Origin of the sequence: Sphingomonas oligoaromativorans, assembly GCF_011762195.1 — a bacterium.
Lineage (GTDB): Bacteria > Pseudomonadota > Alphaproteobacteria > Sphingomonadales > Sphingomonadaceae > Solisphingomonas > Solisphingomonas oligoaromativorans.
This window is the reverse complement of record NZ_JAASQK010000008.1, coordinates 113092-167262: the sequence shown is the minus strand read 5'-3', so window position 1 is coordinate 167262 and position 54171 is coordinate 113092. Positions and strand designations below refer to the sequence as shown.

Sequence of the window (54171 nt, the reverse complement as noted above, 5' to 3'; positions counted from 1 at the left end):
ACATCGGGGATTTCGATCTCGACGATCAGGTGCGGTTGCTCGGCCTCGCACGGGACATTCTCGTCCGCGCCGGGGCGCCACGGCCCATCGCCTTCCGGGCGGGCAATTACGGTGCCGACGACAACAGCCTGCGGGCGCTCGCCGCGCTCGGGATCGCGTGGGACACCAGCGTCAATCCGGCCTATCTCGGCGGTGACTGCCGCGTTTCGGTGGCTCAGGGGCAGATCGGCGCGGTTGAGAAGGAGGGGGTTTTCCTGTTGCCCGTGTCGGGATTTTTCGATCGGCCCCGTCACTTCAGGCCGGCCCAGATCTGCGCCGCGTCGGGCATGGAGATGCGTGCCGCGCTTTCTCATGCCGCGGAGACGAAACAGCCGGCCTTCATGATCGTCACCCACAGCTTCGAGATGCTGTCGCGGGATCGGCAGCGGCCGAACCGTTCGGTCATGGCCCGGTTCGACAGCCTGTGCCGGGCCATCGCGGACCATCCCTCGCTCCGGGCGAGCGGCTTCGCGGATCTCGATCCGGGCGAGCTGCTGGACGGGGATCGCAAACAGGAGCGCCTGCCCGCCAATCTGCTGCGGACCGGCCTGCGGTTCGCGGACCAGTTGATCGGAACCTGGCGCTATGAGCGCCGGCTGCTGCCCGGATGAGCCATCATCCGCTGGCGATCGTGCTGGGCGTGGATTCTCCGATCGGGCTGGCCGTGATCCGGGATTTGGGTTCGCACGGCGTGCCGGTGCATGGCATCGGCAAGGCCTCGTCGATCGGCCGGGCCTCGCGCTATTGCACCGGCTTTTCCGAGCGGCCGCAGCGGCCCATCGGGCAATGGTTGCCGGAGATAATCGAGGCGACGGGCGCGGCGGCGGTGCTGGCGATCTCGGAGAGCGATCTCGCGGCGCTGGCCGACCTGCCGCAGCGGATCGGGGGATGCGCAATATTGACGCCACGGGCCGCGGCCCTGCGCCTCGTGCTCGACAAGCGCGAGACGTTGCGGCGCGCGGCGGCCCTGGGGATCGATACGCCGCAAAGCTGGCAGCCGGCCGATGGCGACGATTTCATGGCGCGCGCCGGTGGATTGGACTACCCGATCGTGGCGAAATGGGCCGATCCGACGGCCATCCTGCCCAGGCTCGCAGCGCATGGGCTCGAATTCGAGAAAGCGGAGTTCGTCCTCGATAAAGGCGGCCTGTTGGCGTTGCTCGATCGCTATCGCCCGCTTGGTTGCTGGCCTTTGATCCAGAGCTATTGCCCCGGCATCGGGCTGGGGCAGATGATCCATATGGCCGATGGCGAGCCGACGCTGCGGTTCCAGCATCGCCGGCTGCACGAATGGCCGCCGGAGGGCGGTGTCTCGACCTATTGCGCCGCGGAGCCGCTCGATCGCCATCGGGACCAGATGGAGAAGTCGATCGCGCTGCTGCGGGCGGCCGGCTGGCAGGGCACGGCGATGGTCGAATATCGCTTCGATGCCCGGACCGGCCGCTATTGGCTGATGGAAATCAATGGAAGGTTCTGGGGCAGCCTGCCGCTGGCGTGGCATTGCGGTGCGCATTTCGCCTGGGAGGCCTATCGCCGCGCGGTGCTGGAGGATCATCGCCCGGCCGCATCTCCCCGCGATGGCCTCCGCGCCCGTTACATGATCCCGGAAACCCGGCGCCTGCTGCGCGTCCTGTTGGGCCGGTCGGCCATCGCCGATCCGATGTTCGCGCCTCGCCCGCTCGCGGACATCCTGTCCTATGGGCTGGGGTTCATCGATCCCCGCACCCGCTATTATGTGATGAGCCTGCGCGATCCCGCGCCCTTCCTGCGCGACCTGCTCAACGTCCTTGCGAAAGCCGTGCGGCGGGGTAGCGCCTGACGAGTTCGGCCACCGCCGTTTCGATCGATCGGAAGCAGGTGTCCATATAAGCGGCGTCCAGGCCGAACGGATCGTGCAGATGCGGCCTTGCCGGGCTGGCCCAGCGCCCAAGCAGCGATCGGGGCAGGTGGCGGAGCCGCTCGTTCCCGGCGAGACGTGCAAGCTGGCGCACCTCCATCGCCAGCAGGAAATCGCCGGGCCGGGGAACATAATCCTCCACCCGCCGGGTCCGGTGCGCAGACAGGTCCACGCCGAGACGGGCGGCCGCCTGCGCCGCCGGCGGATGGGCCGGCCCGTCCGCCGATGTCGACAGGCCGAACGAGATGCTGTCGAAGCCCCGATCGCGCGTCATCTGATCGGCGAACGCGCTTCGGCAGATATTGCCCTGACACACGAACACGAAGCGCCGGACCGATCCCGGCTCGGGCATGACGATATGCGACAGGCGCCCCGCGACCTGAAGGTGGGACAGCAGGAGCCGCACCAGCCCCCGAGCCGTGCCGTAGCGCGTGCGGATCGGGGAGGAATGGTGAGCGGGTTCGATCATCGGTCGGCCAGTGTCCATGGCCGGACGCTTATCACGGCTTGAGCGGCGGTCGAGGATGACCGTGGCGAAACAGTCCCATTCCGGCGCTCTCCTGGCGGGCGGCTTTCGAGCTTTGCTGGCGTGCCCGGAACTGCGCCGGGGCCTCCCCCGCGAGTTTCGCGAAGGCCTTGGCGAAGGCGCTGAGCGATGTGTAGCCGACATCCGCCGCGACGTCGGTGACGCGCCCGCCCTCGCTCAACAATCCCATCGCCGTCAGGATGCGCGCCTGCGTGAGCCAGCTCTGCCAGCCCATGCCCGTCTCTCTTTCGAACAGACGGCGGAACGATCGTTCGGACATGGCCGCCGCCGCCACGGCATCGGCTTGCGTCGCTGTGGCGAGATGGGCGGTGGCATGGTCCATCGCGCGCAGGATCGACGGATGGCCGGCGCCGGGCAGGAACAGCGGCAGCTCGGTGTCCAGCCATTCGCCGCACAGGAGGGCCAGCGTCCGCAGGAAGCTGGCGGCGAGCGGATCGCTCTCGCTCGCGCCGAGCGGCCAGCGCGCGGCGTGGAGGATCATCTCCCGCATCAGCCGGCTCGCCACGAGGATGCGCACGCGCCCCGTCGCGTCCGCCACGACCTCCGGCGAGAAATAGAGCGATACCCCCTCGGCCCCGGAAATCAGCGTCCGGTGCTGTGTGTCCGCCGGAATCCAGGCCGCGCGCCCGATCGGCAGGATGTGACGGCCGCGCGCGGTTTCGATCTGCGTCGGGCCGTCGATGGCGTAGATGAGCTGGTGATAGGCGTGCGAATGCCAATCGTAGAAGGTGTCGCGTGCGCTATCCAGGAAAGCGAAGCCGATCCCCGTCGGCCTGTCGAGGCCATAGGATTGCAAGACGTCCCGCGTTTCTGCGTCGGTCAGTGACTTCATGGCCGATATCCATCGATCATTGGCCGATCGTCGTTAGCCGGTCATGGGGCAAACCGCTATCCCCGTCGCTCAGGAGGAGCACATCATGACCTTGAGCGCGCATGACGAGCGTATCGTCGCCCAGTTCACCCGCTGGGCGAAACCCTTTGCGGAGCTGCCGATCCATGCCGAAGCCGGCGCATTGGCCCGCACCCTCGCGGCCTGCGCGCTCAAGCCCGATCTCGATGTGCTCGATGTCGCGTGCGGCCCTGGCATTCTGGCCTGCGCGCTGGCCGGGCATGTCCGTTCCGTCACCGGCATCGACATCACGCCCGCGATGATCGATCAGGCCCGTCTGCGCCAGGCGGAGGCGAGGCTCGCCCATCTGGCCTGGCATGTCGGCGATGCCACCGCCTTGCCTTTCGGGGACGGTGCCTTCGATCGGGTGACCACGCGCTACAGTTTCCACCACATGCCCGATCCCGCCGCGACGCTCGCGGAGATGAAGCGCGTCTGCCGGGCCGATGGGCGCATCGTGGTGATCGACGCCACGCCGTCGGCCGAGACGCAGCAGGCCTATGACATCATGGAGCGGCTGCGCGATCCGTCCCACACCAGCGCGCTCACCCTCGACCAGCTCCGGCAGATCGGGCGCGAGGCCGGGCTGCGGGAGATGGTGATCGACGGCTATCGGCTGGAAGCCCGCCTCGACACGCTGGCGGACGTGGAGGACATGCCCCGGCTGGCCGCCATGTTCGACGCCGACATCGCGAGCGGCGCGGACAGGATCGGGGTAGGCGCCTGGCACGCGCCGGACGGCATCCGCTTCCATTTCCCCGTGTCGATCGTCGCCTGGGAAATATGATCGACGAAAGGCGCCGATTTAATTCTTGAACGATCGTTCCCGATCGCATAGAAGCGGGGCATGGCGAGACCTCGGGAATTCGATGCTGACGCTGCCCTCGATTCGGCGATCGGGGTGTTTCGGGAGCATGGCTTCGAGGGCACGTCCGCGCAGATGCTCGTCGATGCGATGGGGATCGGGCGGCAAAGCCTCTACAATTCGTTCGGCGACAAATGGCAGCTCTATCGGTCCGCCGTCCGCCGTTATGGCGAGGCGGAGCGTGCCGCCCATATCGAGGCGTTGCGCAGCGGACCGCGGGCGATCGACGGCATCGAGGCGATGCTGCGGCGGGTGGTCGCCACGGCGGGCCAGCCCTGTCTCGGCACCAGCTCGATCTGCGAGTTCGGCACCGCGCGGCCGGATCTCGTCGAGGAGCGCGCGCCGCTTGCCCACGCCATTCGCGCCGCCGTGGCCGATCGCGTCCGCGAAGCCCAGGCCGAGGGCGATATCCCGCCGGGGCTCGACCGGCAGGCGATCGCCGAATTCCTGATCGCGAGCTTCGTCGGAATCCGCGTGGCCGCGCGCGGCGGCGCAGGCCCGGCGGCGCTCGCCGGCCTCGCCGATCTGGCGCTTCGGGCCTTGCGATAGGTGCCTTTTTATTTGTTCAATTATGGAATGATCGTTCAATTCTGAGGTGAGAACATGAAAGCTGTCGTGATGAACGGAATCGGCGACGCCGGTATGCTGGCCTATGTCGATCGGCCGGAGCCGGTGCCCGGCGTCGGCGAAGTGCTGGTCGAGATCGCCGTCGCGGGGGTCAATTTCATGGACGTCGGCGTCCGGCAGGGGATGGCTTGGCGCGAGATGCCCGATCCGAAGATCCTCGGCGTGGAAGGAGTCGGGCGCGTGCTGGCGACAGGCGCCGGTGTCGAGGGCTTCCGGCCCGGCCAGCGCGTCGCCTGGGTCTATGCGCCCGGAAGCTATGCCGGGAAGGTCGTGATCCCGGCGAGCACGCTCGTCCCCGTGCCCGATGCCATCGACGACCGGACCGCCGCGGCGATCATGATGCAGGGCCTCACCGCCAGCCATTTCGCAACCGACTTCTATCCGGTGCAGCCCGGCGACATCGCCTTCGTCCATGCCGCGGCGGGCGGGGTCGGGCTGCTGCTCACCCAGATCATCAAGCTGCGCGGCGGCCATGTCATCGGTCGGGTCTCGTCGAGCGACAAGGCGGCCATCGCGAAAGAGGCGGGCGCGGACCATGTGATCGTGGATGCCGAAGGCCGGTTCGCGGACGAGGCCCTGCGCCTGTCCGGCGGCGAGGGCGTGCATGTCGTCTATGACGGCTCCGGCCCCGCGACCTTCCAGGGCTCGCTCGACATAGTGCGGCGATCGGGCACCTTCTGCTGGTACGGCCCCGTTCTGGGCGGCCCCGGCCCGCTCGACATCATGAGCCTGCCGAGGAGCATCAAGATCGGCTACGCGGTCTTTTTCGATCATATCTCCACGCCGGAATTGCTGCGCGCCCGCACCGCGCAGCTCTTCGACTGGATCATCGGCGGCAAGCTCAAGGTGCGGATCGGCGGGGAATATCCGCTCGCGGAGGCCGCGCAGGCGCATCGCGACATGGAAAGCCGCGCGACCACCGGCAAGCTGCTGCTGTTCCCCTGAGGGCGCGGGGCGCGGTCTCCCCTAATGCGCGAGCAGGATGGGGAGGTCGGCCGCCGCGAGCAGATGGCGGGTGGTGCCGCCGAGCAGCCACTCCACGATCTGCGAGTGGCGATAGGCGCCGGCGACCAGAAGGTCCGCGCCCACCGCCCTGGCTTCCGCCACGATCTGGGCGCCGAGGTCCGGTCCGCTGCGGGGGACGATGTGCAGGGCCGGCTCGATCCCGGTTTCGGAGAGGAGATGCGAGAGGCATGGCGCGGCATCGCCCTCCTCGCCGACGCGGATCGCGGTCAGCCGCGTCGCGGCCCTCAGCCACGGGCCGGCGCCTTCGATGGCGTGGCGTGTCGCCTCGCTGTTGCTGAGGGCGACGGCGACGTGCGCGAAGCAGGGGCGTTCGCCGCTGCGCCAGCCGGGCGGCACGATCAGCGCCGGCTTGCCGGAGCGGAAGATCGCGGCGTGGAGGGCATCCCCGCTATCGAGATTGACCTCCCGTGCGAGGACGAGAACGATCACGTCGGCGGCTTTCGCCTCGTTGCAGACGATCTCCTCCTCGGCGCCGGGAATGGACGTCCACCGCATATCCGGGCTGCCATTCTCCGAGCGCCATTGCGCGAAGGCGGCATGGGTCGCGTCGGCACGCTGCCTGGCGGAGCCTTCCTTCCCCGCGCGCAGGCGCTGGAGTTCGATTTCCTCGCTGGCCGCGATCATGGTCTCGGGATCGACCACGACATGCAGGGCCGCGATCTCCGCATGGGGCAGGGAATGCGCGGCGGTGCGCGCCGCGTCGAGGCAGGCGGGCGTGCTCTTCGCGCCGACGAGGATGGCGAGCAGCTTCATGTCAATTCCTCCCTCCCGGGAAGAGGAACGCCGGCGCGACATATCCGAGCCACACGGCGAGAAGGCAGACTATCACCGAAACCAGGATGTTGGCGACAGCCCGGCCGGGTTCGCCGGCCTGGATCAGCGCGAGCGTCTGGAGGCTGAACGAGGAGAAGGTCGTATAGCCGCCACAGACCCCGACCAGCACGAAGAGGCGGATATCGGGAGACAGCATCCACCGCCCGCCGGGCTCGGTGAGGGCGGCGAACAGGCCGATCAGGAAGGAGCCGCTGACGTTGATGGCGATCGTGCCCCACGGCATCGCCTCGCCCAGCCAAGCCGTGATGACGAGGTTGATCCCATAGCGCAGCAGGGTGCCGATCGCTCCGCCGGCGGCGATCCAGACGGAGGTCGGCATCGTGCGGCTCAGGCCGGATGTCGGGTGGCCGCCGGCTCCTTGGTGGGAGCACGGGCGTCGCGAAGGGTGCTGCCGGGGGGAAGGGCGCGCCCGCGGCGCTTCGGCACGGCGATCCGTTGCGACAGATAGATGCCGCTATGGCCCGAGCAGAGATAGGAGACGAAGCAGGCCACCGCCATCGGCACGGCATAGGCGCCGCCGAACAGCTCGACGCCCATGATCGTGCAGGCGAGTGGCGTGTTGGCCGCGCCCGCGAAGACCGCGACGAAGCCGAGCCCGGCGAACAGGTCCACCGGCGCATGGAGCAGGCCGGCCAGCGCATTGCCCAGCGCCGCCCCGATGAAGAAGAGCGGCGTCACCTCGCCGCCCTTGAAGCCCGCGCTCAGCGTCACGACCGTGAACAGCATCTTGAGCGCCCAGCTCCACGGATCGACGCTCGGGCCGAAGAAACCGAGGAGCGTCGGATCGCCCGGAATGGCGCTCCACACGCCGAGCCCCAGATAGGCCCGCGTGCCGAGCGCATAGACCAGCGCGATCACCGCCAGCCCGCCGATCACCGGCCGCGCCGGGCCATAGGGGACGACACGCTTCAGCCAGCCGCCGAGCGCATGGTTGGCCTCCGCGAAGGCGAGCCCGGCCAGCCCGAAGGCGATGCCCGCCGCCGCGCTCTTGGCCCACAGCAGCGGCCCGGCGAGCAACGTCGCGGCGGCGCTCTCCAGCGGGGTATGGATCGGGTAGATCGGGTGGCGGATGCCCCAGGCGTGACAGGTCCAGTCCCCCACCAGCGCGGCGACGAGGCAGGGCAGCAGCGCCGCATATTCCATGCGCCCGACCGTCAGCACCTCCAGCGCGAACACCGCGCCCGCCAGCGGCGTGCCGAACACCGCGCCGAAACCGGCCGCGATGCCCGCCATCAGCAGGATGCGGACGCTCGGCGCATCGAGCCGGAACAGCCGCGCGGTGGCGCTGGCGAGGCTGCCGCCGAGCTGCACCGCAGTGCCCTCGCGTCCGGCCGATCCGCCGAACAGATGGGTGACGACGGTGCCGAGGAAGATCAGCGGCGCCATGCGCAGCGGCACGCCGCCGCCGGGCTCGTGGATCTGCTCGACGATCAGGTTGTTGCCGCCCTCCACCGACTTGCCGAGGCGATGATAGAGCCAGCCCACCGCGCCGCCGCCGATCGGCAGCAGGAAGAGCAGCCAGGGATGATCGAAGCGCGCATGGGTGGCGGCGTCGAGGCTCCACAGGAAGGCCGCGCACAATGTTCCGACCGCGACCGACATCGGCGCGAGGACCATCGTCCAGCGCAGGACGGACGAGGCATGATGATGCTGGGTGCGGACAAAGGCCGCGAGATTCAGGGCATCGAACAGATTGCGAAACGTAGCGCGCACGACTCCTCCTTGCAGAACGCCTGCAAAAAGTAGGAGTCATCAGCCCTGATGGCGGTTCGGCCCGAAGACCTGGCAGAATCCATTGCCGAGGGCGGAATTAGGGAAGATGCGCCGTCGCGTCAATCGAGGGCGACAGCGGGCGTGCCATAACAGCGCAGGAACTGCGCCACGATCCGCGACGCTTCACGCCGGATCGCGCTCGTTCAGGGCGGAACCCGGCGCGGCGCATCGATGCGTTCCGAAGGCCATTCACGGCCGGCGCCGTCGCTGGATATGTTTCGTGCCGAAATAAATCGGAAAAATGCAGAAAAATCCCGGAAATCCGGGCGATAAACAATGTGGATTATTAGGGGCCTCGTCGGGTGGCCGGGCGACGCCCCGGTTCCTGAAAACGTCCCGGAAGCGAAGCCGGCGGCTATGGACGAAAGCGCGCATCCGAGGCGCGGCCGGCGTGCCGTGAGACGGCCGGAGCATCGCGGCCGAATTTGTTTCGGAACCGTGTCGCGGCACTTGCGTTAAACCCGGTTACGGGTTCGGCGGAGAGCAAAATTCCTGTCTCTATATAGGACAAATTTTCATATTAATCCGCTATTCCAGAATGTTGACTTGTGCCGAAAACGCGTGCTTATGAAACATGGAGCGGCCAAAAATGGCGGCTTCGCTGATGGCTGAGGCGCGTTATCCAATATGGAAAAGTCTCCTTCCCGGAATTTTCGTGAAGCGCCGGATTCGAAACAACGGGACGAGAGCAGTATCGATCGCTACCGGTCGATCGTGTTCCCCAATGCCGTGCGGGATCTGCGGCGGCAGCGGGGTTTCCCCCGGCTGCTCGCGCTCTCCGCGTTGATCCCCGACATCCCCTATGTCCGCCTCTCCAAGATCGAGCGGGGAGAGGTGATCGCGCGCGCCGACGAACTGCGCCGGATCGCCGCCGCGCTCGAGGTCGCGCCGGAACAGTTGCTGGTGGACGTCGAGGCATCGGATTTCGACATCGCGGAATGGGCGGCGGACCTTCAGGACTGGTCGGCCCGCGATCTGGAGGAGGATTGGTTCGCCGTCACGCTGGCCGCCGCGCTCCGTCATCGGCGGGAAGGGGACGGAGCGCTGTCGATCGCGGCGATCGAGCGCAATTACGGGATCGCGCCGGTCATCCTGTCCCGGCTGGAGAATGCCTACAAGACGTTCGACCGCTGGAACGCGCAGACGGTCCGCGCGGTCTGCGCCCTGCTCGGCGTGCCCAGCGTGCAGGCGCTGCGCGCCCATGTCGAGCAGGTGCGGGCGAGCGGGGTTCTCGATGCCCACATCGCGCTGATCGCCAGCCCGTCCGTCCGCATCGGCAAGACGCGCGGCAAGGTCGCGGCGCTGCGTGAGGAACTGGCGGGTGGCGCGTCCGCTCCGGCCGGCGCGAGGCTGGCCGCCCAGCCCAGGCGCATGGTGCCGGTGGCCGCGCCCGATGCGCCGTCTGCCATGGCCTCCGTGGTCGACGCGATCCAGGCGTCCGATGTCGCGATGGTGCGGCTGGTGCCTGTATTCGGCGCGCCGCTGCTGGACGGGCTGATCGATCGCGTGCCCACCGGGCAGGTGGTGGAGGCGCCGCGCAGCGCGGGGCCGCGCGCATACGGGCTGCGCGTCTGCCGGCCGACGCTGGGGCCGGGGCTTCCCGCGCATGGCATCGTGGTGGTCGATCCCGATCGCTTTCCATCTCCCGGCGGGATCGCGGCGGTGCGCGAGGCCGACGAGCTGCGCCTGCTGATCGTGACGGCGGATCGTCAGGGCCGGATGATCGGATACAGCACGCATCCCGATCGCGAGGTGGAACTGGACATGATCGATCCGGCCGATGTCGGCACGGTGATCGGCGTCCTGCTGGATTGAGGCGCCCGCCGCTTTTCAGGGGCGTAACGAGTTGCCTGACCAATATCGTCTATAATGTTCCCATACCCTTGGGCAGCCGGGAACATGATATGCGGCGTGATGCGGTCTTGCGGCCAATCGGATCGGCGCGGAACGCGGGCGGCGCGCCCGATCTTTCCGCAGGGTTCGCGGTACGCGCCGCGGACGGCGCCGTGGACCTGCGCTCCGGCATCGACGGCCGGGAGTTCCAGCCCTTCTACCAGCCCGTCGTCGATTTCCCGACCGGCGAGCTTCTGGGCTTCGAATGTCTGGCGCGCTGGGCGCATCCGCGCCGGGGCCTGCTCGGGCCGGACAGCTTCATTCCGCTTGCCGAGGACAAGGGCTATATCGGCGATCTCAGCGATGCGCTGCTGGCTTCAGCCGTCGACGATGCGCGCGCCTGGCCGCAGCACCTGCGTTTCTCGATCAATGTCTCCCCGGTGCAGCTTCAGGATGCGGATCTTCCGCTCCGCCTGCTGCGGCGCCTGCATGAAGGCGGGATCGAGCCGCATCGGCTGACCGTCGAGCTGACCGAGAGCCGGCCGGTGGCGGACATGGCGATGGCGCGCCGCGTGGTGACGACGCTGCGCGAGGCGGGGATCAAGGTGGTGCTGGACGATTTCGGTTCCGGCAGCGCGAGCCTGCTGTCCCTGCACCACCTGCCGTTCGATGGCCTGAAGGTCGATCGCTCCTTCCTCGTCGCCCTGGACAGCGAGAATGGGCGGACGATCATCCGAACGGTCGTGGATCTGGCCCGCAGCCTCGGCATGAGCACGGTCATCGAGGGGATCGAGACCGAGGAGCAGTTCGCCGGGTTGCAGGGCATGGGCTTCGATCGTGCGCAGGGTTTCCTGTTCGGCCGGCCGATGCCGGCGTCCGCCGCCGCGCGATTGATCGCCACGCGCGGCCTCAAGCGCCTCGGCGCCCGCTGACGGTCCGCCGGGGTGGGCCGCCGGCCTTCCTCAATATTCGGAATTGACCGCGATCGGGACGGGCGCGTCGAACGACGAGATGTCGCCGCGCGCGCCGTAGGTGGTGGTGGAACGCCCGGCGATGCGCTTCGCCTCGGTCGAGATCGCGCCGATCATCTCCACCGACAGATCGATCTGGCGCTCCAGCACGGCGGCATTGGCGGCCGACGCCTCACCGAGCGCGAGGAGCGCTTCCAGCAGCCGCGCATGGACGGCTTCCTCGATCGCGTCGGCCCAATGCTCCTGCTCGCGCTCCAGGCGGGCGAGCGCGGTCTCGAGCATTCCCACGAGGCGCACCTTCACGGTGGCGAGTTCGGCGAGATCGCGCCCGCCCGTCCGGTTGGCAAGGCGCTCGGTTTCCTCCTGCATGATCAGCGTGAGCGAGGAGATCACGTCGATGAGGTTGCCGATCACTTCTTTCCTCCCTGCATCCTGATAATCTGGCCCATCACCGCCGGGGCGAGACCGAAGCCGCCATGCTGGGCGATCGCATCGCCCATCCGCTCGGCCAGCATCCCCCGGAAGATCTCCTCGCCATGGCCGCCGGAGAAGGCGCCGTCGGTGGGGACCGTTTCCATCATGATCTTGGCCATCTGGCCGGCGAACACGCTCTCGAAGGCGCGGGCGGTGGCGCCCGGATCGTGGCCGGTGGCGGGCGGCATCTGCGGCGCGGGGCGCACCGGCAGCGGAGTGGCGGAGGCGATGTCGTCCATCACTGCACCTCGATGTCGGCCTGGAGCGCGCCCGCGGTGCGGAGCGCCTGAAGCACGGTGATGAGATCGCGGGGGGAAACCCCGAAGGCGTTGAGCCCGGACACCAGCGAGACGAGCGAGGTACTCCCCTGCAACACCCCGAGCGAGCGGCCCGATCCGTCGTCGACGTCGATGCGCGTGCGCGGCAGCACCTGCGTCGTGCCGTTGGAGAGCGGCCCCGGCTGCGAGGCGACGGGCGTCTCGGTGACGCTGATGGTGAGCCCGCCCTGCGCGATGGCGACCGGGCTGACGCGCACGTCCGCGCCCATCACCACCGTGCCGGTCGCCTCGTTGATGACGACGCGGGCGGGCTGGTCGATGTCGATCGAGAGATCCTCGACGCGGGCGACGAGATCGACCACCGATCCGAAGCCCGGCGGCGGCGTCAGCTCCACGGTTGCGGGATCGAGCACGTCGGCGGCGCCCGCGATGCGTTGGTTGATCGCGCTGGCGATGCGATAGGCGGTGGTGAAATCCGGGTTCTTGAGCGCGAGCTTGAGCGTGCGCGCCGATTTGAGCGCAAAGGGCACCTCGCGCTCGACGATGGCGCCGCCGGCGATCCGCGCCGAGGTGGAGACGCCGCGCGTCACCGTGGCGGCGGCCCCCTGCGCGCGGAAGCCCGACACGGCGACCGGCCCCTGCGCCACGGCATAGATCTCGCCGTCGAGGCCGCGCAGCGAGGTGACGAGCAATGTGCCGCCCTGAAGGCTGGTCGCGTCGCCCATCGCGCCGATCTGGACGTCGATCGTGCTGCCTGAGCGCGCGAAGGGCGGCAGTGTCGCGATCACCGAGACGGCGGCGACATTCTGCGTCTGCATCCGCACGCCACGGATGTTCACGCCCATCCGTTCCAGCATCGACTGGATCGTCTCTTCGGTGAAGGGGATGTTGCGTGTGCGGTCCCCGGTGCCCTGAAGACCGACGACGAGCCCGTAGCCGACCAACTGGTTCGGCCGGACATTCTCGATGTTGACGATATCCTTGATCCGCGACGTCGGCGTCGCCAGCGCGGCGCTGCCGCCGGCCGTCGCGAGCATCGCCGTCAGGGCGAGGAGGAAGCCGGAGGAGTGTCGCATCACATTCCTTATAGGATGACGGGAAGCGCCGCCGGGGCAGCCGCGCGGGGATTTTAGGAGGGCGGCCATCAGCGGGAGCGACGGGCCTGCCGCATGACGTAGCTGATGACCTCGGCCACGGCGGCGTAGTGCTCCACGGGGATGGGGTGATCGATCTCGACCGTGGCGAAGAGCGCGCGGGCGAGCGGCGGGCTCTCGACGATCGGCACGCCAGCCTCGGTCGCGACCTCGCGGATGCGGAGCGCCACCACGTCGGTGCCCTTGGCCACCACCTTGGGCGCGGCCGAGACGCCATGCTCGTAATGGAGCGCCACCGCATAATGGGTGGGGTTGGTGATGACGACGCTCGCGCCCGGAACGGCCGCCATCATCCGGCGACGGGCGCGTTGCATGCGGATCGCGCGGATGCGGGCCTTGATCTTGGGATCGCCTTCGTTCTGCTTGTGCTCGTCCTTCACCTCCTGCTTGGTCATCCGCATCCGGTTCAGGAAGGCGCGACGCTGGTAGATGAAGTCGGCGAGGGCGAGCGCGATCACCATCAGTCCGACCGTCTTGAGCAGGCGATAGGCGAGTTCGGCGGTCGCGCTGGCGATCATGTCGGGGCCGGCGCCGATCATCTGGTCCAGCGCGATCACGCGCGGCCACAGCAGCAGCATCGAGGCGACCGCGATTGCCAGGAACTTGGCGAGCGTCTTGGCGAACTCGACCAGCGCGCGCTTGCCCAGCAGCCGGCCGAGCCCCGACATCGGCGACAGCTTCGACCATCGGGGCGCGAGGCGGGACCAGCTCAGCGTCGGGCGGCCCTGGATGAAGATGGTGGAAAGCGCGCAGCCCAACAGCACGGCGGCGAGCGGCGCCACGGCGAGCGCGAACTGCCGCGCGATGCCTGTGGCGAGATCCTGTGCGCCCAGGGGATCGAGCGTGTAATCGTCCGCGCCGCCCCACAGCCGCACGAACATCGTGGCCAGCCGCGCCAGCGTCCACGCGCCCATGCCGCCCGCCACGATCATCATGCCGACGAACATGGTGGCGTGACGCACTTCGTTGGCGATCGGCACCTCGCCACGTTTGCGCGCGTCTTCGAGGCGCTTGGCGGTGGGCTCCTCGGTCTTCTGATCCTGATCGGTGTCGGCCATGTCAGAAGGCCCAGCCGGTACGCATGAAGCCCGCCATCGCCTCGCTGAAGCCCGAGAGCGCGACGCCCAGCGTGCCCGCGAACAGGGTCAGCCCCAGCAGGATATTGAGCGGCTGGGCGATGAAGAAGATCTGGATCGTCGGCGCCACCCGCGCGGAAATGCCGAGCGCGACGTTGAACAGAATGCCGTAGACGATCAGCGGCGCCGCCATGCCGAGCGCGAGCCCCGTGGCACGAGTCGTCGCCTGGATGGCGAGCTGGGCGAAGTCGCCGCCCGGCGGCAGATGGCCGACCGGGAACAGATCATAGGAATGAACGATCATCCCGATCCAGAGATGATGCACGCCCATCGCCATGCAGGAGACGGTGGCGGCCACCGTGATGAACTTGGCGAGCAGCGGCACCTGCCCGCCCATCGACGCATCGGCGATGAGCGTGGAGGAGAGGCCAACCTGCACGCTGATGAGCCCGCCCGCCATGGCGGCGGCGTTGAACAGGATGCGGACGATCATCCCCATCGCGACGCCGACCAGCATCTCCGCGATCACGGTGGCGGCGAGGCCCGCCTCGTCGGCGCTGGCCGTAGCCACCTTGCCTTCGAGCAGGCCGTAGAGACCGATCGTCATCCCGATCGCCAGCATCAGCCGGATCTGCCCCGGCATCCCATCGTCCGAAAAAGCGGGCAGCAGCATCACCACCGCCCCCACCCGCGCGAACAGGAGGAGGAAGGCCGTCGCGTGGAAGGGGATGTCCGTCACGGCTGGCTCAGCCCGCGATGATCGCGTCGGCCACGCGCGCCATGAAGGTGGAAAGCGCGTGCCCCATCAGCGGCAGGCAGAGCAGCAGCACCACCCCGATCGCGACGATCTTGGGCACGAAGGTGAGCGTGCTCTCCTGCACCTGCGTCAGCGCCTGGAACAGGCCGACGGCGACGCCCACCACCAGCGACGCGAGCAGCATCGGGCCGGCCAGCGTGAGCGTCAGCACCAGCGACGCCTTGGCGAACTCGGCGGCCTGGAAGGCGTCCATCGCCGTCAGATCTGCATGTGCATGATTTCGGTGTAGGCGCTCACCACCCGGTCGCGCACCGCGACGACGGTGTTGAGCGCCGTCTCCGCCGCACCGATCGCGGTGACGACGTCGACCAGATCGCCCTTGCCGGCGACCTGCTTCGCGCTCGCCGTCTCGGCCTGGCGCAGCGAGCCCGAAGCTTCGCCGACGAGGCTTTCGACCATGCCGCCGAAGCTGGCGGCGGCGCCGTCGTCCGGCGTGGAGGAGGTGGCCGGCGCCGCGCTGAGCACGCGATTATAGGCGGAGGCGGCGTCGAGGCTGCTGATCGACATGGCGTGTCCCTTCACTTGATGAGATCGAGCGTGCGCATCGTCATGTCGCGCGCGGACTCGATCGCGTTGAGATTGGCTTCGTAGGAGCGCTGGGCGGCCTTCATGTCGGCCGTCTCGATCAGGTTGTTCACATTGGGCTGGAGCACATAGCCCGATGCATCCGCCGCCGGGTTTCCGGGCTGGTAGATGCGGTTGAAGTCGGACTTGTCGCCGACGATGGAATCCACCTTCACCATCGTGCCGCCGGTGGCCTTGTCGACCTCGGCCTGGAAGGTGGCGACGCGGCGGCGATAGGGATTGCCGCCCGGCGTCTTGGCCACCGAATCCGCGTTGGCGAGGTTTTCGGCGATGATGCGCATCCGAAGCGACTGCGCGCGCAGGCCCGATGCGGAGACGCCGATCGACGTCTTGAGATCCATGAATCCTCCTCGCTGCCGGCCCCTGGGCGCGTGCGGTGCCGCCCCGTCCTCCCGGCATTTCCTTATAGGCATTTCTTGCCGGGTCTCGGTAGATCCCGGAAATTTATTCCTATAACAAATCCCGGAAGGAGAGCCGCATGTCCGTGCTCGAGGGAATACCGATCGATCTGTCGATCGTGCTGGGATCGACCCATGTGCCGATCCGGCAGGTGCTGAAGATGAGCCGTGGCGCGATGATCCCGCTCGATTGCGGGCATGACGATCCCACGCTCGTCTATGTGAATGACGAACTGGTCGCGCAGGGGCGCATCCTCGTCGAGAATGAGCGCATGTCGCTGGAGATCACCGAGATCATCCGAAAGGCGCCCTGATGGACATCCTCTCCGTGCTGCGCACGCTGGGGGCGCTCGGCATCGTACTCGGAATGCTGGGCGGCGCGCTATGGGCGGTGCGCCGCTACGACATCCGCCTGCCGTCGCGCTTCCTTGGCGGGCCGCAGGAGCGTCGGCTCGCGGTGATCGAGCGGCTCGCGCTCGACGGGCGGCGCTCGGTGGCGCTGATCCGCGCCGGCGACCGCGAGCATACCGTGCTGATCGCCCCCGAAGGCCTGCTGCTGCTCGACGCCGCCTCGTCTCCGTCTTCTTCGAGGAGCCTCGCTGATGCGTAAGGCGCTCATTCCGTTGATCCTCCTGCCCGCGCTGCTGCTGGCGGCCGAACCGGCGATCGCCCAGAGCATCGCCGCCAATGGGCAGAACCTCACCGCCAATCTCGGGCCGGGGGCGCTGTCCGGCCGGGCGATCCAGCTCGTGCTGACGCTGACGGTGCTGAGCCTCGCGCCCGGCATCCTGATGACCGTCACCTCCTTCACGCGCATCGTCGTGGCGCTGTCGCTGCTGCGCTCGGGGCTGGGCGCGCAGGGCGTGCCGCCGAACCCGGTGGTCATCAGTCTCGCGATGTTCCTGTCCTTCTTCGTGATGGGGCCGACCTTCGATGCCGCGTGGCGGCAGGGGGTGGTGCCCTATAACCAGGGGCGGCTGACCGAGGCGCAGCTCTTCGACCGGGCCTCGCGGCCGTTCGAGGACTTCATGCTGAAGCATGTCCGCGACGACGATCTCAGCCTGTTCGTCCGCCTCTCCGGCAAGCCGCCGGTGGCGCGCGCGAACCTGCCGATCTCGACGGTGATTCCGGCCTTCATGATCTCGGAGCTGCGCCGCTCGTTCGAGATCGGCTTCCTGTTGCTGCTGCCCTTCCTCGTGATCGACATCGCGGTCTCGGCGGTGCTGATGGCGATGGGCATGATGATGCTGCCCCCGGCGACGATCTCGCTGCCGATGAAGATCATCTTCTTCGTGCTGGTCGACGGCTGGGCGCTGGTCGCGGGATCGCTCATCAAGAGCTTCGGCGGGCCGGGCTGATCCCCCGGCTCAGCCGCGCCGGTTGTAGCGGAGCGCCGGATCGTCCAGCCAGCGCGCGAGGGTGGCGAAGGCGAGCGGGGTGAGGAAGCTCAGCCCCGCCTCGCCATCCTTCGCCCAGCGCACGGCGGCCGACACCGGCGGCAGGCCGGCGATGGCGAGCGTCAGAAGCTGGTCGGGCTCCAGCGGCGTGACGGTGACGAGCCGCGCGCCGCGCTGCGACAGGTTGGCGACGACGGCGTGATGATGATGGCCGTCGCGCTGGATGTCGGCGCTGCAATCGGTGACGAGGCGCGGCGCGCGGACCTGTTGGATGTCCGTCCGTCGCGGCGCGGGCCGGGGCTCGGCGAGGATCTGGCGGAGATCCTCCACCCGCTCGTCGAACTGGACGCCGATGCCGCCCTCCTTCGTCCAGCGCACCCTGCCCGAAACGGACCGGCCGTTGCGCAGTTCGATCTGCACGGCGTCGCCGGTCTCGAACCGGGTGAACACCTCGGCCATCAGCCCGCCGGCGGAGATGTTGCGGACGCGGCAGAGGCCGTCCGTCCGCTCGCCGACGATCCGGCCGACGAGCAGCAGCGTCAGCGTGCGCGGATCGCGCCGCTCCTGCCCGCGCCGGGGAGCGGAAGGGGAGGGTCGTGTGGGCATGGCCTCTTCCTGCATGGCTCGATCTCGTGTCTCAGGCCCGCGCCTCAGGCCGGCGTCGCCTGGGTGACGATCGCGCGGCGCACCGTCTCGCGTCCGAACGTCTGCACCGCCGCGTCGAGCAACACCCGACGGAAGGCATCGACACCCGGCACCAATCCATCCGGCCCACTGGCCATGGGGGTACGATAGGTGCGCATGTTCACCGCGTCGAGCAGAAGCGGCAGCTCCCTGCGGATCTTTTCGGCCTGTTCGCTCGATACCTCGATCTGGCCCTCGAACGTCACATAGCCCGAGAGGCGCCCGTCCGCGAAGACGAGCGGGGCGATGATCGGGCCTGTCGACACGAAGCGGGTGTCCCGTTCGGCCTGCGCGTGCCGGTCCGCCATCACCAGGCTGGTGGCAAACGCGCCGGCGCCGCCGGTGCCGAGGCCCGCGATCAGGATCAGCGCGGAGAGCAGGGCTTTCTTCATCGTCTCTGTCCCCGGCCTAGAACTGGAAGCTCGCGTCGCGCGGCAGCGCGGGCGGCGCGGCCATGACGACGATGGTGATGCGGCGGTTTTCCGGGCGCTCGGGCTGATCGGTGTAGATCGGCTCGGTGCCCGCCTTGGCGGTGACCGCGGTGAAATGGTCGGCGGGGAGGCCGGCGGCGATCATCGCCGAGCGCGCGGCCAGCGCCCGCTCGCCGGACAGGCGCCAGTTGGCGTCGCTCTGGCCGCCGATGGAATCGGTATGGCCCTCGATCGCGATCTGCGCGTCCGACTTGACGAGCTTCCTCGCGATCCGGCCGAGCAGCGCGCGGGCATAGTCGTTGAGCGTGGCCGTCGTGCCCACGAACATGGTGCGGTGGGCGGAATCGACGAGGTTGATCCGCACGCCGTCGCGATCGGGCTTGATCTGCACATTATGCTGGCTGTCGGGCTGGGCCTCGAGCGCGACCAGCATCTCGTCGGCGAAGACGCGCAGCGCGGAATCGGGGATGTCGGCGGTGCCGCCGCGCGCCGCACCCTTGGCCCCCGCCTCGGCGGAGGGCTCGCCGACCGGATCCTTGTCGTTGGCCTGTGCGCGGCGGGTATGGCCGCCAAGGCCGGGCTGCGGGCCGGACTCTGTGGTGAGCACGGCCGGAGTGGAGTTGGTGGTGGCGGGCGAGAAATATTCGGCCAGCCCCTTCAGCCGCGTCTTGTCCGGGTTGGAGAGCAGCCAGAGCAGCATGAAGAAGGCCATCATCGCCGTCACGAAATCGGCATAGGCGACCTTCCACGCGCCGCCATGATGGACGGCGTGCTGCTTCTTGCGGCGGCGGCGGATGATGACGGGCGCGCTGTCCTCGCTGTCGAACCGGGCCATCCCGTCAAACCTCCGCAAGGGCGGCGCTGAGCCGGGTCTGCACGGCGGTGAGCCGCACCGGGGCGACGGCCTCGGCGGCGGACTGGCCGGCGGCGATCCGGTCGAGCACGGCGGCGCTCTCGTCGGCGCGCTGGGCGAGCAGGTCGAAGAGCTGGAACTGCTCCAGATATTCCATGGCGAAGCGCGCGTCGGCCGCCAGCAGCGTGGCGAGGCCGTCGATCAGGGCGCGCATGTCCCGGATCTCGGTGGCGATCGCCGCGCACAGGGGGCCGTGCGCGGGGCCGGTCCGTTCGTCGATCATCCCCATTCCTTCGTTTCCGGCCATATCAGAACAGCTCGACATCGCCGCCCGCCTCACCCGGCGCGTGCAGCGCGCGCAGCGGCGGCGCCCGGTCGACCAGGGTGGAGCGCACCCGCCCTTCGTAGGGCATGAACTCCACCTTGCGGGCGTGGGTGCCCTCCAGCTCGCAGCGGCCGATCTCGATCCCTTCGGCGGCCATGAACTGGCGCGCGAAGGCGGCGTTGCTGCTGCCGATCCGGCCGAGCCCCGCGATGATGTTGGCGCCGCCATAGAGATGCGCGCGCAGCCGGCCGCGCGACGCGCCCGCCTGCATCATCGCGTTGATGAGCAGCTCCATCGCGTGGATGCCATAGCGCTGCTGCCCGGCGGGCGGCACCTCCTCGCCGGGCTCGGCGAGCAGGAAATGGTTCATCCCCCCGATCCGCGTCTGCGGATCCTGAAGGCACACGGCCACGCAGGAGCCCAGAAGCGTCGAGATAATCACGCCCGGCTCGGCGACGACCCTGTGTTCGCCCTGGACGATGGGGATGCGGCGCATGGGATCAGTTCAGCTCGCCGAACACGCGCTCGATCTTCTCCTTGAGCGCGGCGGGGGCGAAGGGCTTCACCACATAATTGTTCACGCCGAGCGCGGCGGCTTTCTGCACCACCTCGCGATCGGCCGAGCCGGTCAGCATGATGAAGACGGTCTTGCCGATCACCGGGTCCGCGCGCACGGCCTCCAGGAACTGGAGCCCGTCCATGTCGGGCATGTTGTAGTCCGAGATCACCAGATGCACGCGATCCGACTTGATCGCCGCCAGCGCCTCGGCGGCGCCGGCCTTGTCGCGGACATCCTTGAACCCCAGATCCTGGAGCGTGCGGCGGATCATCGCCCTCATGCTCGTCTGGTCGTCCACGACCATGACCCGTATTGCTGACGCTGCCGGCATGACTTGCTCCCAAAAATCCTAGTGCGTCCGACATGCCGCGAGGATCGCCTCGGGCAATGCGGACAGGCTCAGTTCGCGTTCGACCCCGCCCAGCTCGAAGGCCGCGCGCGGCATCCCGTAGACCACGCAGCTCGCCTCGTTCTGGCCGAACGTGCGGGCGCCGGCGCGGCGCATCTCCAGCAGCCCCTCGGCGCCGTCCTGGCCCATGCCGGTGAGGATCACGCCCACCGCCGCCGCGCCGAGCGGCGCCACCGAGCGGAACAGCGCGTCGACCGACGGCCGGTGGCCGCTGACCGGCTCCGCCGCCCGCAGCCGGATATGGCCGGCGATGCCGCCGGACAGTTCCATGTGGGTAGCCCCCCCAGGAGCAATATAGACGGTTCCGCGCCGCAACGGCGTGCGATCGGCCGGTTCGATGACCGTGACGTGCGCGTCACGATCCAGCCGTGCCGCGAAGCCGCGCGTGAAGGCGGCGGGCATGTGCTGCACCACCAGCACCGGCGGGCAATCGGCGGGCAATGCGTGGATCAGCGAGAAGAGCGCCTCCACCCCGCCGGTGGATGCGCCGATGGCGATCACCGTATCGCGCCAGGCGCCGGCCGGCGCGGCGGCCACCGGGGTCACCGGCGATGGCCCCGGACGGACGGTGGCGCGGGCGGCCGCCTTCACCATCCTGCGCAGCAGCGCGCCGTCCTGCGCGATCTCCAGCGGGTTTCCGGTCGGCTTGGCGATGCAGTCGACCGCGCCCAGCCGCAGCGCCTCGATCGTCACCTCGGCGCCGCGCGCGGTGAGCGTCGAGCACATCACGACCGGCATGGGCCTGAGCCGCATGATCTTCTCAAGGAAGGAGAGGCCGTCCATCCCCGGCATCTCGACGTCGAGGGTGACGACGTCGGGGTTCAGTTCCTTAATCATCGCGCGCGCGGCGTGCGGCTCGGGCGCGAGGCCGACCACCTCGATCGCCGGATCGGCCGAGAGGATGCGGTTCAGCATCGCGCGCATCGAGGCGCTGTCGTCCACCACCAGCACGCGGACGGGGGCATCGGCGGCGGGGATCATGCCGCCTCCTTCACATAGGCGGTCTGCGCGACGGATCGCATCGCGGCGGTGGCGGGGCCGATCAGCCGCTCCGAATGGCCGATATAGAGATGGCCGCCGGGTCGCAGCAGGCCGACGAGGCGCGCCTCCAGCTCGGCCTTCGCGGTGTCGTCGAAATAGATCATCACGTTGCGGCAGAAGATCGCGTCGTACTGCTGGCGCATCGGCCAGTCCGCGAAGAGGTTGAGCGGCCGCGCCGTCACCAGCGCGCGCAGTTCGTCCGCGATGCGATGCTCCGCGCCCTCCGCGTGCAGCCAGCGCGCGCGATGGGCGGGCGGGATCGGGCGGACGGCCGTCTCGTCATAGACGCCCCGCGCCACCGCCGCGACCGCCTGCGGCGCGATGTCGGTGGCGAGCAGCTTCACATGACCCCGGCTGAGCCAGCCGGTGTCCGGGCCGGCCTCCGCGAGCGTCATGGCGATCGAATAGACCTCCTCGCCCGTCGAGCAGCCGGCCGACCAGATCCGCACCGGCTGCCCCGCCTCCGCGCGCTGGCGGAGCGTGGGCAGCACATGGGTGCGCAGATGGTCGAAATGATGCTGCTCGCGGAAGAAATGGGTGTGGTTGGTGGTGAGCGCCTCCACCATCACCGCGCGCTCGGCGGCGTCGCGGCGGACCAGCGCCACATAGTCCCGGAAATGGCCGAGCCCATGATCGCGCAGCCGCCGCGACAGCCGCGAGTGGACGAGCGTCACCTTGCTCTCGGGCAGGCGGATGCGCGCCTCCTCGTGCAGGATCGCCGCGATCGCCCGGAACTCGGCCGGGTCGAGCGCCGCCCCCGCTGCCAGAGCGGAGGCAGAGGCTTCGGGGGCGGCCGTCTCGATCATGCGGCGATGTCGGCGATCTGGCGGACGAGGCTGATCGCGTCGAGATCGAGCAGCAGCACCATGGCGTCGTTCGCCTCGCTGCCGAGCTGGCGCCGCTCGATGCGCGCGAGGCCGGAGACGACGTTGCTCTCGTTGACGCCGGTATCGGGCGCGGGCTGGATGTCGGCGCCGTTGATGACGACGATGTCGGCCAGCTCGTCGACGAGGAAGCCCGCCTGCTTGCCGCCGACATGCGCCACCAGCACGCAGGAGCGCGCGTGGATCGGGCTCGGCGTCCAGCCCAGCCGCTCGGCGAGGCCGACGACAGGCACGACCGCGCCGCGCAGATTGGTGACGCCGAGGATATAGGGGGGCACGCCGGGCAGCGGGGTGGGTTCCTCCCATTCGCGGATCTCGACGATCGCGCGCATGTCGATGCCGAACAACTGGTTGCCCAGCGTGAAGGTGACGACCTTGCGTTCGTCGATGCCGGGTTCTTCGATCCTGCTCATGCGGCCATTCCCTTGGGTGCGAACTTGTTGAAACCGGGCGAGACGATCAGCGCGTCGATATCGAGGATGAGCGCGATCGAGCCGTCTCCGAGGATGGTCGCGCCGCCGAGGCCCCGGATCGGATAGAGATTGTCCTCGAGGCTCTTGATGACGACCTCGCGGCGGTTCTCGATCGTGTCGATCATCAGGCCGACAAGGCCGGAGACGCCGCTCTCGACGATGATGACCACCGATTCCTCGGGCGCGCGGCGCTGATGCTCGGCGATCGCGAACAGCTCGCTCGCGCGGCGCATCGGCAGATAGGCGCCGCGCAGCTCGATCACCTCGGAGCCGGGCGAGACGCGCTTCACCTGCCCCGCCACCGGCTGCACCGTCTCCACCACATTGGAGAGCGGCAGCACGAAGCGCTGGTCGGCCAGCCGCACGATCATGCCGTCCAGGATGGCCAGCGTGAGCGGCAGCGCCATGGTGAAGCTGGTGCCCTCGCCGGGGACGGAGTGGATCTCCACCCGCCCGCCCAGCGCCTCGACATTGCTGCGCACCACATCCATGCCGACGCCGCGGCCGGAGATGTTGGAGATCGTCTCGGCGGTGGAGAAGCCGGGCGCGCAGATCAGGTTGTCGATCTCCTCGTCCGAGAGCACCGCGTCGGGCGAGACGATGCCTTTCTCGATCGCCTTGGCGCGGACCCGCGCGCGATCGATGCCGCGCCCGTCGTCCGCCACGCGCACGATGATGCGCGCGCCCTTCTGTTCGGCGGACAGGCGGATCGTTCCTTCGGCGGACTTGCCGGCGGCGAGGCGCTCCTCGGGGGATTCGATGCCGTGATCGACGGCGTTGCGGATCATGTGGGTGAGCGGATCGCCGATCTTCTCCAGCACGCCCTTGTCGACCTCGGTCGTCTCGCCGATGGTTTCGAGTACCACCTGCTTGCCGGTCGCCGCCATCAGGTCGCGCAGCATCCGGGGGACGCGCGAGAAGGCCTGACGGATCGGCTGCGCGCGCAGCGACATGACATTGTCCTGGATCTGTCGCGTGAGGCGGGCGAGCTGGGGCAGCTCCACCCGCTCCTGATCGGCGGGCGCGAGCCGGTCGGACAGGATCGAGCCCTGGATCACCAGCTCCCCGATCAGGTTCAGCAACTGGTCGAGCTTGGAGAGATCGACGCGGATGGTCTGCTGCGGGGCGTCGGCGGGGCGCGCCTCGGGGGCCGCCGGCTCGGACGTCTCCACGACGCGGAGCGCGGGGGCGGGGAGGGGCGCGATCTCGGGGACGGGTTCCGGCTTCGGCGGCGCGGCGCCGGGAGCCGTCTCCTGACGCCGGATGTCGATCAGCGAATCCGGCGCGACGAAATCGAAGCATTCGCGGATGTCCGCCTCGTCGATCGTGGCGGGCAGGCCGATCGTCCAGACGCAATAGCTCTCCTCGGGATCGAGATCGCGTAAAGGCGGCAGGGCGGAGAGATCGGCGTCGAGAATTTGGCCGCCCATCCGCTCCAGCTCGCGGATCACGAGGATCGGCTCGCCGCCATTGGCCATCGCATCGCGCGAGGGGCCGAAGCGCACCGTCCAGCCGCCCGCCGGCTCGCCAGCGAGATCATCGAGGCTGATGGCGACCGGCTCGAAGCCGAACGGATCGTCGAGGATGTCGAGATCGACCGCGACGGGCGCGAAGCCGAATTCGTCCGCCGGCGCGGGCTCGGCCGGAGCAGGCGCCGGCTCGGCGGCCGCGCCCTTGTTGGCGAGGAGCTTGTCGAGCTGTTCCAGCATCGCCGCGTCGGCCGGAGGCGTGCCGCCCGACTGGGCCGCCGCGACATGATCGGAGAGGATGTCGAACGCGCCCAGCATGATGCCGGTGACGGCTGCATCCGGCGGGATCGCCCCGCCGCGCACCTCGTCGAGCACATTCTCGAAGCGATGCGAGAAGGCGAGCAGCGCCATATGCCCGAACGCGCCCGAGCCGCCCTTGATCGAGTGGACGGCGCGGAACACGCCCGCGATCACATCGGCCGAGACCTGCCCGCCGGCCATCGCCGACAGCCCCTGTTCGGCGACGGCGAGCCCCTCGGCGCATTCCTCGAAGAAGATTCCCTGGATCTCGTCCAGGCCGTCGTCGCCGGCGGCGCTCACGGGCACACCCGGCGGATGGCGGCGCCGAGCTTGGCGGCGTCGAACGGCTTGGTGATCCAGCCGGTGGCGCCGGCGCTGCGCGCGCGGGCCTTCTTGTCGTCGGAAAATTCGGTGGAAAGCACGAGGATCGGCGTTCCCCGGAACTCCGGCACGTCGCGCACCGCCTCGATCAGCTCGAAGCCGTCCATCTTCGGCATGTTGATGTCGGTGATGAGCAGGTCGGGCTTCACCTCGTGCATCCGCTCCAGCCCCTCGGCGCCGTCCTCGGCGCCTTCGATGCGGAAGCCCTGCGCGGTGAGCGAGGCCTTGAGCAGCATCCGCATACTGGCGGAATCATCGACCGTCAGGATGAGCTTGGTCACTGGACGGGTTCCTCTTCGTCGGTGAGCCCGATGCGGGGCGCGAGGCGACACGCCTGCACGCGCTCCGCGAAGGCGGGGCTGGATGATGGGATGGTGAAGGGCAGGCCCTTGGCGTCCGCCTCGGCCTTCGCGGCGACGAGGAGCTGGAGCACGGCCTGGCCGATGCTCTCCACCGCGCCGGCGTCGATCTCGATCCCGCCGGCGACGTCGCAGGCGAGGACGAGGCGGACACGCAGATCCTCCGCCGTCGTCGTGACGGCGTGCGCGGGCAGCGTCACCGTGCGGCCGGTGGCGGGGTGTGTCTCAAGCGGCTGCACTGAGCTGATCCTTGGCTTCGTCGAGCGCATCCTCGAGCTGGTTGAAGGAAGGCGCGTAGCTGGAGGGCGTCATCCGCCGCGCCAGCTCGACCGCGACCTGCGTGGGCAGGCCCTGCGCATGGGCGATGATCGCGGTCTTCACGAGCGCGAAGGGCTTCTGGTCGGCCTCGACGATCTGGAGCAGCTTGGAGGCCACCGGGCCGACGAAGCAGTAGGAGAGCAGCACGCCGAGGAAGGTGCCGACCAGCGCCCCGCCGATCATCGCGCCGAGGATGTCGGTCGGCTGGTCGATCGAGCTCATCGTCTTGATGACGCCCAGCACCGCCGCGACGATGCCGAGCGCGGGCAGGCCGTCCGCCATCATCTGGAGCGCGTGCTGCGGCTGCAACTCCTCGGCGTGGTGGCGCTCGATGTCGTTCTCCATCGCCTCGGCGATCTGATGCGGATCTTCGAAATTGACCGTCATCATGCGCAGATAGTCGCAGATGAACTCGGTCAGCCCGGCATCGGCGAGCAGGCGCGGATAGCGGGAGAAGATCGCGCTTTTCTCCGGCGTGTCGAGATGGCTGTCGATCGCGGTCGGCCCGCCCTTGCGGAAGGTGGTGAGCAGCGCGAAGAGCAGCGCCAGCAGATCGCGATAGTCGCTCTCCTGCCAGCGCGGCCCCTTGAAGACGCGCCGGATGCCGGCGCCGGCCTTCTTCACCGTCCCCATCGAATTGGCGAGCAGGAAGGAACCGATCGCGGCCCCCGCGATCGCCATCATCTCGTGCGGCAGGGCATGGAGGATGACCATGATGTTGCCGCCGGAGATCAGGAAGCTGCCGAAGACGCAGATCAGGACGACGACGACGCCGATTCCATTGAGCATGACCAACCCCGAAATAAAAAGGCAGAAGCCGCCTGATGATTATAGGAGGGATGGCGAAGCGACGGTCGCGACCGACAAAAAAGCGGGGCTGCGATCGGCCTTCCGCGCTTTTTCCTAAAATAGGGGGGTTAGTTGACGGAGGGACCATGTCGCTTGACGCCTACCGCCGGACCCAGTCGATATCGGCGACGCCGCGGGCCACCGAATATCGGCTGATGAGCCAGGTGACCGGGGATATGATCCAGGCCAGGGAAAACGGCCTGAAAGGGGCGGCGCTGATGCGCCCCCTGCACCGCAACCGCGAGGTGTGGAGCACGCTGGCCATCCTGTGCGGATCGCCGGGCAACAAGCTGCCCGCGATGCTGCGCGCGAGCATCATCTCGCTGGCGCTCTGGGTGGAGCGCTACACCAGCGACGTGATCCGCCAGCGGGATTCGATTGACGCGCTCATCAGCGTGAACTGCGCCATCATCGAAGGGCTCGCCGTGGAGAACGGCACGCATCCGATGGCGGAGAATGCCCTGCCTGTTTAACGATTGGTAACACTTTCCCCAGCATCGGACCCTCCGACAGGAGACGGTCATCCGCATGACGGAAACGGGGGCATCGATGAACCTGCCGGGACGCGCCGTTCCCGGGCAGGCGTTGCGGCGGTCGATCGGCATGGCGCCGGCGCTATGGTGTGCCGTGGCCGTGGCGATCTGCGGCGCGAGGCTGGCCGCCACCGCCGGCGGCGATCGCTCGCCGGCCTTTTTCCTGGATGAGGTGGAGCACGCCATGCCCTTGCCGGTGGCGCTGGGCGCGCTTTCGTTCGCGCTGCTGCTGCTGGCGGTGACCTACGGCGTGGGACGCAGGATCGCGCTGCGCTGGCTCGCTTTGCCGTTGCTTCTGCTGGTCGCGGCGCTGGTCCGCGCGGCGGCGGCCCTTCCCGCGATCCTCTCCGGGCCGGCGCCGGTCGAGACGGGACTGGGCGGGGTGGTCGGCCCGATCGCGCTGCTGCTGCTCGTCGAGGCCCTCTTCCTGGCGCTCAGGGACGAGCGGCGGTCGAGCCAGCAGGCCATCCTGCTGGCCGCCTGCACGCTCGCGCTGTCGGGCTTCTCGGCGGGGCTCGCCTATCTCTGCACGACATGGTTCGTGGCGCTCGATCCACGCATGATCCTCTCGATGCCGGTGGCGGTGCTGGTGGCGAGCCTGTCGCTGGCGCTGATGCACTGGCAATATCGCGCGGGCCGTCAGGATCTGCCGTGGAAATGGCGCATCGAGGGATGGCTGCTGCGCGGCTTCTTCGCGCTGTGCATCATGGCGCCCGTCGTCTGCGCGCTGCTGCTGCTCTGGGCGGTGCGCTATTCGATGCCGTCTCCTCGCTTCGTCGAGCTGGTCCATCTCTGCGTGCAGATCATCGTCTCGGCGGCGATCCTGTGCTGGAGCTGGTCGCGCATCCGCGTCGAGATGGGGGCGCACAGCGAGCTGATGGGCGCGCTCGACACGATGCCGGTCGCGCTCGTCAGCCTGCGCGGCGAGATCCAGCACTGGTCCAAGGGCTGCGAGCGGCTCTACCATTATTCCGCCGAGCAGGCGCGGGGGCGCATCAAGCATCAGCTTCTCGGCATCGACGTGCCCGGCCGGTGGGAGGGGATGGTCGGCCGCCTGCGCGCGGGCCTGCCCTGCGAGGAGGAGATTTTCGAGCAGCGCCGCGACGGCGTGCCGCTGGTGGTGCTGGAACAGGCGCGCATCATCCACCGCACGACCGATCGCGAGCCGGTGATCCTGCTCTCCATGACCGACATCACCGCCCGCGTCCGCGCCGAGGAGGCGCTGCGCGCCAGCGATACGCGGCTGTCGCTGGCGGTGGAGGCGCATGGCATCGGCATCTTCGAATGGGATGCGAAATATCGCGCGCTCAATCTGTCATCGGTCGCCGAGCTGCTGTCCGATCTCGCGCCGGGTTCATTCCGGGGCGGCCTGGCGCGGTGGCGGCGGCATCTGCGTTCGGCGTTCGACGTCGAGCTGATCCCGGCGGGCGGGGAGACGGGGCGCCGCGTGTCGAGCTTCGACTTCCGCCTGCGCCGCCAGCGCGAGGACGGGCGGCTCTGCGCGATCGAGGGCGCGGCGCGCTGCATCTATGCGCCCGACGGCCGGCTCGTCCAGCTCATCGGCGTGATGTTCGACCAGTCCGAACGCGAGCAGCGCGCGGCGGCGCTCCGCGAGCGGGAATCGATCCTGCGCTCGATCGTGCGAACCGTGCCCGACGCGATGATCTCGACCGACGAGGCCGGCACCATCCGCACCTTCAGCGCCACCGCCGAGAAGCTGCTCGGCTATCGCGAGAGTCAGGTGATCGGGCATGGCATCGACATGCTGGTGCCCGAACGCCACCGGACCGGCGGCACCCCGCTGCTGGGCGAACGGCAGGGCAAGAGCCAGAGCTTCGCCCTGCTCCATCGCAACGGCGCGGAGATTCCGGTGGAGATCGCCGTGGGCGAGGCATGGATCGGCCGGCAGCGCATCTTCATCGGCTTTTTCCGCGACATGACCGAACGGCTCGCCAGCCAGACCCGCCTCGCGGAGCTGCGCGAGGAGCTGATCCACGTCTCGCGTCTGCACGCGATGGGGGAGGTGGCCGCCGGCCTCGCGCATGAGCTGAACCAGCCGCTGGCCGCCACCGCCAACTTCCTCGGCGCGGCGGAGGTGCTGCTCGAACAGGCGGGCGACACTCGCGAGCAGGTGCGCGAGTTCGTCCGCCTCGCCGGCACCCAGTCGCTCAGGGCGGGTGAGATCATGCGGCGGATGCGCGATTTCGCCTCGCGCGGGCCGGGCGGGCTCAAGGCCGAGCGCCTGTCGGAGGTGGTGATCGACGCCGTCGACCTCGTCTTCGCCGGGCGTGCGGCCGGCCGCGCGGCCATCTGCATCGATATCGACGAGGCCGGGCCGCTGGTGCGCGTGGACCGCGTCCAGATCCAGCAGGTGATCGTCAATCTGCTGCGCAACGCGCTCGATGCGCTGGCCGATGCCCCGGACGGCGCGCCGCAGATCCGCATCCGGTCCCGCCCGACGGGGCGCGGCATGGTGGAGATCGAGGTGCGGGACAATGGCCCCGGCTTTCCGGCCGAAGTGCTGTCGCGGCGCTACCAGCCCTTCTTCTCCACCAAGAAGGACGGGATGGGCATCGGCCTGTCGATCTGCCGCCGCATCATCGAAGGCCATGGCGGGGCGCTGACCATCGAGAGCCTGCCCGGCGCCGGCGCCGCCATGCGCTTCACCGTGCCGGGCGCCGCCGCCGCCGAGCGGGAGGCGGCATGAGCGCGCGCCATCTCTATATCGTCGACGACGACGATGTCGTGCGGGCGTCGCTCCGCGGGCTGATGTCCACCCAGCCGGGGCTGGAGATTCGGGAATTTGCCTCGGGCGATCGCTTTCTGGAGGCGATGCACGATCTGGAGCCGGGCTGCCTGCTGCTCGATCTGCTGATGCCGGGCCGGCAAGGCATGGAGGTGCTTCAGATCGTCTCCCGGGAATCCGCGCGTTTCGCGGTCATCATGCTCACGGGGCAGGGCGATATCCCGGCGGTGGTGCAGGCGATGCAGTTCGGCGCGGTCAATTTCCTCGAAAAGCCCTGCGACCACCGGACGCTCATCACGGCGGTCAACAACGCCTTCTTCCAGCTCCAGCACGAACAGCAGCAGCGGATGAGCCGCGAGATGGCGCGTGCCAAGCTGGATCTGCTGTCCGGGCGCGAACTCGATGTGCTTCACGGCCTGATCGAGGGGCTGCCCAACAAGCTGATCGCCCATCAGCTCGAGATCAGCCCGCGCACGGTGGAGATCTACCGCGCCAATCTGATGGAGAAGCTGGGCGTGCGCAGCCTTTCCGAAGTGCTCAGGATCACCTTCGCCGCTGGCATGGACCTGAAATAGCCCCGTCGCGGGGCGGATGCCGCCGCGATCCTCCCGTCCTGGCGCAAAATCGTCCTTCGCGGCGGGTTCTTCGTGCGCCCGCGCGCCGCCGGCATCCTCTCCTCGTCCTATAATTCATGAAGGCTACGAGCTTCCCGCGCGGAGCTGTCGCGACCTCGCCGAGCAGGATCGTGTCCGGGCGCACCGTACGGCCCCTTCATCAGAAGCAAAGGATCAAAGATGCTGGATGCCCTCAACAACTGGCGATTGACACGAAAGATGTTCATCGCCTTCGCGCTGATCGCGGTGGTCATGGCCGGGCTCGGGCTGACGGCGGTGATCTCCAACGGGGTGATCGATAGCGCGAGCCGCGAGAATGCCGAGCGCGACGTGCCCACCACCGCCTCGCTCGCACGGATCGTCGGCTATGTCCGCGAATATCGCATCCTGATGTATGCCCATATGACTGCGCGCACGCCTTCGGAAACCGCGGACACGGAAGCCCGGATCGCCGGCAACCATGCCAGTATGGCGAAGGAGCTTCAGACGCTTTCCAGCGTCGCGGCCCCGGCGCTTTCGGGCGATGTCGCCAAGCTCAAATCGGACATCGTCAAGCTTGAGGAGGTGAATGACCATATCGTCGGGCTCAGCCGGCTGGGCGATCCGGCGGCCACGCTCGATCTGCTCAAGACCGAAGGCAAGCGCTCGTCCCATGTGGTGCTCGATGACGGCAGCGATCTGCTCCAGAAGGCGATCGACCTCTCCAATACCGCCCACGCCAGGGCCAGCGGCTTCGCCAGCCTGATGCATTATGTCATGCTGGCGCTGATCCTCGCCTCGATCGGCTTCCTCGTCTTCATCTGGAAGCTGCTGAGCAACACCTTCGTGGAGCCGCTCGGCGAACTCACCACCGCGACGGTGGAGCTGGCCGAGGGCGCCCTCGTCGACGTGCCTCATTCGGACCGCGCCGACGAGCTGGGCGAGATCGCCCAGGCGGTCGAGCAGTTCCGCCTGATGGCCGTCGCCAAGCAGGAGGCGGAAGAGGCGGTTTCCAAGGAGAAGACGCTCGTCACCTCCAGGCTCGGCAGCGGCCTCTCCGCGCTCTCCAGCGGTGACCTCACCGTCGAGCTGTCGAGCGACTTCCCCGCGTCGGTGGGCTCGCTCAGGACGGATTTCAACGACGCCGTCGTCAAGCTGCGCGAGATGATCGGTTCGGTTTCCGATACGGCGGCGGGCATCCGCACCGGCTCGGACGAGATCGCCCAGGCCGCCGAGGATCTCGCCCGCCGCACCGAGAGCAATGCCGCGAGCCTGGAGGAGACCTCCGCCGCGCTCGCCCAGATCGACGATCGGCTGAAGGCGACCGCCAAGGCCGCCGCGCGCACCGTGGAGCGTGCCGATCAGGCGATCGCCACCGTCGGCGGCGGCCGCTCGATCGCCGACGAGGCGGTGCAGGCGATGGAACGCGTCCGCGCCAGTGCGACCGGCATCGATTCCGTCATCGAAGGCCTCGACAAGATTGCCTTCCAGACCCGCGTGCTCGCGATGAACGCGGCGGTCGAGGCCGGGCGCGCCGGCGATGCGGGGCGCGGCTTCGCGGTGGTGGCCGATCTGGTCAGCTCGCTCGCGATGCGCGCCGAGGAAGAGGCCAAGCGCGCGCGCGACCAGCTCACCGTGACGCAGACCGACATCGTCACGGCGGTGAGCGCCGTCGAGCGCGTCGACGGGGCGCTGGCGGACATTTCGGGCGACGTGTCCGAAGTCCATTCGCTGCTCGGCACGATGGCGACCGACAATCAGGCGCAGTCCGCCGCGATCACGCAGATCAGCGCCGCCGTCGGCTCCATGGACCAGTCGACCCAGCAGAATGCCGCGATGGTGGAGGAAACCTCGGCCGCCGCGCGCAACCTCTCGCGTGAGGTGAACTCGCTGGCCGAGCAGGCGGCGCTGTTCAAGATCCGCAGTCCGTCCGCCCCGGCGGTGCGGAAGGTGGAGAAGCCGGAGGCCGCCAAGCCGCGCGCCGAAGCCGCTCCGCGGGCCTATGTCTCGCCGGTGAAGGCGCTGCCGGCGGTGGCGCAGGCGGGCGGCCGCCCGGTCGGCCCGGATGCCGGCAACGACGACTGGTCGGATTTCTGACCATCGCCCCGATCCCCGGCGGCCACCGCCGCCGGGGATATTCTCAATGTTCGGAAGCGTTCGGCAGGGGGGACGCGAACAGATCGTCGAGGACGCAGCCCTGCCCGATGCGCACATCGATCAGGTCACAGCCCGGCGCATGGCGCGGCAGGATCAGCGTCGCCAGGCAATCGGCGATGGACGGATCGGAGGCGAGGCCGATCGTCGTCTCGATATCCGGCGTCGAAAGCCCGGATTCCCGCAATCGCTGCGCGGCGGCGTGCCAGAGTTGCAGCGTGGAGCGGACGTCGAACTGGAGCGCGATCTGGTAGACCGGCATGGCCGTGCCGGCCCGATGCCGTGGCGGAGGCGCGGCGCGCGCGATCATGCGTTGCCGGAGGCTCGTCTGCATGGGCTGCTCCGAAAAATGCAGAAGCGGTTTATAGGAACGCGGAATGGGGAACGCTCCTGTCGGCGTCAGTGGCGGAGCTGCGAGCCGGCCTGCACCACGGCACCGGCCGCTTCGGCCGCCTCGATCGCGGCACGATCGAAATCCTCCTCCGCGATGAGCGGCCATTCGGTGCGCGGCCGGACGGTATCGGGAAGCACCACGGTGAGCGGCGCCGGGCTGGCGGGGGCACCGCCGCTTTCCAGCTTGATCGAGCGGGCGCGGCTGCGCAGCACGCCCACCTTCCGGTAATCGGCCATCACCTTGTATTTCTCGTGCGAACCGGCGATCTCGCCGATCGTCTTGATCGCCCGCTTGGCGATCTGCCGCGCGCGCTCCTTGGAGATGCCGTTGGCTTCGAAGGATTCGCTCCCGTCGATGTCCAGCAGGCGGCCGTGGATGATCTCGCGATCGCGCCGGAGGCGCTGTTCGAGCGATTCCAGCTCCTCGGGCTCGATGCCGTGCGTCGAGGAGCGCAGATAGGGGGCGGGCGTGCCGTCGGCCTGCACGGGGCGGCGCTTCGGGCGGGGGCGGCGCTTGAGCTGCTCGATCGCGGCGGCGCGCAGATGCTCGATATAGCTGTCGATCAGCGCCTGGAGCGCGGAGGTGGCGAGATAGTCGGACGCGCCGGCCTCGGCCGTGATATGGGCGTTCTCGTCCTGGATCAGGCCTTCCAGCGTGGTCTGGTCGCCCTCCGGTCCGGTGGCGATCGAGTTGATCGATACGGTGGTGGCGTCCACCTTCTGCGCAGACGGGCGCTGGTCGGTCATCAGGCGGAAGCGGAGGCTCTGAAGCTCGCCGCGGATCTGCCAGTTCACGAAGGTGGTGAACTGCGCCTTGGCCGGATCATAGGCCTGGATCGCGCGGTGGACCGCGATGGCGCAGACCTGCTCGGCATCCTCCCAATGGCCCGCCAGCCCATATTGGCGGATGAAGTGGCGGACGCGCGGGGCGATCAGCTTCATGATCCGGGCGAAGGCCTTGTCGACCTCATGACGCTGACGGGGAGTGCCCCGTCCTTCCACGTCCTTCGGCATGTTGGCGATGACGACGGCGACCGCCGATTCCAGAGCGATGGTGGTCTTCGACATGACGTGCCCTCCGTTCGGGAGGCGGATGCTCGCCGCTCTCCCCACGTCATTGGGCTACTTTCTAGGAGTTAATGAGAAGTTAATTCCATAATGGATTAATGGAACAAATCCCATAATTATGCGTTGCGGCCGCCCTTCGTTCCGCCGAGGGCGGCGAAACGCTGCGGCTGGATCGCCCGCGCGACATAGCCGAGCAGCCAAATGCGGTGCGCGCGGGCGGCGCCTCCGGCCTCGGCGATTCGCTGTTCGGCGGCGGCGGCGCCTATCTGGGCCTTCAGCAGCTTGCGGGCGCGATCGGGGCTCAGTTCCCCCTTCAGGAAACGGATGGCGTCGCTCATGCCGAGATGGTGGCCGACATAGGCATTCTGCGCGAGGCTCTCGATGCTGGTGCCGATCGCCACGCCCGCGTTGCGAAGCTGGTCGAGGTTCGAGCGGGCATAGTCGGCAACGGCCTGGATCGCCGTGTCGCCATCGTAGCGGAGCTGGAGCAGCGCCGAGCGCGCGCCGGAGGCCACGCGGCCATGCCCGTTGAGCCAGCCTTGCGCACCGGCGATCTGGCGGAGCCAGGTGCCGGGCCGCTCGGCCTCGGAAATCCAGGTGCCGCTCAGGAACTGGCCGAGGCCCGCCGCGCTCGACCGCGGGTTGCGGGAATAGGCGAGCCAGCGCCCGTCCGGCCCGGTCGCGGCCTCGGCCTGGACGATCGTGGCGAGGAGGGCGGGGGGCAGGCCTGTCCGCTCAGCGGCCGCGCTCAACGTCGCGGCATAGGAGGCGTTGACGCCGAGCCCTCCGGCCGACGCATCGCCCCCTTGCGAGCCCGATCCATGATGGGAGGAGCGTTCGTCCGGGTCCGGCGGAGCCGCGCTCGCAGATGGCACGGGCGCGGGCGGCACCGCGACGGGCATTCCGTCAGCGCCGAGCAGCGCCAGCATCGCGTCGAGCCCTATCTCCGGGCTCCCGGACCGGCTCGGTCCCGCCCCAGCCGAGGCGTCGCTCCCCAGCGCGGCCTTCCACAGCCGGTTCGACAGTTCCGAGCGGGCCTGTGCGTAGATCAGCGCGGCTTTCTCCTGCGGGTTGATCCGCTCCGCCGGACCGGTGGAGCCGCCGCCGATCCGCCCGATCATCGCCGGTCTGTGAGGCGCAGGAAGCGCGTCGCCGCCTGATCGTCGAGCCGCGCCTGTTCGGCGGTCGCCTCGGCCTGGAGTTGTTCCTCGCAATAATTGCGGGCGGCATCCTCGATCGCCTTGGACATGCCATAGGCGGCGGTAGCGCGCGTCCGCAACTGGGTGAGCTGGATGTCGACGACGGCGCGATCCTCCGCCAGCCGCCGTCGCTCGGCGTGCATCCGGGCCATATAGGCGTGGGAGGAGAGGAGCAGCTCTTCGCCCGCGATATCGCGCTCCCGGCGCATCACGGCGTCGGTGTCCACCTGAGCGGTCTCGATCGTGACCAGCCGCTCGACCTGCACGTTGATCGCGACGCGCATCTCGTCGATCTCGCGCCGCTGAAGGCGGATCGCGCCGTCAAAGGGTGTCTTCATCGCCAGTCTCCAGAAGCGCGGCGAGGGATGCGAAGGCGTCGGCGGCGCGGCCCCGATCGGCCTTGCCCTGATTGAGCAGCGCCTCGATGCGCGGCGCGGTGCGGATCGCCTCGTCCACCTCGGCATTGGCGCCGGGGCGATAGGCGCCGAGGCGGACCATCTCCTCCATGTCGCCATAGGTGGAGAGGATGCGCCGCGCCTCGTTGCGCAGGGCGTTCTGCCTGTCGTCATGTGCATGCGGGAGGGTGCGCGAGATCGACTTGAGCACGTCGATCGCCGGGTAGCGGCCGCGCTCGGCGATCTTGCGGGTGATGACGACATGGCCGTCGAGAATGCCGCGCACCGCATCCGCGATCGGTTCGTTATGATCGTCCCCATCCACCAATACGGTGAAGAGGCCGGTGATCGATCCTTGCCCCGGCAGGCCCGGCCCGGCGCGTTCGAGCAGGCGGGGTAGTTCGGCGAAGACGGTAGGCGGATAGCCCTTGGTCGCGGGCGGCTCGCCGCTGGCGAGACCGATCTCGCGCTGCGCCATGGCGAAGCGCGTCACCGAATCCATCAGGCAGAGGACGTGCAGCCCCTGATCGCGGAAATGCTCGGCGACGGCGAGCGTGGTCCACGCCGCCTGCCGCCGCATCAGCGCGGGCTCGTCCGAGGTGGCGACGACGACGGTGCTGCGCGCGAGGCCTTCGGGGCCGAGATCGTCCTCGACGAACTCCTGCACCTCGCGGCCACGCTCGCCGACCAGGCCGATGACGGCGACGTCGCACTGCGTCCAGCGCGTCAGCATCGAGAGAAGCGTCGACTTGCCGACGCCCGAGCCCGCGAACAGGCCGAGCCGCTGCCCCCGGCAGAGCGGCGCGAAGATATCGAGCGCGCGCACCCCGGTTTCGACCTTGGCGCCGACGCGGGCGCGGGTCGAGGCGGGCGGCGGGGGGGCCTTGATCGGGCGCGGATCGGCCCCGAGGACCAGCGGTCCCTTGCCGTCGATCGGCCGGCCGAGCCCGTCGATCATCCGCCCCAGCCACGCCTCGGACGGACGCAGCGTGAACTGGCCCGCGATCAGATCCGCGCGTGCCCCCGAGGCGATGCCCTGCGGATCGCTGAACGGCAGGCATTGCGCGATGCCGCGATCGAGGCCGGTCACCTCCGCCTCCACCAGGCCGCCGGGCGACGCGATGCGGATGCGCGAGCCGATCCGCGCGGCGCCGGCGAGGCCCTCCGCCTCGATCAGCGCGCCGCGCACAGCCACGACCCGGCCGTAGCGCTGGTCCGGCGTCAGCGCGCGCAGGCCGGCGGCGGCGGAGGCGAGCGTGGTCATGGGTGGCGTGTTGCGGCGGGCGTGCGCGCCATCGCCTCGGCCTCATAGGCGATCAGCCAGCGGCAATCGGCGAGCGCGCGATAGAATTGCGAGGTCGCGACCTTCTCGGCGAAGGTGGCGCAGATCGCGCGCGCCTCGATCGACTGGAAGGCGGCGAGCAGATCGCGCACCAGCATCAGGATGGTCTCGCGGTGGCGATCGAGATCGTCGGGGTCGATATAGGCCATCATGCAGGCGAAATAGAGCCGCTTGGCCGGCGTATCGGCCTCCTCGGGCGTCATCACGTCGCGGCCGCGCAGGATGGCGGCGTTGTTTTCGAGGCAGAGCTGCGTGCGACCGACGGCGCGCAGCACCGCCCCGTTCAGGATCATCTTCTCCTTGTCGCGCAAGGTGATGTGCAGCGGCATTCCGGTCCCCGTCAGATGCGTTTCCGATATTATAGGATCACGCCGCTGCGGCCGGAGCCGGCTAGGAAAAATTTTCCCCGTATTTGGTGGGCTTCGGGGCTCTCCTACAATGATGCTGGCAAAGGACGGGATGCCCGAAGGCGGCCCGCCGACCACTGCGCACGGAGAAAGTTGTGAGCCTCTATTCCGCTCTGTATGCCGGCGTCTCGGGTCTGAACGCCCAGTCCGCCGCGATGGCGACGGTCGCCGACAACATCACCAACGTCAACACGGTCGGCTACAAGGCCGTTGGAGCCGATTTCAGCACGCTCGTCGGTGGCGGCGGCCATGGCGGCGCCTATGCCGCGGGCGGCGTCAACATGGTCACCCGGCAATATATCTCGAAGGCGGGCACGCCCTTGCAGACCGGCAGCGGCTACGATCTCGCCGTCAACGGCAACGGCTTCTTCGTCGTGCGCGACGGCACGGGCGCGGACAGCAAGGTCGCCTATACCCGCGCTGGCTCCTTCTCGCCCGACGATTTCGGCTTCCTGAAGAATTCCTCCGGCTATTATCTCCAGGGCTGGCCGCTCGATTCCAACGGCAATTTCACCAACAACGGCAATCTGAGCGATCTTCAGACGATCAACTACAAGGCGTTGTCGGGCACGGCCGAGCCCACCACCACCGCCAATGTGCAGATCAACCTGCAATCGAGCACGCAGGAGATCACGGGCTATACGGCGGGTGATATCGCCAAGGGCAATGTGACGGCGCAGTTCTCCCGCCCGATCACCGTCTATGACGAGCAGGGCGGCGAGCATCAGCTCAACCTCGGCTTCGTGAAGACCGGCGCGAACACCTGGCAGGCCGAGGTCTATGCCGTCCCGGCGAGCGACGTGTCGGCGGCCGACGGCATCCTCGCCACGGGGCAGGTGAAGTTCAACCCGGACGGTAGCCTCGACGTCGCCGGTTCCGACCCGGCGCTGTTCGCGGGCCTCAACCCCGGCTGGACCAACGGCGCGGGCGCGCAGCCGATCAAGCTCGGCCTCGGCACGGACGGCAAGCTCGACGGCCTGACGCAGACCAGCGATGCGTCCGGCCTGATCGGCTCCTCGGTGGACGGCGGGCTGTTCGGCGCGGTCACCGGCATCACCGTCTCGGACACCGGCGTCGTCAGCGCGGTGTTCGACAAGGGCGAGATCCGCCCGATCTACCAGCTTCCGATCGCCACCTTCGCCAATCCCGACGGCCTCACCGCGATCCAGGGCAACGCCTACACCGTGTCAGACGATTCCGGCAACGCGCTCATCAACCCCGCCGGCACGCAGGGCTCCGGCAAGATCACCGAGAATATGCTCGAAGGCTCGACCGCCGATCTGGGCACCGAGTTCACTAATATGATCCGCTTCCAGCGCGCCTACAGCGCCTCGTCGAAGATCATCACGACGGTGGACCAGATGCTTCAGGAACTGAGCGACCTCAAACGCTGACGCTTCCTTCCGGCCGCCGCCCCGTCCCCATCTTCCGATAGTCCGAAGGAAGTCATCCCGTGTCTCTCAACGACATTCTCGGAACCGCCATGTCTGGCCTCGCCGCCTCGCAGGCGGGGATGGGGGCGGTGTCCAACAACATCTCGAACGTCAACACGCCGGGCTATGCGCGGCAGAGGGTGGCGGTCACCAGCAATGTCGCGGCCGGGCGCACCAACGGTGTGCTGGTGTCCGAGCCGGAGCGGGTGGCGGATCGCTATCTGGAGAATGCGGTCTACCGGCGCGGCGGGGATGCCGGGCAGGCGGACATCCTGTCCGACTATCTGGATCAGCTCCAGTCCTATCTCGGCAAGCCGGGCAGCGGCACGGGCCTGCCCGAGCAGTTCAACGACGTGCTCGCCAACGCCACCAAGATGACCGGCTCGCAGGATCCGGGGCAGACCCGCAACCAGTTCGTCAGCAGCGTGCAGAACCTGCTCGATTCGATGGGCGGGCTGGATCAGGATATCGACGGGCTGCGCGCCAATGTCGCCAGCGATGTCGGCACCACGGTCAGCCGCATCAACGTCCTGCTCACCAAGATCGACGATCTGAACGACACGGTGTCCTCGCTCAAGGGGCAGGGCCACAGCACCGCCGGCCCGGAGGACGAGCGGGTGTCCGCGCTTCAGGAACTGAGCGGGCTGATGAACGTCACCGTCCGCGACCAGCCGGACGGCCGCGTGACGATCGACACCGCATCGGGGCAGGCGCTGCTCGACAACCGGCTGCGGCTGCTGAGCTATCCGGCCGGCAACACGGCCTCGCAGTCGACCTATCCGCCGATCGACATCCGCTTCGCCGATGCTTCGGGCCAGCCGGGGCCGACGACCGGCGAGACGATCGACGGCGGCACCATCGGCGGCAAGCTGGGCGGGCTGCTGACGCTCCGCGACAAGACGCTGCCCGCCTATGCCGAGCGCATGGGCTCGATGTATGGCGGGCTCGCCGGCGCGCTCAACTCTGCTTCCAACGCGGGCACGACGCAGCCGGCCCCGCAGTCGCTCGACGGGCGGCCGAGTGGGCTCACCGGCGGCGACCGGCTGGGCTTCACCGGCAAGGCGGTGTTCGCCGTCACCGCGCAGGACGGCACGGTGCTCGCCACCACCACCATCGACTTCGACGCGCTGGGGCCGACCGCCACCGTCGACGATGCGGTGAACGCCATCAACGCCGGGCTGGGCGGGTTCGGCACGGCGACACTGTCGGCGGACGGCACGCTCAGCATCAAGGCGACGAGTTCGGACAATGGCGTCGCCGTGGCGCAGGATCCGACCACGCCGAGCGATCGCGCCGGCGTCGGCTTCTCGCAATATTTCGGGCTCAACGATCTGGTGCGCAGCGAGGGCAATCCGCTCGTCCCCTCGGGTTTCGACGCGACCGATCCGACCGGCTTCGCCACCGGCCAGACCGCGCAGATCGTGCTGCGCGATTCCGCGGGCCGCGAACTCGGCAGCTATACGCTGAGCGGCGCGCCGGGGCAGACCTTCGGCGATGTCATCAACGGGCTCAACGGCAGCTCGCTCTCGGCGTTCGGCAGCTTCGCGCTGGATAGCCGGGGCCAGATCCGCTTCACGCCCAACGCGCAGGCGGCGGGCGCCACCGTCGCCATTCCGTCCGATTCCACCAACCGCAACGGCACCGGCGTCTCCTTCTCGGCGCTGTCCGGGCTGAGCGGCGATTATGCCGGCCTGTCCTCCGCCCAGGTGCGGCCCGACATCGCGTCGGACGTCTCGCGGCTGCCGCTTGCGGTCTACAAGGCCGGCGCCGCGGTGGGCGAGAACGGCATCGGCAAGGGCGACACCACCGGCGCCAACAACTTCATCGACGTGCTGAACGGCCAGGCCGATTTCGGCAAGGGTGTGAAGGGCAGCATCGGCCAGTACGCCAACCAGCTTTTCGGCGACATCGGCAACGATGCCGCGCAGGCCCAGACCAACGCCACCGACACCGCCGCGCGCCGCGACGACGCGGTCAACCGGCGGGACAGCTTCGCCGGCGTCAACATCGACGAAGAGCTGGCCCAGATGGTCGTGCTGCAAAACAGCTATTCGGCGGCGGCCCGCGTGCTGACCACCGCCAGCAGCATGTACGACACGCTTCTCAACATGGTGAGCTGAGGGAGTTTGGTATGAGAGTCGCTACCATGGCGCAGCAGAACGTCATCTCCGCTGCATTGAGCCGCTCGCGAGAGCAGGTCGCCAACCTGAACATCCAGCTTGAGACGACGAAGAAGGTGCAGGATTATGCCTCGCTCGGCAGCAATGTCGGCCGGGTGCTATCGGCATCCTCGATGCTGGCGCAGCAGCAGGCGCAGGGCGTGGTCGCCAAGCGCGTCGACACCACGCTCGGCTTCTACAAGGTGAGCCTCGGCACGATCGACGACAGCGTGAGCGATCTCAAGACCAAGCTGCTCAAGGCGATCGGCACCGGGGATTCGCCGGATCTGGGCTCCGCGATCGAGGAATCGTTCAACGATCTGCGCGATTCCCTCAACGCCAACGAGGCCGGCGTGCCGATCTTCGCCGGATCGCAGACCGACAGCCAGCCCTTCAAGCCGAACCAGCTTTCGGACATGATCGGCCTGACGCCGCCGGATGCCGCCTTCGGCAATGACGACGTGCGCACCACGGCGCGGCTCAGCGACAATGTCGACACGCAATATGGCATCGGCGCGAGTGACCTCGGCACCGGGCTGGTGCAGGCGTTCAGCACGCTGGCGGCGCTCGCGCCGTTCGGCGACAAGCTGACCGACGCGCAGATGGACGGCATCAAGACCGCCATGGGCCAGATCGACCAGGGCCTGACCGACCTGCGCTCGGTCGATGCGCGCAACGGCGACATGATGAACAAGGTGGAGGCGTTCGGCGATCGGGCTCAGGATCGCGCCACGCTGCTCACGCAGGTGGTGGGCGACGCCGAGGATGCCGACATGGATCAGGTGGCCTTCGACCTCTCGAACCGGACCACCCAGCTTCAGGCCTCCTATGCCGCGTTGCAGAAGCTCAACGGCATGTCGCTGCTGAACTTCTTCGACTGAAGCATCACCGTCATGGGCTCGGGGAAGGGGGCGTCCGGCGGCTGGCCGGGCGCCCCCTTTCCTCATGCGCCGGCGTCGATCAGCTCGGCCAGATCGCCGACCGGGCTCGCCGAGGGCAATGCCGCCATCGCCTTGGCGAACAGCGCCGGATCGGTGGCGCCCGGCGCGCTGGTCAGCGCGGCGAACACCGGGCCGTTGGGCAGGCGGGCGAAGGCGGCGGCGTAGCGCGCGTGAAGCGCCGCCAGCTCGTCCTCCTGGCGCAGCATGGCGAGCGCGATCGCGCGGCGCAGCACGATCGCCTGGCCGACGTCGCTGAGCGCGCCGGTGGCCGGGAGCTGGGCCTTGGTCTCGGTGGCGACCGTCGCCCAGTCATGCCGCTTCCATGCCAGCTCGCCCCGGATCGCGCCGCCGCCGGGCACGTCCTGAAGCACGGCGTCCGCCTCGCGCGTGCGGCCGAGCTGGCTGAGCGCGACGGCCTCGACGCGCTTGCGCTCGAACAGCATGGCGTCGGGATAGGCGGCGCTGGCCGTCTTGCGCATCGCCACCACCGCGCGATCGGGGCGGCCGGCGAGCACATAGAGCGTCGCCACCTTCACCGAGAGCGGCCCTCGCGAAAGGTCCGTCGCGCGCACGAGGAGCTGATGCTCGTAGAGTTCGGCGGCGCGCTGATAGAGTTCGGCCGCCTGCAACCGGCCGGCGAGCTTGCTCACCAGCAGGTCGCCCTCGGCGCCGCCGGGCAAGAGGTCGCGATAGTCCCAGAACAGCCCCGCCGCGCGATCGAGCGGCAGTCCGCCCGCCGGGTCCAGCGCGGCGGCGAGCTTCGCCTGAAGCGTGGGCACGAAGTCCGGCCCCTGCCGCGCGGGGTCGTAGAAGCGATAGAGCGTCGCGCCGGTGCGCAGCGTCGCGTCGAGATCGCCGATGCGGAGGGCGGTCCGGTATCCGAGGCGCAGCGCGCGCTCCTCGATCGTGTCGCCGCGCCAGCGATAGCGGAAGGCGTCGAGCCGGCGGATCGTCTCGGCGGGTGTGATCCAGCCGTTGGCGGAGGCCAGTTCGATCCCGCTCAGCCGGGCATCGGCGCGCTCCGCCGCGGTGCCGCTCTTCTCGACGCGGGCGAGCCGGAGGCGGGCTTCGCCGGCATGGCCCATCACGCCCTCGGCGCGCCCGCGATAGAGATTGGCGGCCGGATCGCGATCCGGCAGGGTGGCGAGCCAGGAGAGGGCGAGGCGCGGCTGGCCGCCCTCGACCGCCGCCCGCGCCGCCGCGACGAGGAAGGGCGCGCGGGCCTCCGGCGATCGCTGCTCGATCACGGAGCGGGCACAGGCGACCAGCGACAGGGCTTCGGCGGACAGGCCCGCCTCGGCCAGCGCGCGCAGCCGCCACGCGCAGGCCTCGGCATTGCCGCCGAGCGTCCCCGTGGAAAGGTCGCGTGAGGCATCGTCCCAGCGCGCCATCAGCACCTCGGCCGCGCCATGGGCCAGCCGCCAATTGTCGACCATCGTGAGATCGGGGTCGTCGTCGGCCATCAGGTCGAGCAGGCCGATCGCCTCGGCGCCGCGCCCGCGCCCGATCCTGTCGCGCGCGAAGGCCCAGCGCACGCGCTGGCGCTGGAGGCCGGAAGAGGCGGCCAGCGCTCGCCAGGCGTCGGCCTCGGGCAGCGCCGCCCAGGCATGGCCGTTCACGATCGGCGCGGCCTGCGCCAGCTCCGCCGCGAAGCCCGGCAGGCGCGCGGGCGGCGGCGTGGGGACAGGGGCGGGCGGCGTGGCGGGAGGAAGCGAGGGCGCCGCGATCGCGGCCGCCGACGCCAGCAGCAGCGGCCATTTCATCGGACGAGCATCTCGGGCAGGTGATAGGCCTCGGCAAGAGCGCCCCCCGCCGCGCAGGAGACGAGGAACAGCGCCCCACGGACCGCCAGCGCGCGCAGAGACGGCCCGGCTGCGGGAGCCGCATCGGCAGGCGGCGCCACGGCGGGCGCCGGGGGCGGATCGGTCCGGCGGCGCTGCGGCGTCGCGGCCGGGCTGCCGGACGAAAACACGCGCACCCGGCCGGGGCGCTGATCGTGGCTCATGGGGGGCTCCCTGCTTTTCCCTCTATTATAGAAGAGGAACGGGCCGCCGGTTCGCTCCCGCGCCTGTTGGATCGGCGCGTTCAGGGTCAGTCGGAGTCTCCCATGCGCAAGGCCGTCAACACCGCGATCACCGCTTTGTCGGTGCTGGCCGCGAGCGACGCGTCCGCCGCGTCGCGTCCGGTGAATGCGCTGGCCCCGCAATTCGTGTCGCTGAGCGAGATCACCACGCCCATCTTCGGCGAAAGCCGGATCGAGGGGGCGCTGAGCGTCACGCTGGTGCTGGAGGCGGACAGCGCGGGCGCCGCCGATACGCTCCGCAGCCGGATGCCGGAGCTGCGCGCCACGGCGCTGACGGCGGCGCTGGAATTCTCGCGCCTTTATGCCTCGGGCTACACGCCGGTCGATGCCGGGCGGTTGAGCGCGGATCTCAACGCGGCGATGAAGCGCGCCCATCCGGGGATCGCGCGCGTGCTGATCGTCCGGCTGGACGCCGTGCCCGCCTGACATCCTTCGGCGGAACGGCCCGAGGGGAGCCGCTCCGCCGCATCCCTCATTGCGCGGTGGCGAGCTGAGCCGCCGGTTCGGGCGTCGCCGCCTGCTCCGCCATCGCGCGAGCCGCTCGATGTCTGGGCCGCTGGCTCCGGTCGGCCGCCCTGGCGGGGGCCGGGGTGCTCTTCGCCGGCGCCTCGGCCCGCGCGGCCACGCGGGGCGGCGGCGCCTTCACGACATGCCGCCCGGCCATCGCCATGCTGAGTTCGGCCGCGCCGTCCGGGCTCATGCTGGCGAGCAGCAGCGCGGTCGAGCGGTCGCGCATCCGGCGGGCGACCTCGATCTGCACGTCGAGTTCGAGCTTCTCGAAGATCGGCGCGGCCTTGGCGGGCTTCATCGCCTGATAGATGCGGGCCAGCTCGTCATAGGGCGTGGCCGAAGTGCCGGTGATCGGCGCGGGTGCCGTGCCGGGGGCGGGCGCCGCCTGCTGGCCGGACTGCATCGCGCTTTGCAGGCGCTGCTCGGCGGCGCGCTGGGCCTGCTCGCGCAGATCGAGCGCGCGCTTCTGCCCGGCCAGCGCCTGATCCCGCTCGCGCAGGCTCTGCTGGATCGACGTGCCCAGCCGCGTCGGCACCTCGGCCTCGGCCGGGGCGGCGGCGGGCGTCGCGGAAGCCATGGCGTTGGCGATCGCCGAGATGCCGGCCGCGCCCATCATCATGGTGATGAGCGGCGGCTTCCAGCCGATCCGCTGGAGCGAGGCGGGGAGGAGCGAGCGGAGCTTCATCACTGGAGGCTCGCATGGGCCGGAGCGCCCTCGACGGCGGTGTCGGCGCGGGGCGCGGCGCGGCGGCGGCGGGAGCGCTTGGGCGAGGGCTTGGGCGTAACGGCGTCAGCCTTGTTGTGCTGATCGCCGGGGCTGGCGGCCTCCATGATGCGATCCGCCACGGCGTTGCCGATGCCGACCATCACCGACAGCTCGTCGCGCAGCGTCTCGCCGGTGGCGATGATGCGGGCGTTGGCGGCGCCGTCGGTGATGAGCACGTCCTTCAGTTCCGCCAGCACCGCGCGGGCCTGCGCGGTGGCGCGATCGAGCGACTTGATCGTGTCGCCGAGATCGCCCGTCTGGATCAGGCGGATGTTGCGGATCATCCGCACGCTCTGGAGGATGACGCCGAGGCACAGGCAGGCCACGACGATGTTGGTAAGGCTCGCGAACGTCATTTCCCATTCTCCCGGGCGATGTCGGTGACCATGCGGACGGCCATGTTGCTGCGGCGCTGGCCGATATGCGCGTGGCCCAGCGGCACGCCGCCGCAATGGACCTCCAGCGTGTCGTCGGGGCCGCGATCGAGGCGGATCGTCTGGCCGACGGCGAGGTTCGAGACGTCGTGCAGCCGCATCTGGCGCTGGCCGAGCACGACATCCATGGTGATTTCGGTCTGCCACAGCTCGCTGGCCATATGGGCTTCCCACATGCGGTCGCGGCCGAGCTTCTCGCCCATGAAGCGCTGGAGCAGGCGGCCGCGCACCGGCTCGATCGTGGCGTAGGGCAAGAGCACGGTGAACCGCCCCCCGCGCCCTTCCATGTCGACCGAGAAGGTGGCGACGGCGGCGATGTTGGAGGGGCCGGCGATGGCGGCGAAGCGGGGGCTCGTCTCGATGCGCTTCAGCTCCATGTTGACGGGCTCGATCGCCTCGAAGGCGTTGGCCAGATCGTCGAGCGCGAGCTGCACCATCCGCGACACGAGCTTCGTCTCGATCGTGGTGAAGGCGCGGCCCTCGATGCGGAGCGGGGAGTTGCCCTTGCGCCCGCCCAGAAGCGCATCGACCACCGCGTAGATCAGGTTGGAATCGACGATGGCGATCCCGTAATTCTCCCACTCCTGCACGTTGAACACGCCGATCATGGCGGGCAGCGGCACGCGGTTCATGAACTCGCCGAAGCGCACCGATGTCACTTCGTCCAGCGTCACGTCGATCGCATCGGAGGTGAGGTTGCGCATACTGGTGGCGAAGCTGCGCACCATGCGTTCGCACACCACCTCCAGCATCGGCAGCCGTTCATGGCTGATGACGTTGGATTCGATGACCGCGCGCAGGCCGCTCTTGGGCCTGGCGGGCGAGGCGGAGCCGAAGCCCAGCAGCGCGTCGATATCGGCCTGATCGAAGGGCGTATCGCCGTCGAGGGCGGCAGGCTGCGGGGTGAAGAGGGCGATCTCCTCGAAGTCGTCGCCGTCCTCGCCGGGCTCGGGGCCGTTCGTCATTGCTGCACCAGATCCTGGATCAGCACGTCGCGGATCATGCCGTTGCCCATCGCGTCGTTGGCGCGGGCGAGCATCTCCTCCTTCATGCGGAAGACGGCGGCCGAGCCGTTCAGATCCTCCGGGCGAAGCTCGCGCAGGAAGGGCTGGAGCGTGTCGAGATAGAGCGGCATCTTCGCGGTGATCGCGGCGTTGCGCCCGGCGTCCGCCGCGACCAGCATGACGTGCAGCTTGAGCAGATGGGCGCGCCCGTCGCTGCTGCGCAGGTTCACGACCAGCGAAGGCACGTCGACATAGGCCTTGGCCGGCACATCGCCGCTGGCGCTCTCCGATGGGGAGGACGGTTCGCGGGACCACCAGGCATAGCCGCCGCCCGCCGCCGCCAACAGCGCCACCACGCCGGCGGCGGCGAGGATCAGGCGCTTGCGCGAGCGGGCAGGCGGGGCGCCGCCGGCTTTGACGTCGGCTTCGATGACGGACGTGGTGGGCACCTGTTCACCCCCTTGGGATTTGCGGATCGTCGCGCCGAAATGATCGCCCTCGCGTCCATCCCGGCCCGTTCCCGTCTATTATAGGATGAGTGCGCGGCAGATTTTGCCGCCCCGGTCGCGATTTTTTCAGGAAGGTCCGCCTGTATGGACGTGTCATCCTTCGTGCTGCTCAGCCATGAAGAGGCGCTGCGCCGCCGTCTGGACGTCGCGGCCAACAATATGGCGAACACCAACACGGTGGGCTTCAAGCGCGAGCAGCCGCTCTTCCACGAATATGTCGAGCAGACCGCCGACGCGCCGATCGAGGATGCGAAGAAGACCAGCTTCGTGCTCGACTTTGGCGCCATCCACGACACCACGCAGGGCGCCTTCCAGGCGACTGGCAATCCGCTGGACGTGATGATCGACGGGCCGGGCTATCTCTCGGTGCAGACGCCGGGCGGCGTCGCCTATACGCGGGCGGGCTTCGTGAAGGTGCTCCAGTCCGGCGTGCTGGCGACGTCGAGCGGCGATCCGCTGCTCGACGACAAGGGGCGCACGATCACGGTGCCGACCGATCAGCAGAACCGCATCACCATCACCGCCGACGGCTCGGTGATGGGGCCGGACGGGGTGATCGGGCGCCTTGGTGTCACCAGCTTCTCCAACGAGGCGGTCGTCACGCCGCGCGGCGACGGGATGATGGCGGGCACCGGCGGCCGCGTGCTCACGCCGGCCGAGACGCGGCTCAAGAGCGGCGGTGTCGAGGCCTCGAACGTCGAGCCGATCGCCGAGACCACCAAGATGGTCGAGATCCTGCGCGCCTACCAGACCAGCCAGGCCATGTCGCAGAGCCTCGACGATCTGCGCCACAACGCCATCCAGCGGCTCGGCAAGGTCAACTGATCCCAACCCTCTTCACGACCGAAGGACAACATCCATGCGTTCGCTCTCCATCGCCTCGACGGGCATGTTGGCCCAGCAGACCAATGTCGACGTGATCTCCAACAACATCGCCAACATGAACACCACCGCCTACAAGCGGCAGCGGGCGGAGTTCCAGGATCTGCTTTACCAGCAGGTCTCTCGTCCCGGCGCGGAATCGAGCCCCGACGGCAACCGCGTGCCGACCGGCATCCAGATCGGCGCGGGCGTGCGCACCGGCGGCGTCTATCGCATCAACGAGCAGGGCGCCGCGACCAGCACCAGCAATCCCTATGATCTGGAGATCGAAGGCCCCGGCTATTTCCAGATCATCCTGCCGAGCGGCGAGACGGCCTATACCCGCGCCGGCTCCTTCCAGCCCAACGATCAGGGCGAGCTGGTCACCACCGATGGCTATCGCGTCGAGCCGCCGATCACGCTTCCGCAGGGCGTGCTCGACACGGTGATCTCCAAGACCGGCCTGGTGCAGGTGAAGCTCGCCAACCAGACCAACCTCCAGACGGTCGGACAGCTCCAGCTCGCCAGCTTCGTCAACGAGGCGGGGCTGGAAGCCAAGGGCTCCAACCTGTTCATGGAGACCGAAGCCTCCGGCCAGCCGACCATCGCCGATCCGGGCGAGCCGGGCTTCGGCACGCTGAGCCAGGGCTTCCTGGAAGCGTCCAACGTCAATCCGGTCTCGGAGATCACCTCGCTCATCTCCGCCCAGCGCGCCTATGAGATGAACAGCCGCGTCGTGAAGACGGCGGACGAGATGCTCTCCACCACCACCCAGATGCATTGATCCCGCCATGGCGACCCTGCTGCTCGCGGCCCTTCTGGCCGCCGCTCCCGCCCCGTCGACCGTCGATGTGCCGGTGCTCGCGCGCACGGTGGATCGGGGAGAGACGCTCTCCGCCGCCGACTTCGCCGTGGAGCCGCGCGCGCCCGGCTGGGCGCGGGGCGCCACGCCCGTGGCATCCGCCATCGGCCTTCAGGCGTCGCGCCGTCTGGCCGCGGGAACGGTGGTGCGCGGCGGGGACCTGATGCGCCCGCAAGTCGTCAAGCGCGGCGAGACGGTGACGATCGCCTTCAACACCGGCGGGCTGAAGATCACCACGGAAGGAAAGGCGCTCAACGGCGGCGGCATCGGCGATCCGGTGCGCGTGCTGAGCGGCGCCACCAACCGCACGCTGGACGCCACGATCGAAGGCAGCGGGCAGGTCCGCCTGGCGGCACGATAGGAGGATGCGGATGCGACGGATCATTCCCCTGCTGCTGATGGCGGGGCTGACGGGCTGTGGCGTGGCGGGGCGGCTGGAAAATGTCGGTCGCCCGCCGAAGATGACGCCGCCACCGGCCGATCCGGTGGCGCCGGTGATCGAGCCGTCGCTGGGCGATCAGGCGGCCGCCCACCGCGCCGGGATGAGGGGCCGGGCTCAGCCGCAGGCGGCGCCCACCGCCTCGCTGTTCCGTACGGGCGCCGGCGCCTTCTTCCACGATCAGCGCGCCTCGCGCGTCGGCGACGTGCTCACCATCCGCATCAACATCGCCGACAAGGCGGTGCTGGACAATTCCACCACCCGATCGCGCACCGGCGCCGAGACGGCGGGGCTGAGTTCGCTGTTCGGGCTGGAATCGCAGCTCGTGAAGGTGCTGCCCGGCCACCCGGACCCGTCGAAGCTGGTCGACAGCAGCTCCAACTCCACCTCATCGGGCGCGGGCAACACCGCGCGCAGCGAGCAGATCAACACCACCATCGCCGCGATCGTCACCGACGTGCTGCCCAACGGCAATCTGATGGTGCAGGCCCGGCAGGAGGTGCGCGTCAATTTCGAGCTGCGCGAGCTGGTCGTCTCCGGCATCGTCCGCCCCGAAGATATCGCGCGCGACAACAGCATCCTCCACAGCCAGATCGCCGAGGCGCGGATCAGCTATGGCGGCCGAGGCCAGCTCACCGACGCGCAGCAGCAGCGCTGGGGCCAGCAGATCTACGACGCCCTCTTCCCCTTCTGATCGCGGGGAGAGGCCGGGCCAAAAAATTTCGGTGTTTTCGTTGGGCGTGTTCGAAATCCTTCCCAGAATGAAATGTGACCTGATCGAAATCCTGTCACCGCTGGCTGGGCGCTTCCAGTCAAGGCCGAAGAATTCGGCTTTCAAATCCCAGAAGGATCAAAGACATGAGCTTTTCGGTTAACACCAACATCGGTGCGATGACGGCTCTCCAGAGCCTGAACCAGACCAACAAGTCGATGGCGACCACCCAGAGCCGCATCAACACCGGCCTGGCCGTGGCATCGACCAAGGATGACTCGGCTGCCTTCAACATCGCGCAGGGCCTGCGGGGCGACATCAGCGGCCTGTCCGCCGTCACCTCCTCGCTCAACAACGCGAAGAGCGTCACGGACGTCGCCATCTCGGGTGCGGAGAGCATCTCCGACATCCTCAACCAGATGAAGACGCTCGCGGCGAAGTCGGACGACGACACGCTGACCACCGATCAGCGCGACCAGTACAACACCGACTTCACCAACCTGCGCGATCAGATCACCACGATCGTGGATTCGTCGGACTTCAACGGCATCAACCTGCTGAAGTCGGGCGGCGGCAGCGTCTCGGCGCTCCAGTCGCTTCAGGGCGGCTCGACCTCGCCGACCAACGCGGCGGCGTGGGATCCCTCGACGCTCGATGTCGACAATGTCGACCTCGGCCTCGGCGGCAGCACGATCACCATCGCGGCGACCGATGACATCGGCACGCAGGCGGATGCCCATGCGATGCTGTCCACGCTCAAGACGAGCTCGGACAATCTCGCGAGCAAGCTCTCCGATCTGGGTTCGGCCTCGCGCACGATCGACCGTCAGCTCACCTTCACGAGCAAGCTGTCCGATGCGCTCGAGAGCGGCGTGGGCAACCTCGTCGACGCCGATCTCGCCAAGGAATCGGCGAACCTTCAGGCCCTCCAGGTCAAGCAGCAGCTTGGCGTGCAGGCCCTGTCGATCGCCAACCAGGCGCCGCAGACGATCCTTTCGCTCTTCCGCTAAAGGATCGAACGGCGCCCCGTCATAGCTCCCCCGCTTGGGGGCGGCGTTCAGGGAGACCGGGATGGCATCCGCCGTCCCGGTCTTTTTGCTGTGGGCGCTCGCGCTCCGGGCGCAAAAAAGAAGCCGGCGCCGGGATGGCTCCCCGGCGCCGGCCTCGCTGTCGTGCGGTCAGCGTCTCAGGCGGCGCGGTCCTGCCACTCGAGCACGGTCAGATAGTTGGCGAGCCGGTTCTCCTCCAGCGAGGCGATCAGGCGATTGCGGTGATAGGGCAGCAGCAGCGCCGCCACCTGCTCGCTCCACGGCGCGTCGGCCGAGAACACCACGCCCAGCCCGAACACGGCGGGAACCTCGGCGAAGGCATAGTCCCGGCCTTCGGCCTTGGCCTCGGCGAGGAAATCCTCGATCGCGGTCAACACGCCGTTGCGGGGGCCGCCCTCATGGGTGGCGACGGCGAACTGGCCCATGCCGCGGAAGCCGTGCCCGGCGACCGGCTGGCTGCTGCCGGGGAAGATGCCGCCCTGATAATCGTAGGCGTGGCGATATTCGGCGGGGATGCGCTGCGGCGCATAATAGAAGTCCCGCCGGCCGCAGGGCCAGGCGACGTCGTGGAGGAAGGCGAGCATCGGCTTGCCGTCGCGCAGGTTGTTCGCCTCGGCCTGCTTCAGCTCGTGATAGACGGTGTACCAGTTATGGTCGCCGTCGATCACCCAGGCGTCGACGCCGGAGAGGCCGCCCAGCGCCTCCAGGCTCGGTTCGGCGACATGGCGGACATGCGGCGCGCCGGCCACCCAGCTCAGGAACTCGGGCTTGGGCGAGGGATCGATGCTGGTGAGGCGGCCGCCGCGCGCGGCGACATGCTCGGCGAGGCGGGCGGACATGCCGCCATATTCCGCGCCGACCTCGGCGACGGAGCGGGCATCCGCGAGGCGCATCGCCTCCAGGATGATGTCGGCAAATTCCGACATGGAGTGGATCAGGAGATTGGCCATGGTCAGGCTACCTTCTTCTGGGCCAGCGAGGCCGAGCCGCGCTGGAGGACGGGACGGAATACGAGGCTGAGAAGCATGTGCTGGTCGCCGCTCGCGGGCGGCGGGGGCACCAGCATGAAGGCCTGCGGGCCATCGATGCGGTAGAGGCCGGGGGCGACCTCCTCCATGCCGTCGGCGATCGGCGTGGCGGGTCGCATCTTCTCCTTGATGCGGGGCGAGAGATATTCCTTCACCGGCTGGAAGGCGATCTCCTCGATCTGCACGACGTCGAAGAGCTGGCCGAAGCGCAGGCCGATCGAATAGCGCGAGGCGCCGACCGGGATCACCGCCTGATAATAGCCTTCCGCCGTTGGGTGGGCGTCGACCGTGGTGGTGGTGTTGCCGCCGGCATCAAGCAGCGCGATCGGCAGCTTGAGCGCGCCCACGTCGAAGTCGGTCTTGCGCAGGTCGAGCCCGAAGCGGCGCGAGCCGAGGATGGCGAGGTTGATCGGCAGGCCGTGGCGCTGCAACTCGCCGGGCAGGAACATGCGCGAGGCGTCCTTGATGTAGAACAGCCCGCGCCGCTTGAGGCCTTCGCCGGCGGCCTTGCTGTCCACCATGCGGATCTGCACGTCGGTGCCCATGTTCACGTCGTGCTGGAAATTCTCCAGCAGCGTCACCTCGTCCGCGAGCGGCAGGAACAGCAGGCGGGCCAGCACGGCAAGCGAAGTCCGGCGCGAGGCGTCGGCATCGCTGGAGGCGGGCGGGCGCACCACCGCGCTTCCCACGCCGCGCAGGAAGGCGAGGCAGGCATCCTGCGCGATCTCGCGGCAATTGCTCTGCGCGCCCTTGATGTCGTGGGCGCCGCGAATGGGCTCGCCCTCGGGCGTATAGTCGATCACCGAGCCTTGCGTGACGGTGCAGAGCTGCTCGACGATCGAGATGTCCTCCGCCAGCGCGTAGAGCGCCTTGAAGTCGTAATGGCGGACGTCGAACAGGCCCTTCTTGTCGAGGCCCGACTGCTGGACCTCGCGCAGCAGCAGGTAGCGCCCCGTGATCTCCAGCTTCATCGTCGCGCGCAGCACGGGCTCGACGACGTTCTGGACGGAGCCGTTATAGCCGAGGTCGATCATCATCACGCAGTCGCCGTCCGACACGCCACGGGCGCGCAGATGGGCGAACAGGCCTTCGGCGAGCCTGGCGGAGCGCGCGAGGATCTTGGTGCTGGTCGCGGGCTGGCGGATCGCCCTGGCGAAGCGGCGTATGTCGGTTTGCTCGCCGAGCGCGTTCCACTCCTTCTCCTCCAGCAGCATCTGCCGCGCGGGGAGCGCCGAACTGCGCAGGCCGGGCAGCGTATCGGCCATATAATCGTCGATCGCGGCCCTGTCGGTGAAGCTTGCGGCCGTCGCGGTGAAGCGGCTGATCTCCACCGGGATCACCCGATCCGCCCAGTCGGGATAGAGCGTCTCGAAGGCGCGGGCCGGCAGGTGGCCGTCGCGCAGCAGGAAGAGCAGCTTCACCGGCTTGCCGCTGGCGCTTTCCATTGCCTCCGCCTCGGCGCGGATCCACTGCGCGAAGCCGTGCATCAGCGGGCCGAGCACGTCATGGCCGAGCATATGGGCCGGGTCGCGATCGCGGCGCAGCGCGAGCTGCGGGCGGTGCGATTGCAGCAGCGGCACGGAGACGCGGCTGGCGGGCTCGATCATCGAGGCCGCCGCCGCTTCGAGGCGGAGGCGCTGCTCCGTCACTTCGTCGAACTGCTTGAGGTGGACGTTGTGGATGCCGAGCTTGGCCGGCGCGTCGCGATCCGCGATGGGATTGTCGCCGACGTGCAG

At 68.8% G+C, this 54171-nt stretch carries 63 protein-coding genes and 1 riboswitch (2 of these 64 cut by a window edge); of the genes, 23 read left to right on the top strand and 40 right to left on the bottom strand.

Annotated elements, in window-relative coordinates; translation table 11 throughout:
• On the top strand, window positions 1–650 hold the 3' portion of the coding sequence (locus tag FHS98_RS15765; protein ID WP_167107283.1) for a polysaccharide deacetylase family protein. The gene continues 331 nt to the left of window position 1, outside the view; only the last 650 of its 981 coding nucleotides appear in the window; its start codon lies beyond the left edge, outside the window; its stop codon occupies window positions 648–650.
• Window positions 647–1858 (top strand): carboxylate--amine ligase, encoded by a 1212-nt coding sequence (locus tag FHS98_RS15760; protein ID WP_167107280.1) that lies wholly within the window; start codon window positions 647–649, stop codon window positions 1856–1858. The genes FHS98_RS15765 and FHS98_RS15760 overlap by 4 nt, the downstream gene beginning before the upstream one ends.
• Here the strand turns inward: FHS98_RS15760 and FHS98_RS15755 are convergent.
• Together FHS98_RS15755 and FHS98_RS15750 are read right to left on the bottom strand one after the other, a co-directional pair.
• Window positions 1818–2405: an arsenate-mycothiol transferase ArsC gene (locus FHS98_RS15755; RefSeq protein WP_167107277.1), complete on the bottom strand. Its 588-nt coding sequence runs from the start codon at window positions 2403–2405 to the stop codon at window positions 1818–1820. The two genes, FHS98_RS15760 and FHS98_RS15755, sit on opposite strands and share 41 nt — an antisense overlap.
• A 31-nt stretch (window positions 2406–2436) precedes the next feature.
• Window positions 2437–3315 (bottom strand): AraC family transcriptional regulator, encoded by an 879-nt coding sequence (locus FHS98_RS15750; RefSeq protein WP_167107274.1) that lies wholly within the window; start codon window positions 3313–3315, stop codon window positions 2437–2439.
• Window positions 3316–3400: 85 nt separating this feature from the next.
• Here FHS98_RS15750 and FHS98_RS15745 point away from each other — a divergent pair, with 85 nt between their 5' ends.
• The 3 genes from FHS98_RS15745 to FHS98_RS15735 are packed head-to-tail and all read left to right on the top strand — an operon-like array spanning window position 3401 to window position 5809.
• Window positions 3401–4159: a class I SAM-dependent methyltransferase gene (locus FHS98_RS15745; RefSeq protein WP_167107271.1), complete on the top strand. Its 759-nt coding sequence runs from the start codon at window positions 3401–3403 to the stop codon at window positions 4157–4159.
• Between the two features lie 60 nt (window positions 4160–4219).
• Window positions 4220–4786, top strand: coding sequence for a TetR/AcrR family transcriptional regulator (locus FHS98_RS15740; RefSeq protein WP_167107268.1), 567 nt, complete (start codon window positions 4220–4222; stop codon window positions 4784–4786).
• A 54-nt stretch (window positions 4787–4840) separates the two neighbouring features.
• Complete coding sequence (locus FHS98_RS15735) at window positions 4841–5809, top strand: quinone oxidoreductase family protein (protein ID WP_167107265.1); 969 nt, start codon at window positions 4841–4843, stop codon at window positions 5807–5809.
• A 21-nt stretch (window positions 5810–5830) separates the two neighbouring features.
• Here FHS98_RS15735 and FHS98_RS15730 read toward each other — a convergent pair whose 3' ends face one another.
• From FHS98_RS15730 to FHS98_RS15720, 3 genes are read right to left on the bottom strand one after another with little or no spacing between them, the layout of a single operon-like run.
• Window positions 5831–6643, bottom strand: a complete 813-nt coding sequence (locus FHS98_RS15730; protein ID WP_208402304.1) for a universal stress protein — start codon at window positions 6641–6643, stop codon at window positions 5831–5833.
• 1 nt (window position 6644) lies between these two features.
• Entirely contained in the window at window positions 6645–7043 is a 399-nt protein-coding gene (gene crcB, locus FHS98_RS15725; RefSeq protein ID WP_167107262.1) for a fluoride efflux transporter CrcB, read from the bottom strand.
• An 8-nt stretch (window positions 7044–7051) separates the two neighbouring features.
• Window positions 7052–8437 (bottom strand): chloride channel protein, encoded by a 1386-nt coding sequence (locus FHS98_RS15720; protein ID WP_167107260.1) that lies wholly within the window; start codon window positions 8435–8437, stop codon window positions 7052–7054.
• A gap of 23 nt (window positions 8438–8460) precedes the next feature.
• A riboswitch (Fluoride riboswitch) is annotated at window positions 8461–8533 on the bottom strand.
• 693 nt (window positions 8534–9226) lie between these two features.
• On the opposite strand from FHS98_RS15720, the gene FHS98_RS15715 reads away from it, so the two are divergent.
• Window positions 9227–10312, top strand: coding sequence for a helix-turn-helix domain-containing protein (locus FHS98_RS15715; protein WP_341786081.1), 1086 nt, complete (start codon window positions 9227–9229; stop codon window positions 10310–10312).
• 191 nt (window positions 10313–10503) lie between these two features.
• Window positions 10504–11262 (top strand): EAL domain-containing protein, encoded by a 759-nt coding sequence (locus tag FHS98_RS15710; protein WP_341786080.1) that lies wholly within the window; start codon window positions 10504–10506, stop codon window positions 11260–11262.
• A 30-nt stretch (window positions 11263–11292) separates the two neighbouring features.
• Here the strand turns inward: FHS98_RS15710 and FHS98_RS15705 are convergent, their stop codons facing one another.
• The 8 genes from FHS98_RS15705 to flgC form a co-directional block, all read right to left on the bottom strand.
• Entirely contained in the window at window positions 11293–11715 is a 423-nt protein-coding gene (locus FHS98_RS15705; protein WP_167107252.1) for a flagellar biosynthesis protein FlgN, read from the bottom strand.
• The gene (locus FHS98_RS15700; protein ID WP_167107249.1) at window positions 11712–12014 is read right to left on the bottom strand and encodes a rod-binding protein; all 303 of its coding nucleotides are present in this window, start codon (window positions 12012–12014) and stop codon (window positions 11712–11714) included. The genes FHS98_RS15705 and FHS98_RS15700 overlap by 4 nt, the downstream gene beginning before the upstream one ends.
• On the bottom strand, window positions 12014–13129 hold the full coding sequence (locus FHS98_RS15695; RefSeq protein WP_167107246.1) for a flagellar basal body P-ring protein FlgI: 1116 nt from the start codon (window positions 13127–13129) through the stop codon (window positions 12014–12016). The genes FHS98_RS15700 and FHS98_RS15695 overlap by 1 nt, the downstream gene beginning before the upstream one ends.
• A gap of 68 nt (window positions 13130–13197) precedes the next feature.
• A complete protein-coding gene (flhB, locus tag FHS98_RS15690; protein ID WP_167107243.1) occupies window positions 13198–14265 on the bottom strand; it encodes a flagellar biosynthesis protein FlhB in 1068 nt (355 codons plus the stop codon).
• Between the two features lies 1 nt (window position 14266).
• A complete protein-coding gene (gene fliR / locus FHS98_RS15685) occupies window positions 14267–15022 on the bottom strand; it encodes a flagellar biosynthetic protein FliR (RefSeq protein WP_167107241.1) in 756 nt (251 codons plus the stop codon).
• 7 nt (window positions 15023–15029) lie between these two features.
• Window positions 15030–15293, bottom strand: a complete 264-nt coding sequence (locus FHS98_RS15680; RefSeq protein WP_167107238.1) for a flagellar biosynthetic protein FliQ — start codon at window positions 15291–15293, stop codon at window positions 15030–15032.
• Window positions 15294–15298: 5 nt separating this feature from the next.
• The gene (gene fliE, locus FHS98_RS15675; protein WP_167107235.1) at window positions 15299–15607 is read right to left on the bottom strand and encodes a flagellar hook-basal body complex protein FliE; all 309 of its coding nucleotides are present in this window, start codon (window positions 15605–15607) and stop codon (window positions 15299–15301) included.
• An 11-nt stretch (window positions 15608–15618) separates the two neighbouring features.
• Entirely contained in the window at window positions 15619–16026 is a 408-nt protein-coding gene (flgC, locus tag FHS98_RS15670; RefSeq protein ID WP_167107232.1) for a flagellar basal body rod protein FlgC, read from the bottom strand.
• A 137-nt stretch (window positions 16027–16163) separates the two neighbouring features.
• Between flgC and FHS98_RS15665 the strand changes: the two genes are divergently transcribed.
• Genes FHS98_RS15665 through fliP form a run of 3 tightly spaced genes read left to right on the top strand, consistent with a single transcriptional unit; the run spans window position 16164 to window position 17441 of the window.
• Window positions 16164–16397, top strand: coding sequence for a FliM/FliN family flagellar motor switch protein (locus tag FHS98_RS15665; protein ID WP_019831342.1), 234 nt, complete (start codon window positions 16164–16166; stop codon window positions 16395–16397).
• Window positions 16397–16693 (top strand): flagellar biosynthetic protein FliO, encoded by a 297-nt coding sequence (locus FHS98_RS15660; RefSeq protein ID WP_167107229.1) that lies wholly within the window; start codon window positions 16397–16399, stop codon window positions 16691–16693. The genes FHS98_RS15665 and FHS98_RS15660 overlap by 1 nt, the downstream gene beginning before the upstream one ends.
• Complete coding sequence (gene fliP / locus FHS98_RS15655; RefSeq protein ID WP_167107226.1) at window positions 16686–17441, top strand: flagellar type III secretion system pore protein FliP; 756 nt, start codon at window positions 16686–16688, stop codon at window positions 17439–17441. The genes FHS98_RS15660 and fliP overlap by 8 nt, the downstream gene beginning before the upstream one ends.
• A gap of 9 nt (window positions 17442–17450) precedes the next feature.
• Here the strand turns inward: fliP and FHS98_RS15650 are convergent, their stop codons facing one another.
• Genes FHS98_RS15650 through motA form a run of 13 tightly spaced genes read right to left on the bottom strand, consistent with a single transcriptional unit; the run spans window position 17451 to window position 26755 of the window.
• On the bottom strand, window positions 17451–18086 hold the full coding sequence (locus FHS98_RS15650; RefSeq protein WP_167107223.1) for a PilZ domain-containing protein: 636 nt from the start codon (window positions 18084–18086) through the stop codon (window positions 17451–17453).
• Window positions 18087–18130: 44 nt separating this feature from the next.
• Complete coding sequence (locus FHS98_RS15645) at window positions 18131–18556, bottom strand: hypothetical protein (RefSeq protein WP_167107220.1); 426 nt, start codon at window positions 18554–18556, stop codon at window positions 18131–18133.
• Between the two features lie 16 nt (window positions 18557–18572).
• Window positions 18573–19430: a flagellar motor protein MotB gene (locus FHS98_RS15640; RefSeq protein WP_167107217.1), complete on the bottom strand. Its 858-nt coding sequence runs from the start codon at window positions 19428–19430 to the stop codon at window positions 18573–18575.
• A gap of 4 nt (window positions 19431–19434) precedes the next feature.
• Window positions 19435–19731 (bottom strand): hypothetical protein, encoded by a 297-nt coding sequence (locus FHS98_RS15635; protein ID WP_167107214.1) that lies wholly within the window; start codon window positions 19729–19731, stop codon window positions 19435–19437.
• Window positions 19732–19756: 25 nt separating this feature from the next.
• Window positions 19757–20269, bottom strand: a complete 513-nt coding sequence (locus tag FHS98_RS15630; protein ID WP_167107211.1) for a chemotaxis protein CheD — start codon at window positions 20267–20269, stop codon at window positions 19757–19759.
• A 4-nt stretch (window positions 20270–20273) separates the two neighbouring features.
• Window positions 20274–20663, bottom strand: a complete 390-nt coding sequence (locus tag FHS98_RS15625) for a response regulator (protein WP_026359365.1) — start codon at window positions 20661–20663, stop codon at window positions 20274–20276.
• Between the two features lie 18 nt (window positions 20664–20681).
• Window positions 20682–21722: a protein-glutamate methylesterase/protein-glutamine glutaminase gene (locus FHS98_RS15620; protein WP_167107208.1), complete on the bottom strand. Its 1041-nt coding sequence runs from the start codon at window positions 21720–21722 to the stop codon at window positions 20682–20684.
• Complete coding sequence (locus FHS98_RS15615) at window positions 21719–22588, bottom strand: CheR family methyltransferase (protein WP_167107205.1); 870 nt, start codon at window positions 22586–22588, stop codon at window positions 21719–21721. Before FHS98_RS15615 ends, FHS98_RS15620 begins: the two co-directional genes overlap by 4 nt.
• Window positions 22585–23079 carry a chemotaxis protein CheW gene (locus FHS98_RS15610; RefSeq protein ID WP_167107202.1) on the bottom strand — a complete coding sequence of 165 codons (495 nt, stop codon included), beginning with the start codon at window positions 23077–23079 and terminating at the stop codon, window positions 22585–22587. Before FHS98_RS15610 ends, FHS98_RS15615 begins: the two co-directional genes overlap by 4 nt.
• Window positions 23076–25214 (bottom strand): chemotaxis protein CheW, encoded by a 2139-nt coding sequence (locus FHS98_RS15605; RefSeq protein WP_167107199.1) that lies wholly within the window; start codon window positions 25212–25214, stop codon window positions 23076–23078. Before FHS98_RS15605 ends, FHS98_RS15610 begins: the two co-directional genes overlap by 4 nt.
• Window positions 25205–25570, bottom strand: a complete 366-nt coding sequence (locus FHS98_RS15600) for a response regulator (RefSeq protein WP_167107196.1) — start codon at window positions 25568–25570, stop codon at window positions 25205–25207. The genes FHS98_RS15605 and FHS98_RS15600 overlap by 10 nt, the downstream gene beginning before the upstream one ends.
• A complete protein-coding gene (locus FHS98_RS15595; RefSeq protein ID WP_167107193.1) occupies window positions 25567–25887 on the bottom strand; it encodes an STAS domain-containing protein in 321 nt (106 codons plus the stop codon). Before FHS98_RS15595 ends, FHS98_RS15600 begins: the two co-directional genes overlap by 4 nt.
• The gene (gene motA, locus FHS98_RS15590) at window positions 25874–26755 is read right to left on the bottom strand and encodes a flagellar motor stator protein MotA (protein ID WP_167107190.1); all 882 of its coding nucleotides are present in this window, start codon (window positions 26753–26755) and stop codon (window positions 25874–25876) included. Before motA ends, FHS98_RS15595 begins: the two co-directional genes overlap by 14 nt.
• A gap of 146 nt (window positions 26756–26901) precedes the next feature.
• On the opposite strand from motA, the gene flaF reads away from it, so the two are divergent.
• The 4 genes from flaF to FHS98_RS15570 all read left to right on the top strand — a co-directional run bounded on the left by flaF (window position 26902) and on the right by FHS98_RS15570 (window position 32784).
• Window positions 26902–27288 (top strand): flagellar biosynthesis regulator FlaF, encoded by a 387-nt coding sequence (flaF, locus tag FHS98_RS15585; protein WP_167107187.1) that lies wholly within the window; start codon window positions 26902–26904, stop codon window positions 27286–27288.
• 76 nt (window positions 27289–27364) lie between these two features.
• The gene (locus FHS98_RS15580; RefSeq protein ID WP_167107184.1) at window positions 27365–30055 is read left to right on the top strand and encodes a PAS domain-containing sensor histidine kinase; all 2691 of its coding nucleotides are present in this window, start codon (window positions 27365–27367) and stop codon (window positions 30053–30055) included.
• A complete protein-coding gene (locus FHS98_RS15575) occupies window positions 30052–30669 on the top strand; it encodes a response regulator transcription factor (protein WP_167107181.1) in 618 nt (205 codons plus the stop codon). Before FHS98_RS15580 ends, FHS98_RS15575 begins: the two co-directional genes overlap by 4 nt.
• Window positions 30670–30888: 219 nt before the next feature.
• Entirely contained in the window at window positions 30889–32784 is a 1896-nt protein-coding gene (locus FHS98_RS15570) for a HAMP domain-containing methyl-accepting chemotaxis protein (protein WP_167107178.1), read from the top strand.
• A 43-nt stretch (window positions 32785–32827) separates the two neighbouring features.
• Here the strand turns inward: FHS98_RS15570 and FHS98_RS15565 are convergent, their stop codons facing one another.
• From FHS98_RS15565 to FHS98_RS15540, 6 genes are all read right to left on the bottom strand, one after another.
• Entirely contained in the window at window positions 32828–33175 is a 348-nt protein-coding gene (locus FHS98_RS15565; protein ID WP_167107176.1) for a hypothetical protein, read from the bottom strand.
• Between the two features lie 65 nt (window positions 33176–33240).
• The gene (locus tag FHS98_RS15560; RefSeq protein ID WP_167107174.1) at window positions 33241–34302 is read right to left on the bottom strand and encodes a sigma-70 family RNA polymerase sigma factor; all 1062 of its coding nucleotides are present in this window, start codon (window positions 34300–34302) and stop codon (window positions 33241–33243) included.
• 116 nt (window positions 34303–34418) lie between these two features.
• Window positions 34419–35423, bottom strand: coding sequence for a peptidoglycan-binding protein (locus FHS98_RS15555; RefSeq protein ID WP_167107172.1), 1005 nt, complete (start codon window positions 35421–35423; stop codon window positions 34419–34421).
• Window positions 35420–35839 (bottom strand): hypothetical protein, encoded by a 420-nt coding sequence (locus tag FHS98_RS15550; RefSeq protein ID WP_167107170.1) that lies wholly within the window; start codon window positions 35837–35839, stop codon window positions 35420–35422. Before FHS98_RS15550 ends, FHS98_RS15555 begins: the two co-directional genes overlap by 4 nt.
• Window positions 35823–37160, bottom strand: a complete 1338-nt coding sequence (gene fliI, locus FHS98_RS15545; RefSeq protein ID WP_167107168.1) for a flagellar protein export ATPase FliI — start codon at window positions 37158–37160, stop codon at window positions 35823–35825. The genes FHS98_RS15550 and fliI overlap by 17 nt, the downstream gene beginning before the upstream one ends.
• Complete coding sequence (locus FHS98_RS15540; RefSeq protein ID WP_167107166.1) at window positions 37157–37567, bottom strand: flagellar biosynthesis repressor FlbT; 411 nt, start codon at window positions 37565–37567, stop codon at window positions 37157–37159. The genes fliI and FHS98_RS15540 overlap by 4 nt, the downstream gene beginning before the upstream one ends.
• A 173-nt stretch (window positions 37568–37740) precedes the next feature.
• Between FHS98_RS15540 and FHS98_RS15535 the strand changes: the two genes are divergently transcribed.
• From FHS98_RS15535 to FHS98_RS15525, 3 genes are read left to right on the top strand one after another with little or no spacing between them, the layout of a single operon-like run.
• Window positions 37741–39039 carry a flagellar hook-basal body complex protein gene (locus FHS98_RS15535; RefSeq protein ID WP_167107164.1) on the top strand — a complete coding sequence of 433 codons (1299 nt, stop codon included), beginning with the start codon at window positions 37741–37743 and terminating at the stop codon, window positions 39037–39039.
• Between the two features lie 59 nt (window positions 39040–39098).
• Window positions 39099–41198 carry a flagellar hook-associated protein FlgK gene (flgK, locus tag FHS98_RS15530; protein ID WP_167107162.1) on the top strand — a complete coding sequence of 700 codons (2100 nt, stop codon included), beginning with the start codon at window positions 39099–39101 and terminating at the stop codon, window positions 41196–41198.
• An 11-nt stretch (window positions 41199–41209) separates the two neighbouring features.
• Window positions 41210–42118 carry a flagellin gene (locus FHS98_RS15525; protein ID WP_243848051.1) on the top strand — a complete coding sequence of 303 codons (909 nt, stop codon included), beginning with the start codon at window positions 41210–41212 and terminating at the stop codon, window positions 42116–42118.
• 62 nt (window positions 42119–42180) lie between these two features.
• On the opposite strand, the gene FHS98_RS15520 is transcribed toward FHS98_RS15525, so the two are convergent.
• The gene (locus tag FHS98_RS15520; RefSeq protein WP_167107151.1) at window positions 42181–43941 is read right to left on the bottom strand and encodes a hypothetical protein; all 1761 of its coding nucleotides are present in this window, start codon (window positions 43939–43941) and stop codon (window positions 42181–42183) included.
• The gene (locus FHS98_RS15515) at window positions 43938–44183 is read right to left on the bottom strand and encodes a hypothetical protein (RefSeq protein ID WP_167107148.1); all 246 of its coding nucleotides are present in this window, start codon (window positions 44181–44183) and stop codon (window positions 43938–43940) included. The genes FHS98_RS15520 and FHS98_RS15515 overlap by 4 nt, the downstream gene beginning before the upstream one ends.
• Before the next feature lie 102 nt (window positions 44184–44285).
• Here FHS98_RS15515 and FHS98_RS15510 point away from each other — a divergent pair, with 102 nt between their 5' ends.
• Window positions 44286–44687: a hypothetical protein gene (locus tag FHS98_RS15510; protein WP_167107145.1), complete on the top strand. Its 402-nt coding sequence runs from the start codon at window positions 44286–44288 to the stop codon at window positions 44685–44687.
• A 46-nt stretch (window positions 44688–44733) separates the two neighbouring features.
• On the opposite strand, the gene FHS98_RS15505 is transcribed toward FHS98_RS15510, so the two are convergent.
• Genes FHS98_RS15505 through FHS98_RS15490 form a run of 4 tightly spaced genes read right to left on the bottom strand, consistent with a single transcriptional unit; the run spans window position 44734 to window position 47424 of the window.
• Entirely contained in the window at window positions 44734–45456 is a 723-nt protein-coding gene (locus tag FHS98_RS15505) for a MotE family protein (RefSeq protein WP_243848050.1), read from the bottom strand.
• Entirely contained in the window at window positions 45456–45893 is a 438-nt protein-coding gene (locus FHS98_RS15500; RefSeq protein WP_167107142.1) for a DUF6468 domain-containing protein, read from the bottom strand. Before FHS98_RS15500 ends, FHS98_RS15505 begins: the two co-directional genes overlap by 1 nt.
• A complete protein-coding gene (fliM, locus tag FHS98_RS15495; RefSeq protein WP_167107139.1) occupies window positions 45890–46936 on the bottom strand; it encodes a flagellar motor switch protein FliM in 1047 nt (348 codons plus the stop codon). The genes FHS98_RS15500 and fliM overlap by 4 nt, the downstream gene beginning before the upstream one ends.
• A complete protein-coding gene (locus tag FHS98_RS15490) occupies window positions 46933–47424 on the bottom strand; it encodes a flagellar basal body-associated FliL family protein (protein WP_167107136.1) in 492 nt (163 codons plus the stop codon). Before FHS98_RS15490 ends, fliM begins: the two co-directional genes overlap by 4 nt.
• Before the next feature lie 144 nt (window positions 47425–47568).
• On the opposite strand from FHS98_RS15490, the gene FHS98_RS15485 reads away from it, so the two are divergent.
• From FHS98_RS15485 to FHS98_RS15465, 5 genes are all read left to right on the top strand, one after another.
• Complete coding sequence (locus tag FHS98_RS15485; protein ID WP_167107133.1) at window positions 47569–48309, top strand: flagellar hook-basal body complex protein; 741 nt, start codon at window positions 47569–47571, stop codon at window positions 48307–48309.
• A gap of 34 nt (window positions 48310–48343) precedes the next feature.
• Window positions 48344–49129 (top strand): flagellar basal-body rod protein FlgG, encoded by a 786-nt coding sequence (gene flgG, locus FHS98_RS15480; RefSeq protein ID WP_167107130.1) that lies wholly within the window; start codon window positions 48344–48346, stop codon window positions 49127–49129.
• A 7-nt stretch (window positions 49130–49136) separates the two neighbouring features.
• Entirely contained in the window at window positions 49137–49568 is a 432-nt protein-coding gene (gene flgA / locus FHS98_RS15475; RefSeq protein WP_167107127.1) for a flagellar basal body P-ring formation chaperone FlgA, read from the top strand.
• Window positions 49569–49578: 10 nt separating this feature from the next.
• The gene (gene flgH / locus FHS98_RS15470) at window positions 49579–50340 is read left to right on the top strand and encodes a flagellar basal body L-ring protein FlgH (RefSeq protein WP_167107124.1); all 762 of its coding nucleotides are present in this window, start codon (window positions 49579–49581) and stop codon (window positions 50338–50340) included.
• A 164-nt stretch (window positions 50341–50504) separates the two neighbouring features.
• Window positions 50505–51368, top strand: a complete 864-nt coding sequence (locus tag FHS98_RS15465) for a flagellin (protein ID WP_167107121.1) — start codon at window positions 50505–50507, stop codon at window positions 51366–51368.
• Between the two features lie 176 nt (window positions 51369–51544).
• On the opposite strand, the gene FHS98_RS15460 is transcribed toward FHS98_RS15465, so the two are convergent.
• Both FHS98_RS15460 and FHS98_RS15455 read right to left on the bottom strand, forming a co-directional pair.
• Window positions 51545–52357 carry a class I SAM-dependent methyltransferase gene (locus FHS98_RS15460; RefSeq protein WP_167107118.1) on the bottom strand — a complete coding sequence of 271 codons (813 nt, stop codon included), beginning with the start codon at window positions 52355–52357 and terminating at the stop codon, window positions 51545–51547.
• Window positions 52358–52359: 2 nt separating this feature from the next.
• On the bottom strand, window positions 52360–54171 hold the 3' portion of the coding sequence (locus FHS98_RS15455) for an HAD family hydrolase (protein ID WP_167107115.1). 576 nt of this gene lie beyond the right edge of the window; only the last 1812 of its 2388 coding nucleotides appear in the window; its start codon lies off the right edge, out of view; it ends in the stop codon at window positions 52360–52362.

Coding starts and splice junctions, on each gene's coding strand:
- FHS98_RS15760 (WP_167107280.1), top strand. CDS start 647: ATGAGCCATCATCCGCTGGCGATCGTGCTGGGCGTGGATTCTCCGATC.
- FHS98_RS15755 (WP_167107277.1), bottom strand. CDS start 2,405: ATGATCGAACCCGCTCACCATTCCTCCCCGATCCGCACGCGCTACGGC.
- FHS98_RS15750 (WP_167107274.1), bottom strand. CDS start 3,315: ATGAAGTCACTGACCGACGCAGAAACGCGGGACGTCTTGCAATCCTAT.
- FHS98_RS15745 (WP_167107271.1), top strand. CDS start 3,401: ATGACCTTGAGCGCGCATGACGAGCGTATCGTCGCCCAGTTCACCCGC.
- FHS98_RS15740 (WP_167107268.1), top strand. CDS start 4,220: ATGGCGAGACCTCGGGAATTCGATGCTGACGCTGCCCTCGATTCGGCG.
- FHS98_RS15735 (WP_167107265.1), top strand. CDS start 4,841: ATGAAAGCTGTCGTGATGAACGGAATCGGCGACGCCGGTATGCTGGCC.
- FHS98_RS15730 (WP_208402304.1), bottom strand. CDS start 6,643: ATGAAGCTGCTCGCCATCCTCGTCGGCGCGAAGAGCACGCCCGCCTGC.
- crcB (WP_167107262.1), bottom strand. CDS start 7,043: ATGCCGACCTCCGTCTGGATCGCCGCCGGCGGAGCGATCGGCACCCTG.
- FHS98_RS15700 (WP_167107249.1), bottom strand. CDS start 12,014: ATGGACGACATCGCCTCCGCCACTCCGCTGCCGGTGCGCCCCGCGCCG.
- FHS98_RS15695 (WP_167107246.1), bottom strand. CDS start 13,129: ATGCGACACTCCTCCGGCTTCCTCCTCGCCCTGACGGCGATGCTCGCG.
- flhB (WP_167107243.1), bottom strand. CDS start 14,265: ATGGCCGACACCGATCAGGATCAGAAGACCGAGGAGCCCACCGCCAAG.
- FHS98_RS15680 (WP_167107238.1), bottom strand. CDS start 15,293: ATGGACGCCTTCCAGGCCGCCGAGTTCGCCAAGGCGTCGCTGGTGCTG.
- fliE (WP_167107235.1), bottom strand. CDS start 15,607: ATGTCGATCAGCAGCCTCGACGCCGCCTCCGCCTATAATCGCGTGCTC.
- flgC (WP_167107232.1), bottom strand. CDS start 16,026: ATGGATCTCAAGACGTCGATCGGCGTCTCCGCATCGGGCCTGCGCGCG.
- FHS98_RS15665 (WP_019831342.1), top strand. CDS start 16,164: ATGTCCGTGCTCGAGGGAATACCGATCGATCTGTCGATCGTGCTGGGA.
- FHS98_RS15660 (WP_167107229.1), top strand. CDS start 16,397: ATGGACATCCTCTCCGTGCTGCGCACGCTGGGGGCGCTCGGCATCGTA.
- fliP (WP_167107226.1), top strand. CDS start 16,686: ATGCGTAAGGCGCTCATTCCGTTGATCCTCCTGCCCGCGCTGCTGCTG.
- FHS98_RS15650 (WP_167107223.1), bottom strand. CDS start 18,086: ATGCCCACACGACCCTCCCCTTCCGCTCCCCGGCGCGGGCAGGAGCGG.
- FHS98_RS15645 (WP_167107220.1), bottom strand. CDS start 18,556: ATGAAGAAAGCCCTGCTCTCCGCGCTGATCCTGATCGCGGGCCTCGGC.
- FHS98_RS15640 (WP_167107217.1), bottom strand. CDS start 19,430: ATGGCCCGGTTCGACAGCGAGGACAGCGCGCCCGTCATCATCCGCCGC.
- FHS98_RS15635 (WP_167107214.1), bottom strand. CDS start 19,731: ATGATCGACGAACGGACCGGCCCCGCGCACGGCCCCCTGTGCGCGGCG.
- FHS98_RS15630 (WP_167107211.1), bottom strand. CDS start 20,269: ATGCGCCGCATCCCCATCGTCCAGGGCGAACACAGGGTCGTCGCCGAG.
- FHS98_RS15625 (WP_026359365.1), bottom strand. CDS start 20,663: ATGCCGGCAGCGTCAGCAATACGGGTCATGGTCGTGGACGACCAGACG.
- FHS98_RS15620 (WP_167107208.1), bottom strand. CDS start 21,722: ATGATCCCCGCCGCCGATGCCCCCGTCCGCGTGCTGGTGGTGGACGAC.
- FHS98_RS15615 (WP_167107205.1), bottom strand. CDS start 22,588: ATGATCGAGACGGCCGCCCCCGAAGCCTCTGCCTCCGCTCTGGCAGCG.
- FHS98_RS15610 (WP_167107202.1), bottom strand. CDS start 23,079: ATGAGCAGGATCGAAGAACCCGGCATCGACGAACGCAAGGTCGTCACC.
- motA (WP_167107190.1), bottom strand. CDS start 26,755: ATGCTCAATGGAATCGGCGTCGTCGTCGTCCTGATCTGCGTCTTCGGC.
- flaF (WP_167107187.1), top strand. CDS start 26,902: ATGTCGCTTGACGCCTACCGCCGGACCCAGTCGATATCGGCGACGCCG.
- FHS98_RS15580 (WP_167107184.1), top strand. CDS start 27,365: ATGAACCTGCCGGGACGCGCCGTTCCCGGGCAGGCGTTGCGGCGGTCG.
- FHS98_RS15575 (WP_167107181.1), top strand. CDS start 30,052: ATGAGCGCGCGCCATCTCTATATCGTCGACGACGACGATGTCGTGCGG.
- FHS98_RS15570 (WP_167107178.1), top strand. CDS start 30,889: ATGCTGGATGCCCTCAACAACTGGCGATTGACACGAAAGATGTTCATC.
- FHS98_RS15565 (WP_167107176.1), bottom strand. CDS start 33,175: ATGCAGACGAGCCTCCGGCAACGCATGATCGCGCGCGCCGCGCCTCCG.
- FHS98_RS15560 (WP_167107174.1), bottom strand. CDS start 34,302: ATGTCGAAGACCACCATCGCTCTGGAATCGGCGGTCGCCGTCGTCATC.
- FHS98_RS15555 (WP_167107172.1), bottom strand. CDS start 35,423: ATGATCGGGCGGATCGGCGGCGGCTCCACCGGTCCGGCGGAGCGGATC.
- FHS98_RS15550 (WP_167107170.1), bottom strand. CDS start 35,839: ATGAAGACACCCTTTGACGGCGCGATCCGCCTTCAGCGGCGCGAGATC.
- fliI (WP_167107168.1), bottom strand. CDS start 37,160: ATGACCACGCTCGCCTCCGCCGCCGCCGGCCTGCGCGCGCTGACGCCG.
- FHS98_RS15540 (WP_167107166.1), bottom strand. CDS start 37,567: ATGCCGCTGCACATCACCTTGCGCGACAAGGAGAAGATGATCCTGAAC.
- FHS98_RS15525 (WP_243848051.1), top strand. CDS start 41,210: ATGAGAGTCGCTACCATGGCGCAGCAGAACGTCATCTCCGCTGCATTG.
- FHS98_RS15520 (WP_167107151.1), bottom strand. CDS start 43,941: ATGAAATGGCCGCTGCTGCTGGCGTCGGCGGCCGCGATCGCGGCGCCC.
- FHS98_RS15515 (WP_167107148.1), bottom strand. CDS start 44,183: ATGAGCCACGATCAGCGCCCCGGCCGGGTGCGCGTGTTTTCGTCCGGC.
- FHS98_RS15510 (WP_167107145.1), top strand. CDS start 44,286: ATGCGCAAGGCCGTCAACACCGCGATCACCGCTTTGTCGGTGCTGGCC.
- FHS98_RS15505 (WP_243848050.1), bottom strand. CDS start 45,456: ATGAAGCTCCGCTCGCTCCTCCCCGCCTCGCTCCAGCGGATCGGCTGG.
- FHS98_RS15500 (WP_167107142.1), bottom strand. CDS start 45,893: ATGACGTTCGCGAGCCTTACCAACATCGTCGTGGCCTGCCTGTGCCTC.
- fliM (WP_167107139.1), bottom strand. CDS start 46,936: ATGACGAACGGCCCCGAGCCCGGCGAGGACGGCGACGACTTCGAGGAG.
- FHS98_RS15485 (WP_167107133.1), top strand. CDS start 47,569: ATGGACGTGTCATCCTTCGTGCTGCTCAGCCATGAAGAGGCGCTGCGC.
- flgG (WP_167107130.1), top strand. CDS start 48,344: ATGCGTTCGCTCTCCATCGCCTCGACGGGCATGTTGGCCCAGCAGACC.
- flgA (WP_167107127.1), top strand. CDS start 49,137: ATGGCGACCCTGCTGCTCGCGGCCCTTCTGGCCGCCGCTCCCGCCCCG.
- flgH (WP_167107124.1), top strand. CDS start 49,579: ATGCGACGGATCATTCCCCTGCTGCTGATGGCGGGGCTGACGGGCTGT.
- FHS98_RS15465 (WP_167107121.1), top strand. CDS start 50,505: ATGAGCTTTTCGGTTAACACCAACATCGGTGCGATGACGGCTCTCCAG.
- FHS98_RS15460 (WP_167107118.1), bottom strand. CDS start 52,357: ATGGCCAATCTCCTGATCCACTCCATGTCGGAATTTGCCGACATCATC.